Consider the following 57671-nt stretch of genomic DNA (forward strand, 5'->3'; position numbering starts at 1 on the left):
AAGCGCGGTAACAACAGGACCTAATTCACGTAATAATGAAAGAGAAACCATCATGCCAAGACTATTTTCTGCACCATAGGTGGTTAGAACTAAATATCCCTGTAACCCTAAAACCATTCCAATAAATAAGCCAGATACAACACAAATCATTAAAGATTGGACACCTATGACATAAATTTGTTTGATTAAAAGTGGGAATTGTTTAATAGGTTCTGGCCGCCCAATTAAAGCCTGAAATAACATCACGCCAGCTTGACCAAAATGATGGACAAATAAAAGAGTAGAACGGCCCGATTGAATCAATAATTGTTTTATCATATTTTATCTATCAATTTTTAAATTAGTCCACTATTTGCGATCGAATATTCATAAGAATCTGCAGGATACCTGAAAGGTACGGGGCCATCTGCTAAACCATCTAAAAATTGCCTAACTTGCGCATCTTCATTAGATTGTAACTGCTGTGGCGTTCCTTGTGCGATAACTCTTTTGTCTGCAATAATATACGCATAATCAGCAATACTTAAAACCTCAGGTACATCGTGTGATACAACCACACAAGTAATTCCAAGGGCTTGGTTGATTTGCTTTATCAACTCCACTAATACACCCATTGTGATAGGATCTTGTCCGACAAAGGGCTCGTCGAACATGACAAGATCTGGATCTAATGCAATAGCTCTAGCTAACGCAGCTCTTCTTGCCATACCGCCCGATAATTGTGAAGGCATAAGATTACTTGCGCCTCTTAATCCAACGGCTTCAAGTTTCATTAGAACAATTGTATTGATAATATCGGCTGGTAATTGTGTATGTTCTTTTAGTGCAAAAGCAACATTTTCAAAAACTGTTAATTCAGAAAACAAAGCACCCGATTGAAATAACATCCCCATTCTTTTTCTGACTTGGTATAATTCAGAACGATGAAGGTTAGGGATATCAAGTCCATCAAACCATATATGTCCCTCTACCGGTTGGATTTGCCCACCTATTAACCTTAATAAAGTTGTCTTACCAATTCCTGAGGGGCCCATAATCGCAGTTATTTTACCTTTTTGAATTGATAACGTGAGGTTAGAGAAAATAGCTCTATTATCTGTCTCATAAGTTATATTATCGACTTCAATTAGATTTTGTTGCTTTACAGACATCAAGTTATACCCTTTTATTCAACAATTGCGTAGTAGGAATTTATCCCTGTATTCCTCTAGCAGCTGCAGCATCTATCATCAGATGGCAATTTCCATGTAAATGCAAAATAGATGCAGGTAATGACTCACTCAAAGGAGCGCGCATTAAATACAACGTTGCATTTGCTTTTTTATCACCAACAGCGACTAAAACAATACGTTTAGCCTGTTTAATGGTTTTCATGCCAATCGTAAGCACAGAATCGGGAACTACCAAATCATGCCCTACCCTATCTTGAAGTGAATTAACGATATCTTGATTATTTTTATCTACCGTTAATTCTCTTGATTCACTTTCAAAAGATGAGCCTGGTAAGTTAGCTGCAATATGTCCATCAGACTCTAATGACAGTAACGCGATATCAATTCCACCAGCTTTAGCGATTTCTTCATCAATATTTTTTATGCTATTCATATTTAAAGCGTGTATTCTATCAGTTGGGATTTGAGCGGGAATAAAAAAGTTATCACGCACTCTAGCGTAAGTGAGCATTGAAATATCACCTGCACTAATTGGTATTTCATCTGCCAGATAATAATGCACACCACTGTATTGATGCATTTTTAATTTTGGTACTAAATATTCATATATTTGTAATGGTAATGTCCCTGCGCTCAGTAAAACATTAACCCTCGTATCTTCTGGAATAACTGATAAAATCAGTTTTGCTACCTCAATAGACAATTCATCTCTATCTGAAAAAAATCTGCTTTGCATATGCCTTACCCATTTGATTGAAATTCATTAAACCTGTTATTAATAATTATTGTGTTCAGTATACTCTTTTATGAGACTATAATGAAGATAGTTTTATCATTGGATTAATGGAAATTTTGATTTAAATTTTATTTGCCGTAAGCATAATTTAAATTCTCACTAACTTGCTTGTATTTAAGTGTATAATTACCCAAACGATGTACCTGCTGTAATTAAACAAAATAAGTTAAATTTTAATCAATTCCTATTTAAAGATAATGGTAATCATTAGCATTTTTTATTGATTTTTAAAGGATTACAAATGATACAAGAAACTAATAGATTAACTCAAAGTACTCACAATTTTATTGAAAGTGCCAAACGAACAATTAAGATAGAGTTAGAAGGAATTAATGAACTATTTAAGTATGTTAATGATGATTTTCAACTTGCATGTGAAAGAATATTTGCAACAAAAGGAAAAGTAATTGTAATGGGAATAGGAAAGTCCGGCCATATCGGAAAAAAAATGGCGGCCACTTTCGCAAGCACTGGCACTCCAGCTTTTTTTGTTCATCCTGCTGAAGCAAGCCACGGTGATTTAGGCATGGTAACCCCTAGTGATATCTTAATTTTAATTTCAAACTCTGGTGAATCACCTGAGATTACAGCATTACTACCCACCCTAAAAAGATTGCAAATACCCATGATTTCAATGACAAACTCAACTGAAAGCACACTTGCAAAAGCTTCAGATGTACATATTTGCATTAAAACACCTAAAGAAGCGTGCCCTTTGGGTCTTGCCCCAACATCAAGCACAACGGCAACTTTAGTGATGGGAGATGCAATGGCTATAAGCTTACTTGAAGCAAGAGGGTTTAATTCTGAGGATTTTGCACTTTCCCATCCTGGAGGTGCTTTAGGTCGTAAGTTGCTACTAAAAGTCCATGATATTATGCATACTCACTCCGCTATGCCTATTGTAAATGTTGAGGCATCCCTTAAAGATGCACTTGTTGAAATCACTCAAAAAAACCTAGGGTTAGTTGTTATTTGTAATGAACAGAATAAAATTGAAGGTGTCTTTACTGATGGTGATTTGCGCCGTATTTTTGAAACTGACATTGATCTAAGAACCGCATCAATTTTAGAAGTGATGACAAAAGGTGGAATTAATATTCATCCAAATGCACTGGCTGTTGATGCGCTTAATCTTATGCAAGCAAAGCATATAACAGCCCTTATTGTTGCAGAAAATCAAAAATTAGTTGGTGTTTTACATATGCATGATTTGCTAAGAGCTGGGGTAGTATAATGTGTTATCATAATCAACAGGCGACAGATGAATTAAAATGTCGCTTCATCCAGTTTGTGCTAAAAGGAAATAAGTGTGTCTTATATTGATGATTTTAAAAAACTTGATTCAACCCTCATACAGAAAGCGAAAAGAATCAAACTTGTTATATGCGATGTAGATGGGGTATTAACAGATGGCTTGATCTATATGGGCAATGCTGGTGAAGAATTAAAAGCTTTCCATGTCCGCGATGGATTTGGTATACATGCCCTCTTACAGATTGGTATTGAAACTGCCCTAATTACTGGCAGACAATCTAAACTCGTTGAACACCGTGCAGCAACTTTAAAAATTAAACACATCTATCAAGGCCAATCAAATAAACTTATCGCATTCGAAGACCTATGCAAGCAAACACAGTTGTCACATGATTCGATTGCTTATATCGGGGATGATCTCATTGATGCTCCTGTAATGGATAAAGTAGGGCTATCGATAGCAGTTAAAGATGCACATCCTATGCTCATAACTCACTCACATTACCAGACGCAATTAGAAGGTGGAAAAGGCGCAGTAAGAGAAGTCTGCGATTTAATTTTATTTGCAAAAGACCATCTTCATTTTGCTAGTGGTTTATCGGTATAATAGGCCTATGAATAAATTATATATGACAATAAAAGATAAAGGTTTAACGATACTTTTAATCTTAGTTGCGTTAACTCTCATAGGTATCAAGTTTGCAGATATGGATACTAATGATAATCTTAATGAAGAGCCAAACGAAGACTCACCAACTTATATAGCTACGGAGACTAAAACTCTTGCTTATGACGAGTTAGGTAAACTATCACATGAATTATTAGCTAAATTTGCTAAAAACCGTGCTGATTCTGGTAAAAGTGAATTGAAAGATCCTATTCTTATCATTTTTGGAGAAACTGGTAAGCCAGATTGGAAAGTCAGTGCTGAACGTGCTGATATTGATGAAAATAGGCTTCTTTTTTTACAAGGAAATGTAAAGGTTAACCGCCTAGAAGCAGTTGCAATATTAGATAATATTGTTACAGAATCTGCATCAATTGATTTAAATACTCAAGATATTATGAGTGAAGTTGCGGTGACACTAGAGGGTGATGGTTTTTCTTCTAAAGGCAATGGGCTGATAGGAAATATAAAATCACAACAAGCAAAATTATTGAACAATGTCATGTCAATTTATCAACCACAAACTGCCACAAACTGATAGTAAACTAACAAATTGATCAAAGTTTAGTCACGTAAAATTAAAATAGGTGTTTTACTGCACTAATTGTAATAAGATAGATTAATTGATAGCCAAAAACAGGATTATAACGTGAATAAAAATAGTCAAACTCCCCCTCTTTTTTACAGTTATGCTACACAGCTCAAATTGATTAAACATTCTATTGTTTTAATCACCATATTATTTGGTTTCACAAACCAATCAGTTGCCAAGACTGGCGATACTGAACAGCCTATGCATATTTCCTCTAACAGTCAATCATTAGACATTACGAATAATATCGCAACCTTCACTGACTCGGTTGTCATTACCCAAGGTTCAATTAATATTATTGCAGATAAAGTCGTTGTCACGACGCCTAATGGTGATCAAACCAAAGCAGTTGTTGATGCTTATGGTTCACCTTTAAAATTTTCTCAACTACAAGATGATGGAAAACCAATTGAAGGCCATGCAAACCAAATGCGTTATGAGTTAGAAATTGAAAAAATCACGCTAACTGGTAACGCTTTTATCTCACAACTAGATAGTAACGTTAAAGGTGATAAAATTGTCTATCTTGTAAAAGAACAAAAAATGGAAGCGAAAGGTGATAGAGTCATTACCATATTGAATCCTAAACAGATTCAAGAAAACGATAAACCCTAGCTATGTTTAGATTTCAGTAACTCAACCGTTTAAAGTACATATTTGCTATCACATTATTATATATAGGACAGAAATGGAATCATCCACACTTATTGCTGAAAACTTAGCAAAATCATATAAAAATAGACAAGTTGTTAAAGATGTCAGCCTTGAAGTTAAGTCAGGTGAAATAGTGGGGTTACTTGGGCCAAACGGCGCAGGTAAAACAACAACATTCTATATGGTAGTTGGTATTGTCGCCCGTGATTCAGGTAGAATTTTAATTAATGGCAATGACATAACTCACTTACCTTTACATGAACGAGCAAGATTAGGTATTGGTTATTTGCCACAAGAAGCATCTATTTTTAGGAGATTAAGTGTCATTAATAATCTAATGGCAGTGCTGGAACTGAGAAAAGACCTCGATCATAAACAACGCTTATTGCGTGCAGATGAACTATTAGAAGAATTTCATGTCAGCCATTTACGAAACAGTCTAGGTCAAGCACTCTCAGGTGGAGAACGCAGGCGAGTTGAAATTGCGCGTGCACTTGCTGCGAATCCTAAATTTATTTTGCTTGATGAACCATTTGCGGGTGTTGACCCTATTTCAGTAATTGATATTAAAAATATCATTGTGCATTTGAAAAAAAGTGGTTTAGGTGTACTAATAACCGATCATAATGTAAGAGAAACCTTAGATGTATGTGAGCATGCTTATATTGTGAGCCAAGGACATTTGATTGCTAAAGGGACCCCAGATGAAATCTTAGAAGATGAGGAAGTCAAACGCGTATACCTTGGTGAAGATTTTAAACTTTAGATTACGTTGACATTTTGATATGAAAAACACACTGCAACTTAGAACTAGTCAACAATTAGCTTTCACACCTCAGTTGCAGCAGTCATTACAATTCCTCCAGCTCTCCTCTTTAGAGTTAGAACAAACTCTTAACGCTTTAATCATAGAAAATCCATTTTTAACCTTAGAGCATGATTCAGATAAATATTTACATGACCCAGTTGATGATGGTCCACTGACTTATGACAGTGAAATATTACCAATCGATACGCATCTACACGAAGATGAAATAAGTAATACTTACCTAGAACCTTCTGTTTCTGAGGCGATTGAAACCCAAAATTTAGCTGAATTACCGCTAGATTCACAGTGGGAGGATCACTACCAGGATGACTTTGATGTTACTCAGCGGCATGATTTAGACTCATTAGGTGTTAAAAAAGATGAACTTATGGATGATTACTATGAAAATAAAACAACTTCTATTTCTTTAAAAGAACACTTATTAGAACAAGTTTCTGTTACTCCATTTACTCGGACAGAAGAACTCATCGCTATATTTATCATAGATGCCATAGATGAAAATGGGTATTTAACGCAAAGCCGTGAAGACATCATATCGGCATTAAAGGTGGTTATGCCCGCTTATGATTTTGAATCTGACTACAAAAGTGTGTTATCCCGTATACAATTATTTGACCCAATTAGCCTTGCAACCTACTCTTTACAAGAACGATTATTAATTCAACTTAATGCGCAATCTAATAATGAAGTTGTCGAACTTGCCAAGATACTTTTGAAAGACAAATCTGAGCTCCTAGAAAAACGAGATTTTAGAACGATTATTAAATCTCTTCGTATCAGTGAAGTACAATTGCAATCTGCACTCTCTCTTTTAGCGACTTTAGATCCTTTCCCTGCTAAAGACTTTTATGACTCAGAAAATTTAGCTATTACGCCAGATATTGTTGTCCTAAAAACAAATAATGAATGGCAAATACAATTAAATAATAGTCTCTTTCCCAAAATTGTACTTGATACGGAATATGTAAAAATGTTACAAAGGGAGAAAAAAAACAGTGCAAAACGAGATAATGTACAAAAGAATGCAATTGAATATTTGCAACAAGCTTATCAAAGTGCTAAAACAGTATTATTAAGTCTAGAGGGACGTTATAAAACTTTACTCTTAGTCGCGAATCAAATTGTTGCAAATCAAATAGAGTTTTTTGAAAAAGGTGAAAGCTTTTTAAAACCGATGGTTTTAGCAGATATTGCTAGTATACTAGAAATGTCAGAATCGACTATTTCAAGAGCATGCCAAAATAAATATTTAATTTGTGCTAGAGGTACGTTCGAGTTGAAGTATTTTTTCTCTAGTCATGTAACAAACGAACAAGGTGAAGAAATTTCATCTAGCGTGATAAAATCATATTTAAAACAATGGATAGAATCCGAAAATACAACAAAACCCTTTAGTGATAGTAAACTTGAGACAAAACTTAAAGAATTAGGGTATGACGTTGCAAGAAGGACAGTTGCAAAGTATCGTGAGCAGTTAGGTTTTCCTGCATCGAATTTAAGGAAAACATTATAACTGCCGATATTAAAGTAAACTTAGTGAGATTTTTATCAACCATGTTAATCAAAGGAGAGTTATATGCAAATTTCTATTGTTGGTCACCATATTGAAATTACACCCGCTATTAATGAATTTGTCGATACAAAATTCACAAAATTGACTCAATATTTCGACAGAATCAATCAAGCACAAATTGTTTTACACATAGAAGGGGTCAAAAAAATAGCTGAGACTACGCTTTTTGTAAATGGTGGTGAAATCCATGCTAAAGCAGAACATGATTCAGATATGTATGCCGCGATGGATCTACTCTTAGATAAATTAGCAAGGCAACTAACAAAACATAAAGAAAAAATGCGCAACCATTAATCATCTGAAAATCCCCTACAATGAGTTTTAACACTTTTTGTAGGGGAAAACCAAAATGAATAAATTTTAATTGTTCAATAACTCATTATTTCTAAATAATTATCACCTAGCAATAAGATTAAAAGCACTAACAGAATCAGAAGAAATTAAAATAAGGCGGCTTGTATGATTTTAATGATTGTCAGCGGACGCTCAGGCTCAGGTAAATCTGTTGCTTTGCGTGCACTAGAAGATATGGGGTTTTACTGTGTTGACAATATTCCCGTTGTACTACTTCCCTCTTTAGCTGATGAACTTTCGAAACAAGTCAGTTCTGCTGCAATTAGTATTGATGTTCGTAACATGCCTCAAGACCCTGAAGTATTTGAATCTGTCATGAAGCAGTTACCTGAAAAATGCATTCCTCAATTACTCTTTTTAGATGCAGATCGTAATACTCTTATCCGCCGTTATAGTGATACCCGCCGCCTTCATCCGCTTTCTGTACATAATTTATCATTAGAAAGTGCAATTGAAAAGGAAGGCGAATTATTAGAACCCCTCAGATCCCAAGCTGACTTGTTAATAGATACCTCTGAAATGTCAGTTCATGAACTAGCTGAGATGTTAAGGGCCCGTCTACTTGGTAAACGTGAACGAGAATTAACTATCGTATTTGAATCTTTCGGGTTTAAACATGGCCTACCAATTGATGCTGACTATGTTTTTGATGTACGCTTTTTACCAAATCCTCACTGGGATCCAAAGTTAAGGCCTATGACAGGTCTTGATAAACCTGTTGCCGCTTTTTTAGGGCGCCACACTGAAGTGCATAATTTTATTTATCAAACTAGAAGCTATTTAGAACAATGGCTTCCTATGCTAGAGACTAATAATAGAAGTTATTTGACCATCGCTGTAGGATGTACTGGTGGGAAACACCGTTCTGTGTATGTAGCAGAGCAACTTGCAGATTATTTTCGTTCTCGCGGAAAGAATGTACAGTCTAGGCATCGAACATTAGAAAAAAAGAAATAATAATATACTTTATATTTAGTCCACTAAGGAGATTTCATGCGCAACAATCAACCAGTAACTCAAAAAGAGTTCGAACTGGATTCCAAAACAACATTAACTTCGACAACAGACTTAGACAGCTACATCAATTATGCTAATGAAGCATTCACAAAAGTAAGTGGTTTCACTTACGATGAATTACATGGTCAACCTCATAACATTGTTCGCCATCCAGATATGCCTAAAGAAGCATTTGAAGATATGTGGCGTACTATTAAAGGTGGGGAGCCTTGGAGTGCTGCTGTTAAAAATAGACGCCGCAATGGTGACCATTATTGGGTTACTGCTAATGCCATGCCGGTTATCAAAAATAATCAGCACATAGGGTACATGTCAATTAGAACTAAACCAAGCCGCAGTCAAATTCAAGAAGCTGAAGCACTGTATAAGGCTATGAATGAAAAAAAATCAAATTTTAAATTGTATAAAGGTGTGCTTATCCGAAAAGGTTTATTATCAATTTTTAATTTTAATAAAACCATGTCGTTTAGGCTAAGAGCATTTCTTCCACCTATTTTTTTAACTTTTGCAATGTTACTTACAGCTTGGTTAGTCGCGATTGATATGACCAAATTTTTAATATTAGGGTCAGCAACTGTAATTTTTAATCTAATCTTGATTCTTTGGATTGAATCACAACTTATCAAACCTGTTTTAAAAATGAAAAATTATGCGATTGGCGTAGCAAGTGGTAAAGAGTTTGGCTCTGTCACGATAAATAAAGCTGATGAAATCGGCATGACGATAAGAAGTATCAGCCAAATTGGATTAAAATTCAAATGGGTTATCGATGATTTAACGGAAGAAGCCGCAAGTGTTCAAACTGCAGGTAATATGATAGTTGATGAAATGAATGCACTTATTGTACAAATAGATAGGGCAACAGAAAATGTTAATTCTACAGCCTCCGCTATGGCGCAAATTACATCAAATGTTAAGAATACATCTGACGCTGCTAAACAAGCTAGTGAATTTGCTGAAGTTGCAAACTCTTCGGCTATAAAAGGTGGACAGGCTATGAAACAAATCATAGATACTATGCACGATATTAGTGACAGCTCACAAAAGATCGGTGACATAATCAGCATAATTGATGGCATTGCTTTTCAAACCAATATCTTAGCTTTAAATGCAGCAGTTGAAGCAGCTAGAGCGGGTGAACAGGGTCGAGGATTTGCAGTTGTTGCAGGGGAAGTTCGTTCACTAGCACAAAGAAGTGCCCAAGCAGCCAATGAAATTAAAGGTCTCATCGAAAAAAGTATTACAACTGTTAACGCTGGTTCTACACTAGTAGAACATGCTGATAAAGAAATTAATGAAATTGTGCAGCAAGTTCAACGCGTCAACGAAATGATTAACGACATTAGTACAGCTACTCATGAACAAACCCAAGGCATTGTACAGGTTGACTTAGCAATTGATGATCTAGATAAAATCATTCGTGAAAATGCTAATTTAACGCAACAAACGATGGATGTGACTAAAACCTTACAAGCTAAAACACAAGATTTAGTCAATGCAACCACAGCATTTGATTCCTAATATCCGTGTAGATCTCTATTGCATCTATCAAAATGCAATAGAGATATCGGATCAATCAAGTGTTATAAGTAAACTCTTTAAGAATATGGCTACATCCCTTGTTTATACACGCCCCTGATGGTTTAATTAATACTAAGCCTACAAGTCATCTACTCTTAACACTTGGCTTGTAATTTTTCCGTCGCTGACTCTAGTCTGAATAATGTCACCTTGCAACACTTGCTGTTTACTCTTGATTCTTTCTTGCTTATTTGTCAATGCAACAGCAAATCCCCTCTCTAAGCTTTTGAGTGGGCTTAAAGCATCAAGCTGACCTACACAAGCGCGCATCTCTAATTTTGAGGTTTCTATTCTAACTTTAATAGATTGATTCTTTCTATTAGATAAAGCAAGTAACTGCTGATAATGTGATTGAATACTTGCTTGCGGGGAAAATTGATATAACTTTTGATTCAACAATCCAAGTTTTGAATAATTCGGTTGCACTAAATTCACATTATTAAACTTTTGGATGATATTTGATAACTGCCCTTGTTTATATGAGATTATTTGGTTTTGAGTAGGGTACAAAGCTTTATCAATATTTGAAAGTCTAAATTGATTAGACTTAATTTTATCATTCATCAATCTAGTCAATTTTGACATAGCTGTAGTAATTGATGTTTCAATAGGTCTAAATTTTAAAATAGGGTTAAGAAACTCAAGGCGTTTTGTTACCTTCGCTAAACGATCTACGCTGATAGTATAGGGATTATGAGATTTTAATTTCTCAGCCTGTAATGCTAATTGTTTAACTTGTTTTGCAATAGCATTAGTCTGGAGCTGACCTAGCTTAGAAATTAATTCATTCAATTTCAGCAATTTTCTTGCTATTTGTAATTCAGGGTGCTGTAAATTCAATCGATGATTAAGTTTGGCATAATTTTGATTCTGCACAGAAAGATAGTAATCCATTGAAAATTCTAACCGTTGTTCTAATTTACGACAACTTTCTAGCATTTCTTGCTGATTACGACTCACTAATTCAGCAGCAGCAGAAGGAGTAGGAGCCCGTACATCAGCAACAAAATCAGCAATCGTTACATCAGTTTCATGCCCTACGCCACTTATAATAGGTATTTTGCTGGCGAATATAGCCCTTGCAAGCGCTTCATTATTAAAACACCATAGATCTTCTAATGATCCGCCCCCCCTTGCCAATATCAATACGTCACATTCCATCCGTTTATTAGCTATCTCTATCATTTGGATAAGTTGCTTAACAGCAGGCTCACCTTGCACTTGACTTGGGTAAATAATTACAGGAAGTTGTGGATCTCGCCTTTTCAAGACTTGTAAAATATCTTGTAAGGCTGCGCCAGTTGGGGATGTGATTATCCCTAATTTTTTAGCAGGCTTTGGTAATATTTTTTTTAAATGATTGGCAAATAAGCCCTCTTCAGCAAGTTTAGCTTTAAGCGCATCAAATTGCTGCTGCAATAGCCCCTCTCCTGCAGGCTTAATTTTTTCAACAATAATTTGATAATCACCTCGAGGCTCATACAAAGTGACTGTCGCACGTACCATCACCTGCATTCCATTTTGCGGGGAAAAATTGACTAGCCGATTGTTCCCTCGAAACATAGCAGCCTTAACTTGAGCAGTGTTATCTTTTAGAGTAAAGTACCAATGACCAGAGCTTGGTGCAGAAAAATTTGAAATTTCACCAACTATTAAAACACGTGTTGCGGTTTGTTCTAATGCTAACCGTACAGTTTGATTAAGTTTACTAACTGTATACACTGTCTCATTTGTAGGCTGTATTGTTTGCGTTTGCATCAATGTCATCCCATTGTAGGCTAAAAATATTAACTGCTCTTAGATTGATTAAAACGATTTAATTTAAAAGGACTCAGATCAAATTCGCAGTCATCACCTTTAGCAAAATCTGAAATAATTTCACCTAAAACTGAAGCAAATTTATAGCCGTGGCCACTTAATCCGCTGACAACATAAATATTTTCGTCAATTGTATCAATGATAAAATCTTCATCTGCCGTCATATCATAGGTGCACGAAGCCCCATAAAGACATCCACCTACACCAGGTAAATAATGCTTAAGAAAATCTAATAAGGCTCTACCATCTGTAGGATGCCTACCAAATGGTAATCGTTCTTCTTTTTTTTCAATTGGTTGCCAGTCTAAGTGCTTACCTAGCTTTAATTCATCATTAACAGCAGGGAACCCATAAAAACCTTCACCCTGTTCATTTTCAATCACAAACGCAGGAAATTTATTATTTTGACTAAAACGACCATCAGCTTGATGCCAAGCAAACACCCTTCTTATAGGCGTTATTGGAATATCAGGTAACAATTTTTTAACCCAAGTACCAGCGCACACTGCGACTTTTTTACTATAATAAGTACCATCTTGTGTAATGACTTCAATTCCTTGCCCTTTCCTATTAATAGCTGTTACTTCACAGTTAAAGAGCTGAGCACAACCTAGCTCATTTGCTAGTTTAATATAACTTTTAATCGCATTCTCACAGTATAATATACCTGCATTTGGCTCATAAACAGTTATATAGCTGTCTGGCAAGTTAATTTCAGGCCATCGAACTTTGGCCTCTTTTCCTGAAGTAATATCGACATTAAGATTATACTGTTTTGCACTTTGTATAGCTTGTTGTATAAATTCTGAATGCTCTGGTGCTGCGTTTAGTACACCTGTCTTTTCAAAAATAGGGGATTCACTTTGCAAATGGAGGTCTGACCAGAGTGACTGAGCTTTAAGCAATAACGGCACATAATTCTCACCTTCGCCATACGCATGCCGGATAATTCGTGTTTGCCCATGATGCGATCCATCAGTATGAGGAGGGAAATGGCTATCAATCATCAATACATTCATGCCCGCTTTCTTGCTATAATATCCAGCCGCAGCACCTACGGAACCACTACCAATTATAATTAAATCATATTCTGCTTGTGATGTCATACTCTGCCCCACATTCATATTTAACAATGACATTAAAAAAATAAATTGTTAATCTGCATTAAATTAACTCTTTATTACTTGCCAAGCTAACGTTTCACCAGCCATGAAAGGTACGATTTGATTATCCCCTACTTCAATAACGCTTGGTTGAATAGAATCTTGCTTTTCAAGAGTGATAATTTCTTCATTCACTGGTAAACCATAAAAATTAGCGCCATTAATTGAAGCAAATTGTTCAAAGTATTCAAGTGCATTCATCTGTTCAAATACTTCAGCATATATAGCTAAAGCATTAAGTGCATTAAATGCACCAGCGCACCCACATGCATGCTCTTTTAAGTGTTTAAAATGCGGTGCAGAGTCAGTACCCAAAAATATTCTTGGATGTCCTGTTGCAATCGCTTGACGTAATGCATTTTGATGGATATTACGTTTTAAAATAGGTAAACAGTATAAATGCGGTTTTATACCACCTACTAGCATATCATTTCGATTTAAGAGAAGGTGCTGTGGTGTGATGGTTGCACCTATAAAAAGATCACCCTCAAGAATGTATTGAGCTGCTTCTTTAGTTGTAATATGTTCAAGAACAAGTTTTAATTCTGGAAAGTCAGCTCGAATTTTAGTTAATGTTCGATCAATAAACACAGCCTCTCTATCAAAAATATCAATCTCTTTATCTGTTACTTCTCCGTGTATTAAAAGCGGCATTCCAATCTTTTGCATGCATTCAAATAAAGGATACGCTTCACGTAAATCTTCAATGCCATGGCTTGAATTAGTAGTGGCATGTGCTGGATATAATTTTGCGGCAACAAATAATTTTTGAGAGAAACCCTGTTCTAAAATTTGAGGAGTCACATTTTTTGATAGATAGCATGTCATCAAAGGGGTAAAAGTATGCCCATTTGGAATTGCTGTGATAATTTTTTTTCGATATTCAATTGCTTGATCTAATGTTGTTATTGGCTGTGCTAGGTTTGGCATAATAATTGCCCTAGCATAATGGGCTGTTGTAAAAGGCAATACAGTTTTAAGCACCTCACCATCCCTAACGTGTAAATGCCAATCATCTGGACGCTTAATTTTAATCTGTTTTATCGCAATTTGGTTTTGCATAATTACCTCTAATATTTTTATTGCCAGTAAGTTATTTTTTGGTGGTATTACTATGCAAATACGCCTGCATATGCAGGCGTATTTATCACGTATTTAAACAACATATAATGCTAATGATAGCTTGGTTTACTCATAGGGGCCGTTGCGATATTAGTGGCAAAACTTGCACCAGCACGTCCTTTTCCATCAAATACAAATTCTGGTCTAACCCAATCGCTTTGCTTTGGAACCATTGGTATATATACCGGAGCAGGTGCTTTAGTAACAGGGGCAGCCCCATGCAATTGTTTACGTTTTGCCATTGATATAGCTGATTTTTCAGGTATTGTTTTACCACTTGCTACAGATTCTGTCTGCGTCGGAATATTTTGAATATCCACCACAATTTCTTCATCTATAGATTCATCACTTAAATTAACTGATGAAATGTCGGTGTGCATAGGTGACTTTATACTAATTTCCTCACCTTTATCAATTTCACCCACTCCATTCGCGTGTTCAAATCCTAGCTGTGCTGATACAATTTTATCAGTACTTAAATCAAAATTCTCAGTTTGTGGCATTATTTGGGGTTCGGTGCCTTGGCTCAATTTATCAGAAGCAGCATTAGAAACACTTAATATTGATTGTTCTAATTCTGCTGCTTGTGCAATTGCTTCTTGTTGCTTGTTTAATTGATAATAATTCACCCAAACCTTACCTGATGCCATTTCTGGAGATGCGAATGCACCTTCTAGCTGAACAGGGGCAACACTTAAATCGTAACGCATTCTTTTACGGCGTTGTCCATTTGCTCGCAAATGTCTTGGTGATCGTCTAGAACGTTTTGTTTTATCTTGAAATTCATCAGATACAGCTGGAGCATGTGTCTCACTAACATTCATTGGTTCCTGTACTTGCGCAACTAAATTAGATGCCTCATCTTGAACTCTTACTGATGAAGTATTTTTTCTGCGCTCTCTACGGGGTTTCGTTGTGATAACATCACTCGCACGCTCTTTAACTGGTTTTTTGCTAGTTTCAGCAGTAGCGCCTTCAACCTCTCCTACTTTTGCCTTTTGAGAATCATTTCTTGGATTCATTCTCGTTTTTGCATCGTTACGATTAGGGCGCATATTTTTTGAAGCACTTTCTGTACTTGAGTCTAAAGATTCCGCTACTTCTGCTCGTGGTGCCCGCTCATTTCTCGGTCTATCACGCCTATTGCGTGCCTGATTATTACGGTTTCGATTTTGATGAGGTCTTTGGGCCGTGATTTCAGTTGTTTCTTCTTTAGCGGTTTCAGTACCGTTGAATAACGATTTAAAAAACTTACTTATGAATCCAAACATTCCAACAGATTCAGGCGTGCTTGTTCTAGAATGTTGAACAGGCGGTGGCGTATCTGCAGTAATCGTATGAGCTTTTACAGCAGGTTGCTGTTCGATAACTTTTTTAACAGGTGTAGATTCTTCTACTAATGGCAGTTTATTCGCATCATAAAGTTCAGCTAACTTATAGCTCAGTTGTTCAGGTGAGTCTCCCTTTTTCATACGTTGAATATGATAATGTGGCGTCTGCATATTTTCATTAGGCACAATGATGATTTTTAAGCCTTTATTTTCATTTTCAATAGCATGTACAGCATCACGTTTTTCATTTAACAGATAAGAAGCTATTTGAACAGGTACTATAACTTGCACTTCACTCGTTTTATCTTTTAAAGCTGCTTCTTCAATTAAACGCAAAATTGATAAAGATAAAGATTCATTATCACGCACACGTCCTGTACCGCTACATCTTGGGCAAATATGATGACTCGATTCATTTAATGACGGACTTAGTCTCTGCCTTGACATTTCAAGTAAGCCAAACTTAGATATTCTAGTCACTTGTATTCTCGCTCTATCTGAGCGAACTGCATCACGCAATCTAGATTCAACTTCACGTTGATGCCTGATAGGAGTCATATCAATAAAATCGATTACAATTAACCCGCCTAGGTCACGAAGGCGTAATTGTCTAGCAATTTCATCAGCAGCTTCAAGATTAGTATTAAATGCTGTTTCTTCAATATCCTTACCCCGAGTAGAACGAGCTGAGTTGATATCAATTGCAGTGAGTGCTTCAGTCGTATCAATTACAATTGATCCACCTGATGGTAAGCGAACCTCACGTTGATAAGCTGATTCAATTTGAGATTCGATTTGAAAATGGCTAAATAATGGTGTATCGCCAGTATAGAGTTTTATTTTACTGATGAAATCAGGACGACCAAGCGTTCCTATATGTAGTTTTGCTTCCTCATATAGCTCTGGACTATCAATTAAAATTTCTGAAATATCAGGACGAAGATAATCTCTAAATGCTCTGACGATAACACTACTTTCCTGATGAATTAAAAAAGGCGCAGGACGGCTTGCAGCAGCTTGTTTAATTGCTTCCCAATGTTTAATTCTAAATGACAAGTCCCATTGTAATGCCTCAGCAGACTTACCCATACCAGCAGTACGGATGATTAATCCCATTTCAGAAGGGATATCTAGCACTGAGAGCGCCTCTTTTAATTCACTACGTTCTTCACCCTCAATACGTCTTGATATACCGCCAGCTCTAGGATTATTCGGCATCAGCACTAAATAACTACCAGCAAGACTAATAAAAGTGGTGAGTACAGCATTTTTATTACCGCGCTCTTCTTTCTCAACTTGAACAATCATCTCTTGTCCCACTTCTAGGACATCAGCGATATTTGGACGACCTTCTCCACTACTTCGTTTAGAAAAATACTCACGAGAGACTTCTTTGAAAGGCAAAAATCCACGACGTTCACAGCCATAATCTACCCAAGCTGCATCTAAACTAGGCTCTAGCTTGCTGATTTTTCCTTTGTAGATATTAGATTTTTTAAGTTCATGATTAGTATTCTCGATATCGAGATCATATAGACGCTGACCATCAACAAGAGCAACTCGAAGTTCTTCTTGCTGTGTCGCATTGATTAACATTCTTTTCATAGTTCAATACTCAATTGTTTTGACATATTTGTCATACATATTTTACGATTGAGCAGAACAACACAGATTGATTTAGTATACTTAGGCTAAAAAAGCCTTGTCTAGCAAGAGCTTAATTGGCAACCTCCCGGCTGGCATTGTTAGCACGTGTACATCATGAATAGTGAATCGATTGTAAGTAACATGTTATTTATTGAATACAGGACATCTGTCCGCTTAATTATCTTATAGACCTAAATTACGTGTAATCTTAATGAATTAATTTTCACTTTCTAAAATTTCTGTGGTGATCTGCTCACCAATCTTTTTATTACGTCTTATGCCGTTGCAGCGTAATAAAAAGCCAAAATTATTCTTACTGTTATTTTTTGTCACTCAATTTGCTTTGTCATTATCGTTTTGATAATTCTTAGGCAAACGGCAGTTTTCTTTCATCAATAACGCATACCTTTATACATCAAACTGAAAGTTTTTTATAGTACTAATCCAAATATTTTTGCATTTTGAGATTAAGGACAAACTTTTTACTACGTTAACACAATATTATTTTGTATTGTTAATCATTCGCCGTGCATTTTTGCGATAAATGATTAACTAAGTCACAATATTGTTTAATGGTGATGTTTTCAGCTCTGAGTTTTTCATCAATGCCAACCTTATTTAAATCTTCCAAAGAAGCCATTTCACTTAGGCTATTGCGTAAGGTTTTACGTCTTTGTGCAAATGCTGCAGCTGTGACACGAGACAATAATTTAATATCGTCAACTAAATGAGGTGGATTTTTATGTGGTACAAGCTTTACAACAGCTGAGTCAACTTTTGGCGCGGGTTTAAAAGCATTAGGGGGAACTTCTAATACAGGGATAACTTCACAATAATATTGTGCCATAATCGATAATCGACCATAAGTTTTACTTCCTGGTCCTGCTACTAATCGTTCAACAACCTCTTTTTGTAGCATAAAAAACATATCTTCTATCGTGCGTGTATACGTAAATAGGTGAAACATCAGCGGCGTGGAAATATTATAAGGAAGATTACCAAAAACCCTAAGGGGGGTATCATGTTCGACTGCGAGTTTAGTGAAATCAAACTTCATAGCATCTTCTTGATAAATTGTGAGTTTATCACGGATAAACGGATGAGAGGCTAGTCTTGCTGCTAAATCTCTATCAATTTCGATGACATTTAATTTATCTACTCTAGCAACTACAGCCTCCGTCAATGCCCCTAATCCAGGACCTATTTCAACCAAAACTTGACCATTTTGAGGATGAATTGCTGCAACAATATTTTGAATGACATTATTATCAACTAGAAAATTCTGCCCAAACCGTTTTCTAGCAGTATGGCCTAAGTGTGTTTTATTCATTAATTTCTCATTTCATGCTAATTATGCATAATTTATCGCATATTATTCAATTATTTAATGCCGAGATTATGATATCTCAGCGCAGTAATTTTTCTGATAACTCTTATCTATTTTTCTTTGTATTCTAGCGTTTTAATAAGCAATTAGTTTCTTAATCAGGTTATAAGCGGTTAAAATACTACCTTCATTTGCTTTTCCTGTACCAGCTAAATCTAGCGCAGTTCCATGATCCACAGACACCCTAATAAATGGTAAGCCAAAGGTAATATTAACGGCCTCACCAAAACCTTGATACTTCAACACAGGCAATCCTTGGTCATGATACATAGCCAAAAATATATCTGCACTCTCAAGATATTTTGGCTGAAATACCGTATCCGCAGGCATTGGACCGACTAAGTTGAGTCCCTCACTTTTAAGCTTCTCAATAACAGGGATAATCACATCTATCTCTTCTCGACCTAAATGCCCCCCCTCGCCTGCATGAGGATTTAATCCACAAACAAAAATATTTGGCGTTTTAATACGGTACTTAACCTTAAGCTCAGTATCAATTGTTTTTAACACTTGTGAGAGGCCTTCAAACGTGATTGCTTCACTGACCTCTTTTAATGGGATGTGCGTAGTGGCTAGTGCAACTTTCATTTTATCTGTTGCCAGCACCATAACAACTTGGTGTGCACCAGACAATTCAGCTAAAAGCTCAGTATGTCCTGAAAATGTAATCCCTGCATCATTAATAATTCCTTTATGTACAGGGGCTGTTAATAGAGCACAGAATTCACCTTCCAAACATCCTTTAGTTGCTCTCACTAGAGTATCAACAACATATTGACTATTTAAGCTAGATAGCTGTCCAGGTACCACATTTTGTCCAAGCGGAATATGAAGTACTCTTAATTGAAGCGGACGGGTTTTATGACCTAACGGGGTATAATCTAATGTTTCATCAGACTGATTGCTTTTATCATACTCAATTATCTCAATAGGTATTTCTAATAATTGAGCACGTTGCAGAAGCATATATTTATCAGCGCAGATAACTAATTGGTTATCATTAGTTATCTGCGCTAGTTTTAACACTAGATCTGGGCCTATCCCTGCAGGCTCGCCGGGAGTAACAATAATAGGCTTATTCTTTAACATAACCATCTGTAATTTTGATATAAGCACCAGCTCTTAACTGTCTTTCCCACATTTGTGCTTCTTGGGCAAGTTTACGGTTAAAAATAATCTCTCTAGCTCTATCCTTGTAGCCTTCCTCAGTCTTGTCTGTTGAACGTTTATCTAATAACTCTATTAAATGAAAACCAAAACTAGATTCAATTGGTTCACTTAATTGATTTTTACTTAATCTTAATAATCCATCTGCAAAACCAGGATCATAAGCGTTGACATTAGACCAACCTAACTCCCCACCTTTCTGAGCTGAACCTGGATCTTCAGAATATTGTTTTGCTGCTTGCTCAAATGTCAATGTGCCTGCTTTAATTTGATCAGCAATATCTTTTAATTTAGCTCTAGCTTGCTCAGCATTAAACACCGGTGAGGTTTTAACCAAAATATGCCTTGCATTCACTTCGGTTACATTTAAAACTTGTTTAGTACTTCTTGCGTCATTTACTTTTAGAATGTGGTATCCAATTGGAGAGCGTAATGGGCCTATAATTTGTCCTTTTGTAGGACTAGTTAATTTTTCAGCAAAAAATGGCGGTAATTCTTCAACTTTTCCCCACCCCATTTGACCACCGTCAAGTGCCTGAGCATCAGCTGAATAAGTATAAGCTAACTTAGCAAAATCTCCGCCATTTTTGACCTGGTTAATGATTTCTATTGCTAATTCTAATCCATCACTCTCTTCTAATGCAGAAGGATTTTGCGGTAACGCAATAAGAATATGGCTAAGATTCACTTCATATCTATCAATATTTTGTGCAGAGATCTGTTTTGCTAATGATTCAACTTCAGCATCTGGGATCCTAATTTTCTTACCTAATTCAATCGATTGAACTTGATTTAACTTAATATCCTTACGTACTTGCGCTCGATAACTAGAATAAGATATACCTTGGCTTTCAAGGTGGGCCTGCATCTCACCTACCGAAATACCATTTCTCATTGCAATATCAGCAATCGCAGCATCTAGACTTTCATCTGTAATTTTGATTCCTCGTTTATCAGCAATTTGCATTTGAATGCTTTCAGCAATTAATCTATCTAAAATTTGTTTTCTCAAACGTTCATCATCAGGAAGTTGCTGATTACTTTGCACTGCATTGGCTTTAATATTAGCTAACATTTTTTCAACATCGCCTTGAAGCACAACACTGTCATTAACAATTGCAGCAATACTGTTCATTTCAACTGGAGCCGAATAAGCTATTTGGCTAAATAATTGTCCACAAACGAGTGACACTAATAAAATTTTATGTATTTTTTTCATATCCTATCCATTGATAAATCAGTCAAAAATCTAAACCTTTTAAGCTATAGCTACTTGATATCCTACCACAACTATAATCTAAAAACTTCTACGGTACGGTAAAATACCCTGTTTCAACATATTTTGCGACCCTAAATCAATTTCACGTCCTAGTCCATTGATTTGGAAAATAAGGGAAATTTTTTCATCATACCGACTTTCATCGTTCATAAATCCAATAATTTTCCTTTCATAGCTTACACCAAGCCCCCAGCAACAACTATTATATTGAAGACCAGCAAATTGTTCAGCAGGTTTATTTGAATTCGTATCATAATAAACTCGACCGACAAGTGCTACTTTTTCGAATACAGGCCAGCTCGCAATAAGCCCTGTTTGCGAAATGCCATCTAAATATCTCGGATTTGATGGATTATTTCTACCGTCCAAGGTAGCTGTAATATAATCCGAGTTTGCATAACGGTAGCTTGCCTGGATTAGCCTATCTTTGTCTTTTCTATACTCAATAATACTATTTGCAACTGCCAGTGAACTTAGCCTAGTATCATATTGCAGACCGCCCCTTAGTCCCCAAAATTCATCTATTTTAAACATGCTATCAGCAGCCCAGGTCAAACTTCCCCTTTCTGCATTTTCATCAATTTTTGAACTAAATTGACCGTCTTCTGTTTTTTGGGGTGAAAAATGATAAATTTGACCAATCGAAAAATTAAAGCGTTCTTCTGCATTTTTATCATAAACACGTGAGGTAACTCCAGTTGCAAGTAAATTACTGGAAGCTATTCTATCTATTCCGCTATAGATTCTATCTCTAAAAAGCCCAATCGTATCATTTTGTAATAATGCAGAATCAAGATTAATTATATTAGTTTGATCTTTAAATGGGGTGTATAGGTATTGCACTCTTGGTTCAAGTGTTTGGGTAAACGAATCTTCGTAACCAAAACGTCTCTCAAATACCATTCGGGCATCAGCACGATATTGTGCAAGCACTCGCGAGTAATGTTTTTTATAATCACTAGATTGGGTAAATCTATTATCTCTATCTTGTTGATAATAAGTACCGAGCAACTTAACTTCTGTATCTAAACTTGCATATTGATTGCTTAAGGGTAAATTTAGCGTCGGCTCAATGTGCCAACGAGTAATATTTGGATTTCTAGGGTTGTCGTTTTTAAACTGAACAAACTGCCCAAATGTTTTTAGATCTAAATAACCTAAATCTGGTTTGTAATAATTAAAATCTAGCTTTGGCTCACTTCGATATGCAGATGGAGTAGAGTCAGCAAAAATTTGAAAGCGTGTTGAGGACAATGAAATATCAAAACTTTGGTCAGCATAACCTGCCGATAAATTCTGTGTCGCATATCCAGAAGTTGAATTACCATACAAAGTTTCCAAGTCAGTAAAATATCGAATATCACTAACTCTCGTAAAATCTGCATTTAGCCGCCATACTTTGTTTATCACACCACTATGCTGCCAATAAAACAACCAACGATCACGATCTGCAAGCTTATCATCTTTTAAATAATCCCCTTGCATTAGCCCACTACCTGATTGGTTTAGATATCGAAATTCATTTTGTAATTGCAGGCCTCTAGCAGAGATATAATGGGGTGAAATGGTTGCATCATAATTAGGGGCAATATTCCAATAATAAGGAATTGTGAATTCAAAATCATTAGAAGAACTATATCTAAATGATGGTAATAAAAACCCTGAACGCCTCCTATCCCCTAATGGAAACTCAAGATAAGGTGAGTATAAAATAGGAACAGGGCCTAATCTGACAATCGCATTAAATACTTTGGCGACTTCATCTTCTTTATCATGAATAACGGTCGTACCGCTTACACTCCAACTATTATCGCCTTGTAAACATGAAGTAAATGTTCCATTTTTTAAAATGGTAAATCTGCTATTATCACGAATCTCTAATTTTTCTGCTTCTCCACGACCTTGCCTGCCTACCATGTCGTAAAATCCTTTTGTGACATCAGTATCACGATTTAGTAAGTCTGTGTGAGCAGTATCCCCTGTTAACTGAACGATATTATCTTTATAAAAGACATTACCTGTTGCTGTCGCAGTACGATTAGTCAAATCTTCATTCTGAGTTAATCTTAATCTATCTGTTTTAAGAGTACTATTACCTTGATTTAGAATAACATTACCAACAAATAATGCATCTGATGGATAAAAGCCAATGAGTTCGTCCGCATCAATACTAACTGGTAGATCGTTTATAGAGCCTTCGACTAGTTCTCCCTCAAATTTAGGGACCCCGAGTAGACACTGCTCAGTTAAAGTCTGTGCAAGTGCTGTTGGGCATATCAAAATAGATAGCGTTGTTAGTAAAAATTTTGAAGAGGATTTCATTCACGTCACAAAAGATAAGTTGAAATAAATTAAAGAAAAATTAGCTAGCATTTAAATTCATGATAAAAATATATTGGTATTATATATAGCTTTAAAATAGAAATAAATTTAAGGGGCTATAATTTTAATCACTTTTAATCATCGCTAACCGTTGCTAACTGGATAAAGTTTAAAATAGATGATATCAAACGACATAATTAATTATATTGTAACACCAAGATTAGAACTTTACACCAAAAAAGAATAATGGCGCAAGAATGCGCCATTATTAAAGTCTATAAGTTAAATCGTTAGAATTTAATCGTGATATTATTCTGTTTTATCATGACTTTCTTCATCATCGATTTCCTCATGCAACTCAGGCATTTTATTTTTAAAGCCCCGTGTTAAAACTAGCATATAAAGAAAACCTAAACCTGCCCAACCTAATCCTAAGTACATTGCATGGCTGTCTAAACTGAACCAAAGGGAGCTAACAGTCAAAACACCAAAAACAGGTAAAATTAAGTATTTAAATGTATCAACAAAACTTTGGCGTCTGCCTTCAGTTACATAAAATTTTGCGATAACCGATATATTCACAAATGTAAATGCAACTAGTGCCCCAAAAGCGATTAATGAATATCCTAAATCTGCATCAAAATTTACAGCAATTAAGCATAAAGCACCTGCTATAGCAATATTATAAATTGGTGTTCTGAATTTAGGGTGTAAATATCCAAATACTGATTTAGGTAAAACCCCATCACGCCCCATCACATACATTAAACGTGAAACGCCTGCTTGTGAAGCTAGACCTGATGCAATAACAGTCACACTTGAAAAAACAAGAATGATAGCTTGGACTAAGGTACCTGCAACTAATTTAATAATATCAGGTTGAGTTGAGCTTAAATCACTAAAATGACTTACCAGAGGTAAATTTATGCCAAGTGACGGTATATGTAATCCTTGATAAGGAAAGAATATCTCAAGGACATACGATACAATAATAAATAGAATCCCGCCAACAAACGCTGTTAAGAAGATTGCTCTAGGAACAACTTTTCTAGCATTATGAGTTTCTTCAGTTAAAGAGCTGATCCCATCAAATCCTAAGAAAGAGAAACAGAGTATTGTTGCCCCACCAATGATTAAAAATGGGTCAAATGTTTCTGAAAAGAAAGGCTTGATTGTAACAAGCGCATTTGAGCTCTGAGCATGTAAATCAGAAGCTGTACCAATTTTATATATCATCAGTCCAGTAAAAACAACAATAATCCCAATCTGAACTAATACAATGATCTTATTGAAATTAGAAACCAATTTCAAACCATAAATATTAGCACCAGTCATTAACACAGTTAGCACAACTACGAAAACCCATGCAGGGATAAATGGCATGATTTCATGTAAATAGAGTTTTGCTAATAAAATATTAATCATTGGCATTAATAAATAATCAAGCATTGCAGCCCAACCTACCATAAACCCTAAATGGGGGCTTACTGTTTTTTGAGTGTAGGTATAAGCTGAACCTGCAGAAGGAAAACGTTTTACCATCTGCCCATAGCTGTATGCAGTAAATAGCATAGCAATTAATGCAAAAATATATGCGGTAGGAACATGTCCTCTAGAATCATTTTGCACAAGTCCAAAGGTATCGAACACTGTCATTGGTTGAAGATAGGCAAGCCCCATCATAACCATAGCAAAAAGGGTTAGCGTTTTTTTCAGCCGAATTGGCTCGTTATGTTTAGCGGTCATTTTCTTATCTCCAAATGTATGTGTTATTAATGAAAAAATTCAAAACAGTTTCAAACTTGTTTTCATGTGGCAGAGCCACCACCTGTCTCAGAAAACTTCGAAGCTGTTTAACACATGCTTGTGGCGAAAAAAATCGCAACGTAAATTGAGGCGTACCCCAAGAAAATCGTGTGGAAAATTGACCTAAGCCAATAAACCGGGATTGTTCGATTATGGCTCGAACAGCATCAGCGAGTGCTGGTGATAATTGAAATTTGTTTTCCATTATCTTCCCTAATTTATAAAAGGCGTCTAAACGCTTTGGATAAAATATTCTCCGGATATTTTCCGGCCCCTTTTGGTTTATTAGTTAACTGTTTATTTTAACAATTAACGATTTTTACTCTCGATTGTTGTATAGCTTTTCAAAACTTCACTCTATTTTCTCAAATAACTGATAAAATAGAACTTTAACGCAAAAAAATAACCGCCACCCAATTTGGATGTCGGCCCTTTTAATGTGACGCGCATTTTGCCTAACTCTCGCCCGACAAGCAAGCAAGAAAATCTTTTTTTTGCTTTATTTTTGAGCAACTGTTTTACTTATTTTTTATGTCTCCTGCTCTGTTTTCAGCTTAAGCAGTGATTAATTTATTTGTGTGAATTCTTATCATTAAAATACAATAACTTAAAAAATGATACTTAAGCGAAATTCTTTCATGCCATCATTATATTTTCCCTTCGAAATTTAATTCACGGACTAATATGGAGCAGTTTAAATGTTGATAGAGTCATCATTGTGTTAATTTTTTGTACACCGTGCTAAAATAAGCTAGTTAGAATTGGAACCTGCTGTTTTATCATGTAATCGTTTCAAATAAACTTAAATTGCCGATTTACATTATGGTGATAAAACTTAAAACAATCTTTAGAAATAGGAGTCCCTACGTTGATTACACAAATTAGTCCCTTAGGTGCAATGGATCTGTTATCACAGATTGAAGTCGACCGTTTAAAAGAGACCTCTAAAGGAGATCTTTACCGTCTTTTTCGTAATTGTTCATTAGCCGTATTAAACTCTGGCAGCCTAACAGATAACAGCAAGGAATTACTTGAGAAACATTCTAATTTTTCAGTTAATGTTTTGAGACGTGAGCGTGGCATAAAATTAGAACTAGTGAATCCTCCTACACATGCTTTTGTAGATGGTCATATTATTCGTTCCATCCAAGCGAATTTATTTGCTGTTTTACGAGATATTTTATTTGTTGGTGAGCAAATCACAGAGAAATATGCAGATTTTGATGAAACAGATCCAAGTGCAAGTGCACATATGACTAATCTTGTCTTTACCATTTTACGTAATGCACGTGCGTTAAGACTTGATGAAGACCCTAATTTAATCGTTTGTTGGGGTGGGCACTCTATTGGTGCTGAAGAATATCTCTATTCTAGACGCGTTGGTAATCAATTAGGACTTCGTGGATTAAATATTTGTACTGGCTGTGGTCCTGGTATTATGGAAGGTCCAATGAAAGGAGCTGCAGTGGGACATGCTCAGCAGCGCTATCATCAAAGCCGTTTTCTTGGTATTACAGAACCTTCAATTATCGCAGCAGAGCCACCTAATCCATTAGTTAATGAGCTAATTATCATGCCAGATATTGAAAAGAGACTAGAAGCATTTGTACGTCTTGGACATGGAATTATCATATTCCCAGGAGGACCCGGTACAGCCGAAGAACTTTTATACCTACTTGGCATTTTACTCAACCCAGAGAATAAAGATGCAGAAATTCCACTTATTCTGACTGGCCCTAAGAGTGCAGCAGATTATTTTTACGCAATGGATGAATTCATTGTTGCGACTCTTGGCGAAGAGGCGAGAAAACACTATACAATTATTATTGATGATCCGGAAGATGTGGCAAGGCGGATGAAAAAAGCAATGGCGCATGTAAAAGAACATAGACGCCAAACGGGCGATGCCTATTCATTTAATTGGGGGCTAAAAATCAATCACGACTTACAAGTACCCTTCAATCCAACGCATGAAAATATGGCTAGCTTAGACTTACACAAAGATAGACCTGTAGAAAAACTAGCTGCCGATCTTAGACGTGCATTTTCTGGTATTGTAGCTGGGAATGTCAAAGAATCTGGTATAAAAGCCATTGAAAAGCATGGGCGTTACATCTTATCTGGCGATCCTGATATTATGCAAAGAATGGATAAATTGCTACAAAGTTTTGTTGAACAAGACAGAATGAAGTTACCAGGTGGTACGGCGTATGAACCATGCTATGAAATTCATCTGTAATTTATATTTTTAATCAGTAATTTCCCTCAGTTAATTCATCTTGATTTTTCTGAGGGTATATAACTGAGATTAAAGTAATTTTAAGTGTGTTTTTCATAAGCAAAGTTTGACTTGATGTTAAATTTATTATAACTCGTCAAACGTATCTACTTAGTAAAATTATATTTTTTCGCTAGAATTAAATTGTCCAACTACATCGATACCCAAAAATAAAATACCGATAACTTCACCGCTTTCGTTTGTAATTGGTCTATATTTGCTCATATAGTGTTGCCCAAAAAGAATCGTGGGTCCAAAATAACTTTCACCTTGAATAATTTTGTTATACGCAGGGCTACTACGTAATAGTATTGTACCTACTGCACGATCATTATTTTCATCTTCAACTGATGTTGATATGCGAATAAAATCATCCCCTTTTCGCACAAATATTGTTGAGACAACACCAGTCGTTTTTAAAAAATGATCTGGAATAGTTTCATTCAAATTAATAACTTTATCTCCATTCATTAACTTTGGGGTTTCAATTCCATTTATCAAAATAGTTTCATTTGGATCAATATAATATTCATCGGGATAATAGAGTTGTAATTCATAAGAGAATCTTTTTAATTCGTTATTGAGTGCTTTATCGGCGCTACTTACCATTTTAATCAGCCCAGAAACAGAGTCTTTAAACCTTGTTTGCTCAATGCTATTAGTGCTTAATGAAGTAAATTTACTTGGTAGAAGATTAAAAAAGGAGATGGATGCAAGTATCACCCCTAGAATAAAGATGATGATTGAAGTCAACTTATATTTATCTTTTGTTGGAAAGTGATTTATTAATCGTTTTGTTGATATTTTTATATAAGAAAACACGTATAAACATCCTTGTTTTATTTAGAGCGAATAGAGGAAAAATATCATCATTTTAATCTGAAATAAGTAGGCTAAAAACATCAAGATATTATTTAGCCTACTTAGTTTCATTTATTTTGAGCAGTCTTCAAACACAATAGCTTCAATCCATAAAGCAACTTTAAGAATACCATTCACGTATTAGGTTAGACTATACTCTAACTGCGATAGCTTCTATTTCAATTAATACATCTTTGGGTAATCTTGCAACTTCTACACAAGAACGCGCTGGAAAGCCAGATTGATTGTCTATGAAAAAAGACTCATAAACCGTATTAATTTCTGCAAAATCTTCCATATTTTTAATGAAAACTGTCATTTTAATAATATTACTTACATTAAGCCCTGCTTGGGTGATAATGGCTTTCACATTTTCAAGCGCTTGCTGTGTTTGCAGTATAATAGTGTCAGGAATCTCCCCTGTTTTTGGATTAACAGGAATTTGACCTGATGTAAACACAAGTGAACCAATATCGACTGCTTGAACATAAGGTCCTATCGCAGCAGGGGCACCAGTCGTTTGAATTGCTTTCATTTATTTCTCCATGTTCTTTTCAAATTATAACAAAAATAACACTTAAAAATCAATTGAAACATTTGATCTGTAAGCATTATTTACAATTAACTTACTAATACTAACTAAACAAATCATCAATTAGTTTGGTTAGCTCACCGCTCATTAATACAAAATCGGCATCAAACCTTTGCGCGTAGTCACTTTTGTCGATGTCACTATTTTGTTCTTTTACGACATCAGTAAATTTTATACGTTTCAACACTGCTTCATTTGTTAAAATGAAATCAACTTTCTCTCGCCAATTCAATGCAATATTTGTTACTAATTTACTATTTTCAATATGCTGCAATATTTCATCAGTTTGTAAATCTTGCTGCTTACATCGAATGACGCCGCCGTCAGTTTCACTTGATTTCAATTCAGCTTCCTGACCAAATTGCATAAAACTCGGTAATTCATCTTTTACCAGCCATGTAGTCATTGTATTTTCCAAAGGAACGTCAGGAATAAGTGGCACAACAGGTAAACTACCTACTGTTTTACGTAATAGGCTTAATATTTCCTCTGAGCGCTTAGCGCTTGCTGAATTGATGATGATTCGTTTATTTGGCAAATCAATCCACATCCAAGTTTGGCTATAACGACTGAAAGCTCTAGGAAGTAGAGTAATAATCACTTCTTCTTTCAATGTTGCTTTTTCAGCCTTACTAAGTTTTCGATTTGTTGCTGTTTCAACTTCATTAATTTTTAATTGTAACTGTTGTTTAATAACTTGTGCGGGGAGCATTTTTTCTTCTTTTCTCATGACTAACAAGCGCTGCTGTGCAACTTGGTGTAGAAATAAATCTGGATTAATATCTAGTGGCGCCCCCCACCCCATTTTCATTATTTCTTGCGATTGACAAGGTTTAAATGATTCTCTAGCTAACAAATCATTTAAATTATCAACCAGTATCGATTCATCTTCTTTAAGTTGATAAATACGAGCATTTGTAAACCACATAGGGCCCCCTAATAATAAAAACATAACGATGGCATGGTATTGAATCAATTTATTTAATCAAAAATACCTAAGCTAGACTATTGAACTCAATGGGCACTAAAAGCACACTGGGTAAACAACCTAAATTGATTTTAACATGTTTAGGTGTATGAATGAAAAAAATTGGGATAAATGACTTGACCTTACCGCTACAGGAAGGTTTATAGTGAGTACTAACTATTTTTACTCAGCTAATATTCTAATTTTTTTCTAGGATGCAATATGATATTCGATCAATCACTCCATTTTAATCTATTAGGTCTATCGAGCCAAAAATGTGTTAACCGACTTCAAAGTGAGCTGAATAATATTTCAGAGATCGAGCATTTTACGGTCACTAAGCATAAACTTAACCTTACATTAAAATCCGATGTGAATACTGAGAAACATTCAGTTAAGGTTCAGATAATTAGTATGATTAAAAACACATTAACCTCCTTGGGATACAGAGGTTATTTATCTTTTGTATCAAGCAATGAGGTTCAATCCCCCCAAAACAATCATTTAAATTACCTAAATTTCACTTTAAGTGGCTTATCTTGTATGAAATGTGTAACTAAGCTCAATGAAGCTTTAACCAAGTTAGCCTTTATAGATGTGATATTTATTGACAAGAGTCAAACTATTATTGCATTTAATAAAATTGAGAACGACCTATCACAAATTGATGAATCTACAATTTACCACCTTATCATAAAAACAGTAACCGAACTTGGATATCACGCAGAAATCATTGAGCAGACTTACAGTAAATCCTTAAACCAGGTAAATGAGGTGAAAAATACTGACTATGTATTAGCTAAAAATATAAGGATGTCAAAAATAAGCACACCTCATCAAGCAGTAATTAATATGAATGAATACGAAACGAAAGAATTAACCCAGCCTAGTCTTTGCTCTCAAAATGAGTCTCTATTACTTTCTATTGAAGGTATGACGTGTGCAAGTTGTGTCGGCTCAATTGAAAAAACGCTACGCACTCTAAATGTACTAGATGAATTCCAAGTTAATTTAGCAAGTGAAACTGTATTAATCGTTGGACAATCAAAGGTATTTCCAGAAGTTATCCAAAAATTAAATGAGACAGGCTACAAAGCAACGCCCTTTAATTTACATGCCAGTGCGTCTCATTTAATATCAAATGAGAATAAGACTGACCCATTATGGTTAAAAACACTCATCTCATTAGGAACTGGAATTGCACTTATGCTTTATGGATTGATTTATGGCATGAGTTTAACTGAGTCGAACCGAATCATTTGGCTAATAATAGGACTAATAACATTAGGGCTTTTGTATTTAACAGGAGGGCACTTTTATTGTAGTGCTTGGAAAAAGCTTAAGCACAAGGAAACCAATATGGATACACTGGTTGTGCTTGGTGTCAGTGCAGCCTTTGGATATTCATTTATCCTGACCTTATTCCCTGAAATCATGCCCGAATCTGAACGACACCTTTACTTTGAATCAAGCGTTATGATTATTGGTCTAATCAACCTTGGTAAATACATTGAAAAGCGCGCAAAAAAAAGAGCGAATGCAGCATTAGAACAATTACTGGATTTAACACCGCAACAAGCAATCCTCATTTTACCTACGGGTGAAAGTCTTGTTGATTTAACCACTGTTTTACCCGGCATGTTATTAAGACTGAGAACAGGCGACAAAGTACCAGTTGATGGCATCATTCAAACTGGGGTTATAACACTGAATGAAAGCTTGTTAACTGGAGAATCTAAAGAAGTTATCGCAAAACCTAACTCCCCCGTTTACGCGGGCAGCCATGTTATCACAGGCAGCGCAACATTCTTAGCTACAGAAGTAGGGGAAAAAACGGCTCTTGCTCATATCATTAAAACAGTTCAAAAAGCACAGAGTAGTAAACCAAAACTCGCCAAGTTAGCGGATAAAGTTGCAAGTATTTTTGTCCCTTCTATCATCGCGATTGCTATCATGACTGCTTTGATTTGGTTAATATTTGGTCCTACTCCTAAATTAAGTTATGCATTACTTACATCGATTTCAGTACTGATTATAGCCTGTCCCTGCGCTCTTGGGCTAGCTGTCCCAATTTCAATTACTACCAGTGTAGCCAGAGCCGCTAAACTCGGCGTTTTGGTTGCTGATGCAAGTGTCTTGGAGCGTGCGAATAAAATTGATACTCTAGTATTTGATAAAACAGGGACGCTCACGATTGGTAAACCCTATATTGTTGAGATACTAGATTTAACTGTCTCTAATCTAAATGCCCATTTAGATACAAATGGCGATAGAATTTTCCTTGAACAACAATCAAGTGAAAAATTAATCACTGAAGTGTCATGGCTAACTGAAGCTGTCTCATTAGAAACAGGGTCAAGTCACCCACTTGCCCTTGCAATGAAGTCGGCTTTGGAAGAAAGAAACCATATTTTAACGAGCAGAGGCCTACCCCAACCTATCAATTCTATGACTAGTGAGGCGTTTGAAAATGCACCCGGTCAAGGTATTAGAGGGGTAATAGCAGACAAGCGCTACGTAATTGGAAATGCATCTTGGTTACGTGATAATCAAGTCGACATGTCGCTTTATGACACTATCACACATCAACTCAAAACTTATGAACAGCAAGGTTCTACGCTGATATATTTTTCCAAAGACAATGTCTTAACGGCAATATTTATTATTCAAGATACTCTACAAGACTCAGCAAAAAATTTACTGCATACACTCAGCCAATCGTTTGAAATCTGGTTGCTGACTGGGGATAATCAGCATAACGCTGATTTTATTGCTAAATCATTAGGGCTCTCTAATGTTATAGCTGAAGTTAAGCCAGTCGAAAAAGCCAAACACATTGAATATCTCCAATCTAAAGGGCAAAAAGTGGCTATGATTGGTGATGGTATTAATGATGCTCCAGCTTTAGCGATAGCAGAGTTGAGTATTGCAATGGGGGAAGGCAGTGATATCGCTAAGCAATCTGCTGATTATATTCTACTCAAAAATGATTTAACTAAATTACCTGAAATATTCAATTTAGCCAAGCAAGTTGAAAAAAACATGAAACAAAATTTATTTTTTGCATTTATTTATAATATTTTGCTCATTCCTGTAGCAGCTGGAATATTATACCCATTCACTGAGGTGCTACTTAGCCCTATGTTTAGTGCATTAGCGATGGCGCTATCTTCAATTACGGTAGTTATTAATGCTAATAGATTGCTTAAATGAATATCCCTCAAAAGGAGTCGATTCTTATTGTCATAGCCGAGTGTATAGATGATTAACACGTTTTATCTTCTATCGATTTTTTTAGTTTTAGCGAACTCATTTCACCATAAAACATTTAAGAATCTGATGTTTACTTTACAATCCCAGATATTAGAATTAACTCAAATAATCTTATTCCCGCCTAATTTTGCCAGTTCCTCGAATACATATTAATTAAAATCACCAAACCAGGCTTTGAAAGGTGGTGCACTAAAAGAGGGGCTTGGCGTATAATCAATTTGATTTCCTTCCCAGTCTGTCATGTTCGCTCCAGCAGCCGTTAATATCGCTTCTCCAGCTGCAATATCCCAAAGGCTAATCGAATTTGCTCGAGGGTAATATTGTATTTCCCCCTCAGCTAGCCAGCAAAATTTCAATGAGGAACCTACTGTTTTAACTTCAAAATTGTTTAATTTAGCTAATAATTCATCTATTTGTTGACAACGATGAGAGCGACTAACACTGATTTTAATTGGATTTGCCGATTTGGGCTTAATTTGTATACGCTGACCTGACATTTCTTTCCAAGCTTTATGATTAAATCCAAAATAAGTGACCTCTTTGACGGGTGCATGAATCACACCAAATACAGGCCTACCCTGGTTAATTAGGGCAATATTCACAGTAAACTCTCCATTACGTTTAATAAATTCACGTGTTCCATCTAATGGATCGACTAACCAGTAGGCTTGCCAAGTTTTACGAGTTTCAAAATCAATAAGTGATTCTTCACTCAAGATAGGAATTTGAGGCGTTAATTCTCTTAATTTTTTTGAAATAATCTTATCTGCGGCAATATCTGCATCTGTGACAGGAGAATCATCGGCTTTCTTTTCGGTTGTGTATGTTTCAACTGATTGATAAATTTCCAAAATAGCCGCACCTGCTTGTTTTGCTATCTCAATAACTGGATCACTTAATTCATCAATCCGAATATTTATATTATTTGGTATATCGTCTTGTATTATCATGTTTGACCTATCATTTGATTATTTATAGATGTGATCTCTTAATCACCTCACATTAAAGTAGAATTAGTAATAATTTAAATTATTTAAGTATCAGAATGGTTATCACACTATTCATAACAAGAATAAGCATAGTAAATTATTCATCACCTTTAGTACTTACATTCTCCGTAACGTTCAGCTTTGCTAATTACAAAATATAGAAAAACTTTATTACAATTGCCATTCACACTACTCAATAAGTTCTTGCTTAACCAATCGGCATTTTTATCTCAACATACCGTAATTTTTTATGCTGCGGACGAGCAAAAAAATAAATAAAAGTTAGAGGACCTAGCCTACCTATCATCATAACAAACATAATGATTATCAATCCAAAATCACTCAAATTTGCAGTTAACCCTCTGGATAATCCCACGGTACCTAGTGCAGAAATCACCTCAAAGGTGATATCCAAAAAAGGTGCGTCTTCTGACAAAGTTAAAATGAAAATAGCTAGCCAAGCAATTGCCATAGATAAAATAGTTAAAGAAAATGCTTTATGAATACTGCTAGGAGCAATTTCTCGATTGAATATAGAAATTTGCTCTCTGCGCCTGATGTAACTATAACTTGCCAAGATTAATAGCATAAATGTGACAACCTTAATACCACTTGCAGTACTTAACGAACCACCACCAATAAACATCAATAGAAGTGTCAACACGGTTGTAGAATCTTCCACCTGGCTATAATCTAAAGTATTAAAGCCAGCTGTTCTAGGTGATACCGCTTGAAACCACGATGCTAACCATTTACCGCTTTCGGTTAGTTTTACAAATGTATTTGGATTATTATATTCAAGTAAATATATGAGTATAAATGCCCCTAAATTAAGCCCGAGCGTACCTAAAATCATCATTCTGCTATACACAGTTAGTTTCTGCCAAGTCCGTTTACGAAGAATATCTATCCAGACTGAAAATCCTAATCCACCAACAATAATTAATACAGAGATAGTTAATGTCACCATAGGATCAGCCACAAATTGAATTAAATTATCAGCTGAGAGAGCAAAACCAGCATTATTGTAGGCGCTAATTGTATAAAAAAAGGCATGAAAGAGACCTTTAGATATACCATACTCCCCAGCCCAATAAATTGAAAGTGCACTAAATCCGATTAATTCTACTGATAAGGAAAAAATGATGACTGCCTTTGCCGTAGAGAAAATAGTATCAGAATCTGTTTGATTAAACGCTTCTTTAGCAACCGTTCGATTTAAAAATCCTAATCTCCCCCCTAAAGCAATAATCGTAACAACTGCAAACGTCATTAATCCTAACCCTCCAAACTGGATTAAAATCGCGATGACAGTCTGACCAAATATAGTAAATCTCGTTCCAGTATCAACAACGCCTAATCCAGTTACTGTTACGGCAGAAGTAGCTGTAAAAAAACTCTCTATCCAACTAATCGGTGTCGTCGTTGAGACCGGCAATTTTAATATGACAGCGCCTAATACCACTAACCCTAATATACAAAGGCTTAAAATCGCAGGAGGCGCTAATTCAATTTTTCGATTCTGCTTAGGCTTCGATGGTTTTTCGCTTAACGTATAATTAAGTTGCATATTATCTTGTTTTAAATGCACAAAGCCATTTCGTTTTTTAACTCTAAAACCTAAGCTATCTAATAACGCTTTAAATCTAGCCAACATGCCAATTAATCCTTTTTAAATTCAAAGCAAACAAAACAGAGACGAGTTTTTCAGTAAAAACTACTTCACCTTATTAGCTTGAGACTATGAGTAAACCACACTAGCTCAATTCATGATTAAGTAAATGCATTTGCAATTGATTTTAATTTTAAATGATCTGCTACTAATAATAATTTATCATGCGCATGAAGGACACTTTCATGATTAAGTGGCGTAATGATTTCGTGATGGCGCTTTAAAGCCATGGGATGAACATCGTTAAAAGCATCAAGCAGAACCGTTCCTAATGTCTGACCTGCTAAATTAGGTGAAATATGTAAAGTCACAACATAAATGCCATTTCCCATGGCAATATAATCTTCTACCATTGGGTAATTTAATGATTGTGCGACATGTATGCCCATATCTTCTTCAGGATGAATGATTTTGGCGACCCCTAGTTTCGACACAATAGTTTGATGCGCTTTTGTATTTGACTTAACCCAAATAGTTTTTGCCCCAATGTCTTGTAGAGCCAAGACAGTCATTAGACTGGCCTGCATATCTGAACCAATAGCAACGACAACCACATCACTCGCTAAAATATCTATCTCATGTAAGGCACTCAGATCGCTCGCGTCACACACAATCGATTGTGTTAAATGATCAACATATTTTTCGACTATTTTCGGATTACTGTCGACACCAGTAACTGTGTGACCTAAACGAATCAGCTCCAAACTTGTTGTAATACCAAAACGCCCTAATCCTATCACTGTAAAATGGCTCATTTACCTAGATTCCTCATAATATAGTTATCGGTCTTATCATTCATTAGATGCAAATTGCATACGGTATATTTTAAATTTTAATATTAGTTTGAAAAAATTTATACTTCATTTGAATTAGCCATAGATTCTTTTTTCTTATGCATTTTTTCTTAAAAAGTGGTATGTTAATCATAACAATATTATCACTGTTGAAAATAATCCCTATATAGTTATTAATATTTTATGGCATGCATATTTAAGGAAAGAAAAAATGAAAATAGGTGAGATTGCAAAACTTGTGGGACTTACCCCAAAATCGATTCGATTTTATGAAGCAACTCAGCTATTAGATGCCCCTTTTCGCCAAAAAAATGGTTATCGCCAGTATACACAAGCACACTTACAAACCCTAAAACTCATTAAACGTGCTAGAGATGTTGGGTTTTCACTTGAAGAGTGCCGAACATTAATAAGCTTATGGCGATCACCTTGTCGTAAAAGTGAAGATGTGAATAAAACAATCTTACAAAAAATTGAGCTTATTACCCAACAAATCAATTTATTGACTGAAGTGAAAGCAACATTAACAAAACTTTCGGACCAGTGCCCCAATAACCAACAATCCACTTGCCCAATCTTATCTGAATTATTAAAATAGGCAAGCCTCTTAATTGATTACAACCATTTTGGATAGACCATGCCAACTAAAGAGAATTCTAATCACTCGATCCTAAAGAGCAACAACGTTGATACTAAAAAGACACCACAATCAGATGACGTCAACATGATCAATGAATTTTTAGACTATCTCTGGTTAGAACACAGTTTAGCAAAAAATACAATTGACTCATATCGACTAGATTTGACTGCTGCCTCTTCATTTTTATGTTCTCAGAAATCAACACTACTACATGCTGAAAAAGAAATGCTTCAAACTATGATTAATGATAGATTTTCAGCTGAATATAAAACTAGCAGCATAGCTCGGATGATGAGTGCTATTAAACGCTTTTACCTGTATCTATATAGTCATTCACACAGACAAGATGATCCAAGCGCTAAACTCCATCCTCCAAAAATTCCTAAAAGGCTCCCTAAAGAGCTCAGTGAATCAAAAGTTGATGCGCTTTTAGCTGCCCCTAACACTGCTGATACAATAGAACTTAGAGATAAAGCCATGCTAGAGGTGCTTTATGCAACAGGGCTTCGTGTTACCGAACTCATATCTCTAACATTTAATGATATAAATTTAAATCAAGGGGTTGTTCGAGTTGTAGGTAAAGGAGATAAAGAGCGCTTAGTTCCTTTAGGAGAACATGCTATACAGTGGGTAGAAACATATTTAAATGAAGCAAGGCCTGCTTTATTCATAGATCACCGCACTGCAAATGACTCTCTATTTTTAAGTAATCGTGGCCAACAAATGACAAGACAAACATTTTGGCATAGAGTGAAGCATTACGCCTTGATTGCTGATATCGATACTAAACTCCTGTCGCCTCATGTTTTACGCCATGCATTCGCTACACACTTATTAAATTATGGTGCTGACCTACGAGTTGTGCAAATGCTATTGGGCCATAGTTCTTTATCAACGACTCAAATTTATACACATATTGCTAATGCAAGACTTCAACAATTGCACAAACAGCACCATCCACGTGCTTAAAAGTATTAATCAAGTATTAGCTCGAACTGCGATGAACTGACATACACATTTAAATATTCATTAGGTACGTTAGGCCCCTATTAACTAACATAAGTTATCAGGGGCGTACGACTGTATGTGGTTCTTGATAGAGTTATATTACCAATTATAAATTATATTTTATAAGATCATTATAGCTGTATATCATGTGATTATAAGCATCTAATACTTCTTCACCTGCATTATATCCCGTTGGGTTTGAACGAGTATTTCTATATGCACCTATAAATTTCTGAGTATCATCATAAAAATCTTTAATTTTCTTTTGCCTAAAACTATCAGGGGTTTCAGCGTCAGCTACTTTTTTAATTTCAGACAAATAACCTTCAATTTCAATTATTTGATTATTCATAATTTCTAAATTACCAGCAGTAGCCAATGCAGTTTCTGGGTCTTCAGCTATCATATCAGTCAATTTTCCACCTAGGGAAATTGAAGCAAGTGTATTGTATCCAAGTATATTACCCGAGGCTTTAAGCTCTGCTAAATCTTGTTCTTCTAATCTCATACCTTCTTTGTCAAGTGCTATCTCAAATGCTAATTCTGCTGCATCTATCGCTTTTAAATGGGGTAGTACTTTTTCCATTAGCGTTTTACCTAAAGCCCCATTATCATCTTCATACTTACGTGAGCTTACATAAGTTTCGAGTTCCAAAAAGTCCGCCTGAGCTGCATTGATGGTCGAAACAATCGATTGTGCAGCAGAGTCAAGTTCTTCAATACTTCCCTCAAATTTATTTAATATTCTATCTTGGAGGTAAGAAGCCTTACTTTTGTACTGATTCGCAGTACCATTATACATCGCTGTAAAATCCCCATTTCTCAACTGCTCAGCGATTGTAAGCCCTCCTATGCTAACATTTTGCAAAGAATTACGCCTATAAAAGTCCAAATATTCAATATAAGCATTATATTTAGTTACTGGGTAACCTGTAGCTTTTGCTTCAGTCGTTGATGTCTCTGCTTGGCTCGAATTTTTATCTTCATTAGTGTTATTAGTTTTAGCATTATCACACCCAACTACTAGCAATGCATTACATAGAATAACGCTAATCAAAGATACTTTTAAAAAATTCATAATATTTCCTAATTAAGTTTATTAAAGTGGTCAATAGTAAATGCGAATTTAAATGTGTAATCAATTATCACAATTAAATATAGTACTTAACATATTCTACTATTTTTCCTATTATTTTTTCAATATTTAACAACAAGATAATTTAATTAAAAAACGTAACCACACGACAAGCCTTGAATATACTAACAATTTATCAATGAGTTAGACTCTTTACTGTGGATTTCCTGAGCACTATAGAATGCTAAAGAGCATGAGGAATGATTCAATTCCTACTCCAATGAGAATGTACTGGTATAGGTTAGTTAATTGGAAATGTCTAACCCAAGCAAAAGGTATCGACAGTAAGCACTTTATTAAATATGCTGAGCAGTTATCAACTCATGATGCTATTGGTTTATCCATTTCACCTTAAAACCCTGTCCTTCAGGGCGAGAATATAAGGCGTAACGACGTAGTCGTATCCTTGTGGTGTCTTGTGATGTCTTTTGTTGTTCTGTATGTTTCTTGATGATAGATATTGGCGAACCACCACAATTTTCTTCAAAATAAGAAGACACCTACAAACAAGCTCTCCAAAGTTTCTTTTCTAGTTCGGTATAATATTGTTTCTAATCATTCGACCCGATACACCTTTTAAACTATTAACTCAGCTTGATATTGACACTTTAGGCTGATAATTAATTAACAAATTGACATGGTCATGTTCTTCATCAAATTCGCTTAATTTTGATTCAACATTGTCACAGACCTTACTGAATATCAGCTTCATATCTTCAATCATGGGTTGGGTAAACACACCTTTGAAATATTTATCTAAAAACACCAAGAGAGTATATATGTTAAAAATACTTTTTCTATTCTGCCTAATATCTAGGTGAATATTGCAGCTTAATTCCAAATATAAAAGGATATCGTCTTTTACCATTATTAGATAAATTTAATCAATATTTAGAGGATTTTTTCTCATTTAAATATGTACTATCTAAAATTGATAAATAGGAAGATATCAGAAAACTAAATACAGAACAGTTACAGTGAGAATTATCAACCTATGATATGAAAAACTAACAGATAGATAATCAACATAAATTAATTATCTATCTCTTGAAATATCTTTTTAGTTCAATTCATAGGCTGATTAGACAATTAGCTTTTTAATTATTTAATAAAAAATACAACTTTAAATATCAATCAGATGGAAAAAAACTTAAAAATAAAATTAATTAACAAATGGAATATCACCAGCTCTAATGCTTATAAAGGATTCAAAATGGCTCATAATATTTTACCCGTAAGTCATGCTACCTATACTAATAAAACAATAGGTACGACTAAACCTAATTCATCGGATAAAAAACATTCATTTTTATTTATTGCAGCACTCGGTGTTGTATTTGGTGATATAGGTACGAGTCCACTATATACCTTTAACGTATTACTTGGCATGACCGAGGGATTAAATACATCAACAAATACGATTTTAGGATTAGTATCGCTTATCCTTTGGACATTAATTCTCATCACATCAGTTAAATATGTTTCTATCGTGCTTAAGATAAATAATCATGGGGAAGGAGGGCTACTTGCACTAATGTCTCTGATTATTAAAACTGGTTATAAGAAAAGTTGGATTATCTTTGCTGGGTTAATAGGCGCAGGACTACTCTATGGTGATGGTGCATTAACACCTGCAGTTTCTATATTATCAGCATTAGAAGGTCTTCAGGTTGCTTTTAACTTCGACCACAAAATTATCGTTCCTATTGCAATCACGATTTTGGTAGTACTTTTTTCAATACAACCATTTGGCACAGCTAAAGTTGGTAGAGTTTTTGGCCCTATTATGGTAGTTTGGTTCACCATATTGGCCATTATAGGGATTGTCAATATCATCCATTATCCAACAATTTTACGAGCTACAAACCCTTACTACGCATTTTATTTTCTATCTAATCATATTGGGATCAGTTTTGCTATTTTAGGTGCTGCATTTTTATGTGTGACTGGTGCTGAGGCGCTTTATGCAGATATGGGGCATTTTGGAATTAAACCTATAAGACAAGCATGGTATTTTTTAGCATTTCCAAGTTTATTACTTAATTATGCTGGGCAAGGAGCGTTTGTTCTTCAATCAGGAATTACGCAAAATATTTTTTTCAACATGGTGCCTGAATACTTAGTGATTCCATTGGTAATACTTGCAACAACAGCAACTGTCATAGCTAGTCAAGCCCTAATCACAGGCGCATTTTCGCTTTCAAGGCAAGCCATCCAATTAGGATGGTTACCTAATATGAGAATTATCCATACCTCTGAATCAGGATCTGGACAAATTTATATTGGTGCAATCAACTTATTGCTTTTTTCACTTTCTATTTTACTGATTCTACATTTTAAATCCTCTGCAAATCTAGCAGCAGCTTATGGAATTTCGGTTTCTATAATGATGCTAATAACAACTTGTTTATTAGCAATTGCTATGCGAAAAATTTGGTCATTATCGTACTTATTGATAGGGCTAATTATAGGCATTTTCTTGATTATTGACGGTATGTTTGTAATAGCTGGCTTAGCTAAATTTTTTCATGGAGGGTACCTGCCTATTTTACTCTCATTATGTTTTTTTCTGATCATGTCAATCTGGCGTAAGGGGTTTACTAGTTTAAACAAACTCATATTTAAGAAAAAAATTGAATTTGATTACTATTTTAGTGACATTAAAAATAAAGCAATCCCACGTGTTGAGGGCGTTTCAGTGTTTATTACTCATGCACAAGAATCGGTTCCTCCTATTTTAAGCTGGCATGTAGAAAGAAACAAATCACTTACAAAATCAATCATTTCAATTACTATAATCAGTGATAATATCCCATGGATTACTGATGAAACTCGTACTAGCATAATACAAAGAAGTGAAGGTTTCTACCATATAAATGCACACTTTGGCTTTATGGAAAAAATAGACATTCCACTTTTACTATCAAATCTTAACATTATGAATTTTAATCAATATAAGGATAGCGCAACCTATTACGTTAGTTCTGAATCTATCGTAGTTAGACAAAAAAATAAAATCATGCCCAAATGGCAAACTTTAGTATTTGCCTGGTTAGTTCGTAATAGCATAAAGACAAGTGATTCACTTCATTTACCTAATGAGCAAGTTGTTGAGATTGGACGTAGAATTGCGCTTTAATTCACTTTTTAATATAAGTAATTAATTGATAATGAAATTCAAATGAGTTTCCTGTCTGATTTTCACAAATCAAAATATGGGCAAGTTGAGGTACATCCATTTTATAATCTCGACTATATCCATAAGTTAGATTAATGACCTCAATCTCTATACGCTTTTTTTGATACTTAGCAATGAGCGCTCGAACCATCAATATTAAGAAACGCTAGAAATAATTGTAATTTTCTAGCTCCATCAGTGTGATTATTTTATACCCTCTGAAAAATGTAGCTCATCTAGTAATCTAGAAATGGTTTTACAATTAAAATTGGAATCCTTGATATCTTTGCTTTTGAATACGTGTTGAAGAGGCAAATTAGTGGCGTACTTTTGAATATCATAGACGGGTATATCACACCCCATATCAAGCTTATTTAGCACCATTACGAAGACAAGTTGGCCATAGGTAAATTTATGCTTATGCTTTGGCAGAGCAGTATCAATGATAGAGATAAAAAAATAGAGTATGAAAACAGAGAACATTACGATTGGAACACTAAAAAATTCACTGCTACAGCAATCACTTACAATCTTTTGCCATATGGAGTTGATAATGCACTAAAATCCATATCTTTCGGGGGACTCATGTGAGCTAATTGATGCAATGCATCACCAAAACTTATCAGCATGCCATGCTTAATCTATCACTAAAGCTCACCATAACAAATTCTAGATAATACTGTTACAGTGAGCGGTATCAAGTGATTATTTAAAAAACTGAGGTAAATAATCTTTATTAACTTCAAGAATTTCATCTAATAAAGCTTTAGCAACTTTACCACTTGGCACAAGTGGATTTAGTGTTAAAGCTTGAAGAGCTGCGCCATAATTTCCTGTAACAGCAGCTTCTACGGTCATCTGCTCAAAACTTTTCATCAAGGCTACTAGCCCACTCACTGTTGGCGGTAATTCAGGAAAATTAAGTGGAATTGCACCATAGGTCCCAACAACACATGTTGCTTCTATAGCGCTATTATCAGGAATATTACGAATTGTGCCATTGTTGCGGACATTGACTGTCATTAGCTCATGGCTATTATTATAAATAGCACTGATCAAATTACAAGCTGCATCAGAATAATGGGCGCCACCACGTTGTTCTAGTTGCTTAGGTTTTACAGTGAGTTCTTTATCTTTATATAGTTCAAATAATTCAGCCTCAACTGCCTTAACTGTTTCTGCTCTAGTACCATTACTCTCATAATCGTGTAATTGCTTTTCAAGAACGTCACTAGTTGAGTAATAATATTGATGATAAAAACAAGGAATGACACCTAAATGCCTAATCTGTTCTGTTTGCCATGGAATATCTTGGATATTGACGGGCTTGGATGCAGCATCATATTCTAGATTATTTAACACTTCCTGTAACTTATCTTCACCATCTACCCATACATTTGTACCGTAAATAAAATGATTCATACCTACCATTGGAAACAAGAAGTCTTTTTCCTCTCGACCCAAAATTTCAGCTACCATTTTATTCATCCCGATAGGGACATTACATAACCCAATTGTTTTAATCTTGCTATGTTTCAAAACTGCTTCGGTCACAATACCAGCAGGATTGGAAAAATTAATTAACCATGCATTCGGACATAACCGTTCCATATCTCGACAGATATCTAATATAACAGGGATTGTTCTAAGCGCCTTGGCAAACCCGCCTAGTCCATTCGTTTCTTGACCTAGTAAACCATGCTTAAGCGGAATGCGTTCATCTCGTATACGCGCATCTAACATACCAACACGAATTTGGGTTGTGACAAAATCAGCATCTTTAAGAGCTTCTTTACGATCAAAACTTAAATGCACAGTGCATTTAATTCCTGCCTTTTCTACCATACGCTTTGCTAATTGGCCAACGATTTCTAATTTTTCACGCCCACCCTCAACATCAACTAGCCAGAGTTCTGTTATAGGTAATTTACTATGTCGTAAAATAAACCCTTCAACTATTTCAGGCGTGTAAGAACTCCCGCCGCCAATAGTAACAACTTTTAATTTTTTGCGTGTGTTCGAATCAGTCATTCATCACCTCATGTTAAGCAATATTAACCATACAAACTAGTCAGAAATAGGCTTTAGCTGCTAAAGCCATCTCGTACATATTTATTTATGTGCGTATCCTAGAGTATCAATTAATAAGAGGAATAAATCAACCTTTCCAAGGTGATTTTTTGAGAGTATTTATTCCTTCAAAATATGCTTATTAATGAATACGCCAACACCACTATTAGCCACATCTAAAGTCACATACTGGCATAAAGCCTTGATTTCGTCAGAAGCATTCGCAACCGCAACTGGCACATCAACTACTTTAAGCATATCAATATCATTTGCAGCATCACCGATACCATAACTTATTTCTGTTGGAAATTGTTTCAGATAAGATTCGATAGCAATTCCTTTTGAGGCTTTTGGATTAACGATTTCAAGGTTAGTAGGAAACGAGCTATAATAAGAGAGCCCCAAGCTATCTAAAAGATTATTAAGTGCGACTAAACGATGGGTATCGGGTTCCATTATCTCTATCTTAACAACTTTGATGGAGGGGTTATTCTGGAAAAAACTGAGGGGGGACTCTATATGCTGACATTCATGGGTAAAATAGGTCTCTTTAAACGCTATCGCTTTTCTACCAAAATCTCCTAGTTCATAAAAAACCGGTTTTAATCGTTCAAAGTGAGTCTGATAGTTCACAATAGGTCTTAGATAAATTTCTTCACTTGTATGACAATGATAAAATAGATCCAATTCTTCAATCAGAGGGATAATCAATTCTAACTCATTTAACGTTAAAATGTGTTCGTAAATAGGCTGTTGTCCATAGTGCTGATAACCTGCGCCATTTGCGAAAATTAAATCGCATTCAAGTCCATTAGTTTGATTTAATTCTGCTAATTGAGAAGCGCTTCGCCCACTGACAAAAACAAAACGGTTACCCTTTATTTGAAATGCTTTCACTGCATCAAGGTTCAATTGTGAAACTGGCTCGTTATAATGGCAAAAGGTACCATCAACATCACAAAATACAGTATGCTTAACAATATGTGTCATGATTTTTTCTCCTGATGATCTTTTCTGATCCTCTCGATATGTATAGATAAAAACATTCTTTCGTCTTTAGTTAATGCTTGTTTGTAATGTTTGATAATATAAGCCTCAATTGACTCTACACATTGATAAGCTTGTGGGTAAAGTAGCTTAACTTCTTCATGAAGGGTTGAATCTTCGGAATCAACCGGCTGGTGACCAATCATTCTTTGGGCAAAAAATCTCAAGTGCGTGACAAACCGTTGATAACTTAATGACCCTTCGTCGAATTCAATATGCAATTGATATTTTACAATTTGAAGAATGTCTTGCATTAATTTAGTTAAATGTGTAATCGAACTATTAAGGTTTGGATTACTCTGCTGAGCATTAACAAAGTGTATAGCAATGAAACCCGCTTCATCGAATGGTAATTTTACCTGTAATCTTTTTTCTATGAGATCTAATGCTTCAATGCCGAGTTGAATTTCTCTAGGATAAAGACGTTTAAGCTCCCAAAACATGATATTCTCAACTACAATTCCCTCCTTAAGCCTTTCAATAGCAAAATGGCAATGATCAGTTAGTCCAATATAAATCATTTCATGTAACTTCCCTAATCGAGACTCAGCAAGCTGAATAATTTGAGCAACTGTTGTCATAATTTCCAAAGGGATCTGGCTGAGCAACTCAGATAAATGCGCAATTAATTGATGGTTTGAATTAGAAAAAATCTTTTCTATTTTGCATTCTTCGATTTCATCCCCTACTTGTTTTTTAAATGCAATCCCTCTTCCCATAACCACTTGTTCAATATTTCTTTCATTTTTTATGAGAACAACATTATTGTTTAAAATTTTTGTAATACGCATTTGATATAGTCTCATGAATGGGTATCGACCAAAAAACAAAAAAACCTGATAAAGAGTATCGCAATACACGATACACCTTATCAGGTTTTGCCTGTTATAAAAAACAGTAACAATCCAATTTTTACCTATTAACTCACAAATCACAATAACTTAGTATTTGAACATCTACTACTCAGATAAAGTTATCTATACTCTACACACTGTTTGGTATCCTCTTAATTAAATTTAAGAGCTGTAGTTTAATACTATCTTTAATAATATCAATCTTTAATAATATCAATGAATCTCCATAATGATAACTGGAATAGATTTACATAACTAGGGTAAATTGAAAAAAAATGCTGAACTGGAACGAAGATCACACTTTAACCTTTTTTATAAACATAACTTCATAGATTAAGAAATCGATTTAAGAAGCATTTATTTTAAAGGTTTTGAATAAATTAACTTAGCTGTCTAGATAATTTTTCCCTTTTTTACTCAAATATGTATAAAACACCATCAAACTGGTTAAATTAAATACAGATATTCATGGTGATTTAATTATTTTTAAATATAAGTAAATATTTTGTGAGCTAGATAAAGACGACAAGCAAGATAAAATGTTATACTAAGTTATGTTTATAATCTTTACATAGGGGGTTGTTTATTCTTCTCCTAAAGATTAAGCTATCTATCGTTAATATTAAATATGATGTTTTTGAACCATTAAAAATGTTTATTATCGAATCTAATCAATTTTAATGACACATTAATGAGTGATTACTTATGTCTACCAATCTTTTAGCCCAGCACTGGTCTTTAACAATTTTTATTCTAGGCGGTTTAGGTTTATGTTGCTTCATGCTTTTAGGTGGATACCTATTAGGTGGCAGGGCTCGTGCTAGAGCAAAAAACACCCCTTTTGAATCAGGGGTAGATTCAGTTGGTTCAGCTCGTCTTAGGATGTCAGCCAAATTCTATCTTGTTGCCATGTTCTTTGTCATCTTCGATGTAGAAGCTCTTTATTTGTTTGCTTATGCAGTGGCAATACGTGAAAGTGGTTGGGTAGGATTTATTGAAGCATTAGTCTTTGTTCTAATTCTTTTAGCAGGCCTTATATATCTTGCTAGAATTGGAGCATTAGATTGGGCACCTTTAAGATCTCGCCGTACTCAAATCAAAGCAATTGATATGAAAATCGATCATGCTGTACACAATCCGAACCCTAAATACGCTATTTCTCCCACTAACAGCAGTAAAAGTGAGGCTTAATCATGGAATATACGCTAACTCGCGTTGATCCGGACGGTGAAAACAACCGTTATCCGCTACAGAAACAAGAAACCGTTCAAGACCCTTTAAAACAAGATATCGGTCGGGGCATATTTATGGGCAAACTTGATCATGTTCTTAAAGATATGGTCAATTGGGGAAGAAAAAATTCTCTATGGCCATATAACTTTGGCTTATCTTGCTGCTATGTTGAAATGGTAACATCATTCACTGCAGTTCATGACGTGGCTCGTTTTGGTGCCGAGGTACTAAGGGCCTCTCCTCGCCAGGCTGATTTCATGGTCGTTGCAGGAACACCCTTTTTAAAAATGGCACCTGTAATCCAACGTTTGTATGAGCAGATGCTTGAGCCAAAATGGGTAATATCTATGGGAGCATGTGCTAATTCAGGTGGTATGTATGACATCTATTCAGTAGTACAAGGTGTTGATAAATTCTTGCCTGTAGATGTTTATATCCCAGGCTGCCCACCAAGGCCTGAAGCTTATATGCAAGCTCTTTTGCTATTACAAGAGTCGATAGGAAAAGAAAGAAGACCTTTATCTTGGGTTGTAGGAGATCAAGGCGTTTATAGAGCTAATATGCAATCTGAAAAAGAGCGTAAACGTGCAGAACGTATTGCTGTAACCAATCTTCGCTCTCCTGATAATGTAGAATAAAACAGGTTCAACTGCCAGACTAGTTTGGCAGTTTTTTTATTTAACACTACGATATTAAATGTATTAATAGCCCTGAAGGGTAGAAATTATGACTGATACAACTCAAGATACTTCGCTTCTAACATGGCAAACTCAAGATCAAGCGCACGATCCAATCATTGCAGATCTGTTGCAACAGTTTGGCCAAGAGACATTTTGCTTGCAACCGACAAGAACTGGCATGCCTGTTGTCTGGGTAAAACCTGAGCGCATTATCGATGTAATGACTTTTTTAAGAAAAGTGAGTAAACCATACACTATGCTATTTGATTTACATGGTGTTGACGAACGCTTAAGAACCCATAGGCATGGTTTACCTGATGCAGAATTCACTGTTTTTTATCACCTGATATCTGTTGAGCGAAACACTGATATCATGTTAAAAGTAGCATTATTCGAAGCAAACTTACGTACCCCTACTATCACCAAACTATATCCAAATGCCAATTGGTATGAACGTGAAACTTGGGAGATGTTCGGTATTAAATTCGATGGACATCCAAATCTAACCCGAATAATGATGCCACAATCATGGGAAGGTCATCCTCTTCGTAAAGATCATCCTGCCAGAGCAACTGAGTTTGATCCTTTTGTACTAACGAAGCAAAAAGAAGATTTAGAAATGGAGTCTCTAAAATTCAAGCCCGAAGAATGGGGTATGAAAAGAGGCACTGAGAATGAAGACTTCATGTTTTTAAACTTAGGACCTAACCATCCTTCCGCTCATGGTGCATTTAGAATTGTATTACAATTAGACGGTGAAGATATCGTTGATTGTGTTCCTGATATTGGATACCATCACCGCGGCGCTGAAAAAATGGGAGAACGCCAATCTTGGCATAGTTACATCCCTTACACAGATAGGATTGAATATCTCGGTGGTTGCGTTAATGAAATGCCATACGTACTAGCCGTTGAAAAACTTGCTGGTATTGTTGTACCAGAGAGAGTTGAAGTCATTAGAGTTATGCTCTCTGAATTATTTAGAATCAATAGTCATCTTTTATATATTTCAACTTTTATACAAGACGTTGGTGGAATGACGCCTGTGTTTTTCGCTTTCACTGATAGACAAAAAATTTATGATTTAGTTGAAGCGATTACTGGTTATCGTATGCATCCAGCTTGGTTTAGAATTGGCGGAGTTGCTCATGATTTACCGAATGGATGGGAACGTTTATTACGTGATTTCTTAGATTGGATGCCAAAGCGTTTAGATTCATACGTTAAAGCTGCATTAGAAAATACAATTTTGAAAGGTCGTTCAATCGGTGTTGCAGCTTATAATGCGCAAGATGCCTTAGACTGGGGCGTAACGGGTGCAGGATTACGTGCTACAGGGATCGCATTTGATGTAAGAAAGTGGCGCCCATATTCTGGTTATGAAAACTTTGATTTTGAAGTTCCCGTTGGAAATGGCATAAGTGATTGTTATAGCAGAGTGATGTTAAAAGTTGAAGAATTGCGCCAGAGTCTACGCATTTTAGATCAATGCTATCATAATATGCCATCGGGTCCTTTTAAAGCTGATCATCCACTGACAACGCCACCGCCAAAAGAGCGTACGTTACAGCATATTGAGACCTTGATTACGCATTTCCTACAAGTCTCATGGGGCCCTGTAATGCCCGCAAATGAATCATTCCAAATGATAGAGGCAACGAAAGGCATTAATAGCTACTACTTAACAAGTGATGGCAGCACAACAAGTTACAGGACGAGAATTCGTACACCTAGCTTTCCTCACCTTCAGCAGATTCCTTCTGTTATAAGGGGGAGCTTAGTTTCCGATCTAATTGTTTATTTAGGTAGCATCGACTTCGTTATGTCAGATGTCGATCGTTAAGATACAAAATGGTGAAATTATCATGAGTTCAACAACTAATAACGCGCATGAGGTGCATATCCCGGTTGTCGATTTAACGACAGAGAAATCAGGATGTCAATGCACTTGTAGTGGCGAAAAATCCAATTTCACGCTTACACAAGAGGAGCGTGTTGCAATAGAAGCTGAGAAGCATCATTATGAAGACCCTCGTGCTGCCTCAATTGAAGCACTCAAAATTATCCAAAAACATAGAGGTTGGGTACCTGATGGTGCAATCTATGCAATTTCCGATATTTTAGGAATTTCATCTGGAGATGTGGAAGGAGTAGCAACATTCTATAGCCAAATTTATCGCCAACCAGTTGGTCGCAATATTATTAGATATTGTGACAGCGTTGTCTGTTTCATAACAGGTTTTCATGATATTTTATCCGCTATTGAATCACATCTTGATATTAAACCAGGTCAAACTACACCTGATAACCGGTTTACACTCCTTCCAACTTGCTGCTTAGGCAATTGCGATAAGGGGCCAACGATGATGATCAACAATGATACACATAGCCATTTAACACCGGAATCAATTCCAAGTTTATTGGAGCGCTACCTATAATGAACCATGTGAAAACAATTATACGCACCGCAGAAACTCATCCACTAACCTGGCGTATTCGTGATGATAATCAACCTGTGTGGATTGATGAATATCGCAGTAAAAATGGTTATGCAGGCGTTCAAAAAGCACTTACAACAATGTCACCAGAAGAAGTTGTAGAACTGGTAAAAAATTCTGGTCTCAAAGGTCGTGGCGGCGCTGGCTTCTCTACTGGAACAAAGTGGAGTTTAATGCCTAAAGATGAAAATATGAAGCTGCGTTATTTATTGTGTAATGCTGATGAAATGGAACCAGGCACCTATAAAGATAGATTGCTGATGGAAAACCTGCCTCACCAATTAGTAGAAGGGATGATAATTTCAGCGTATGCACTAAAAGCTTATCGTGGTTACATATTTCTTCGTGGCGAATATGTAGAAGCAGAACAAAGGTTAAGACGTGCTATAGAAGAAGCTAAAGCAGCTGGCTTTATGGGTAAGAACATTTTAGGCACTGGATTTGATTTCGAACTTTTTGTACATACAGGCGCAGGGCGATATATATGCGGTGAAGAAACAGCCTTAATTAACTCTCTAGAAGGCCGTCGTGCAAACCCACGTTCAAAACCGCCCTTCCCTGCCTCTTCTGGTGTATGGGGAAAACCTACCTGTGTTAATAATGTTGAAACTCTGTCAAACGTACCTGCGATTCTACAAAATGGGGTTGACTGGTATATAGGTCTTTCTGCTGGCAAAAGTAATGATGCTGGTACCAAAATGATGGGTTTTTCTGGAAAAGTAAACAATCCAGGTGTATGGGAATTACCCTTTGGTACAACTGCACGTGAAATCCTTGAAGATTACGCTGGTGGGATGAGAAATGGATTGACTTTAAAAGCTTGGCAACCTGGCGGCGCAGGAACAGATTTTTTATTGGACAGTCACCTTGATTTGCCAATGGACTTTGAAAACATTGGAAAGGCAGGGAGCCGCCTTGGAACAGCCCTTGCTATGGCAGTTGATAATGAAATCAACATGGTTTCTTTAACACGCAATTTAGAACAGTTTTTTGCAAGAGAATCATGTGGTTGGTGTACTCCATGCCGTGATGGCTTACCTTGGAGTGTCAAATTACTTCAAGCGATAGAACGAGGTGAAGGTCAACCTGGAGATATTGAAACGCTTGAGCATATTTGCCGTTCCCTTGCTCCAGGTAAAACATTCTGTGCACATGCACCTGGTGCAGTAGAACCATTACAAAGTGCCATTAAATATTTTCGCCACGAATTTGAAGCGGGAATATTGCAACCGCTAGGTAACACGCGAAATATAATGGGCATACAAGCTAATAATTTGTTAAAAACTCGTTGGTAATTTATTGATGTGGTAAAAGGCGTTTATTTTGCCAGTTAAAATCAATAAATTTTGGATAAATCGTATTCGCTTAGACTATAAGCTGTAGGAAAATATCGATTATGGCTACGATTCATGTAGACGGAAAAGAATATGAAGTTAATGGTTCAGACAACCTATTACAGGCTTGTTTATCACTTGGCTTAGATATTCCCTATTTTTGTTGGCACCCTGCCTTAGGTAGTGTTGGTGCTTGTCGCCAGTGTGCTGTTAAACAGTATGCTAATCCTGAAGATACTCGCGGAAGATTAGTCATGTCATGCATGACCCCTGCGGCTGATAATACTTTTATCTCAATTGATGATAATGAAGCTAAAGTATTTAGGGAAAGTATTGTCGAATGGCTTATGACAAACCATCCTCATGACTGTCCTGTGTGTGAGGAAGGTGGTAACTGTCACCTACAAGATATGACAGTAATGACCGGTCATAGTTTCAGGCGCTATCGTTTTACTAAGCGTACACATCAAAACCAAGAACTTGGTCCATTTATTTCACATGAAATGAATAGATGTATTGCATGTTATCGCTGCGTAAGATACTACAAAGACTATGCTGATGGCACTGATTTTGGCGTGTATGGTGCGCATGACAATGTCTATTTTGGTCGTCCTGAAAGCGGCACTTTAGAAAATGAATTTTCAGGTAACCTTGTCGAAGTTTGTCCAACAGGGGTATTTACAGATAAAACACACTCTGAGCGTTATAACCGTAAATGGGATATGCAGTTTGCGCCTAGTATATGCCAACAATGTTCAGTAGGTTGCAATATCAGCCCAGGCGAACGTTATGGTGAATTAAGGCGTATAGAAAATCGATATAATGGCAGTGTGAATCATTATTTCTTATGTGATAGAGGACGTTTTGGGTACGGTTATGTCAATTTAGCCAATAGACCAAAACATCCTGTACAAAAACGAGGCCAGGACGCTATCACATTGACCCAGCCAGCACAAGCAATTGAGGGTACTGTTGATTTATTACGTAATGCAAAACGAGTGATAGCAATAGGTTCTTCACGTGCAAGTATCGAAAGTAATTTTGCTCTGCAATCCTTGGTCGGTAAAGAAAACTTTTTTGCTGGTGTCAATCGTTTAGAACTAAGCCAGCTCACTTCAATTAATAACATTTTAAATAGCAGCGCAATACATACGCCAAGTCTAAAAGAAATTGAAAGTTATGATGCTGTTTTGATTTTAGGTGAAGACATTACACAAAGCGCAGCACGAATCTCACTCGCAGTCAGACAAGCAGTAAAAGGTAAGGCAAAAGCAATGGCTGCAGCCCAACGTGTTGCAGATTGGCAAATTGCTGCGATTCAAAACATAGGCCAGCGTGCTAAATATCCGTTATTCATCACAAGCACTCATCAAACCAGATTAGATGATATTGCCGCATTGCACATCAACACAGATGTCAATTCTCAGGCTTCTATAGGTTTTGAGATAGCTCATGCCATTGAAAATAATGCACCAAAAGCTAACTCGCCTGATTTAATAGCAGATCACAAACAAGAAATTGACTTGATTGTTCAAGCGTTGATGGGAGCGAAAAAGCCGCTAATCATTACAGGAACAACACCTCAAAATAGCGCACTGATAGAAGCGGCTGCGAATATTGCAAAGGCATTAAAAACTAAAGAAATAGAAGTCGGAATCACTTTTGTTGCATCTGATGTAAATAGTATGGCTATGCCAATTTTAACCCAAAATAGTCTAGATGATGCTTTAAGTGAAATCGCACAAGAGAAAGCAGATGTTTTGATCGTGTTAGAAAATGACATTTATCGCCATGCGCTAAAATCCACAGTTGATGCTGCATTTTCTAAACTAGCTAGATTAGTTGTGATTGATCATCAACACACGGAGTTGATGGATAAAGCAAAAATAATCTTACCAGCAGCGAGCTTTGCTGAAAGCGACGGTACCGTTATTAATCAAGAATTTCGGATGCAACGCTTCTTCCAAGTCTATGACCCGACCCACTATGATAAATCAGTCATGATGCATGAAAGTTGGCGATGGATTGCGGCGATTACTAGTGCTTATAAAGGTGAAGAAACCTGTTATAGTACACTTGATGCAGTCATTAAAGCTTGTGAAGCTGCCTATCCTGCACTTAAAGGATTATCAAGTGTTGCACCAGATGCTAACTTCCGTGTTGAAGGTCAAAAGCTTGCTCGTTCACCTCATCGCTATAGCGGCAGAACGTCTATGCTTTCAAACATCAGTGTGCATGAACCAAGACAGCCCCAAGATATTGATACACCGTTTGCGTTTTCAATGGAAGGGAATAACCAACCAAGTGCAGAAAGAAAAGACATTCCATTTGCTTGGGCACCAGGTTGGAATTCACCACAAGCATGGAATAAATTCCAAGCTGAAGTTGGTGGTGATCTAAAATTTGGTAATCCTGGCACTCGTTTAATCGAAGCTGGGGAAGATAACTTGGCATATTTCCAATCTACTTCAATAAGAAAACAATCTGAAGATAAACTTAGTATTGTCTCAATACCACATTTATTTGGAACAGATGAGCTATCGTCAAAATCACCAGTTGTTCAATCTCGCATGACTAAGCCTTATGTTAAAATGCATCACTCCGTTGCAGCAAAATATAACATCACTGAAGGTGATGCAGTTGAGCTAGTGATAGGTCAAGAGGCTTATCGATTAATTGCAACAATAGATGAATCATTTTGCTTAAATGCAATTGGCTTACCTCTTGGATTTAAACATTTATCACTGGCACTTGGTCAAGAAACCGTTACAACAATAAACGTTTCTACTCCTAAAGCCACTATGCAACATGAGGAGACGCTATAATGGGATGGTTAACACCTGAGATCCAAGCCATTATGATTTCCGTACTCAAATCAGTCACTATTTTATTAGTGGTGGTGATATGCGGTGCATTAATGAGCTTCTTTGAAAGACGCTTACTTGGCTTATTCCAAGGTCGTTATGGACCTAATCGTGTCGGTTGGGGCGGCTCTTTGCAGCTTGTTGCTGACATGCTAAAAATGTTCTTTAAAGAGGACTGGGTTCCTAAATTTTCGGACAGAATGCTCTTTACGATAGCCCCTGTTATTGCTTTTGTCTCTTTACTTTTAGCGTTTGCAATTGTACCCATTACCCCTAACTGGGCAGTAGCAGATCTCAATATTGGTTTGCTTTTTTTCTTCATGATGGCAGGCCTTGGCGTCTACGGCGTACTTTTTGCAGGCTGGGCGAGTAATAATAAATACTCGCTGTTAGGAGCAATGCGTGCATCAGCTCAAACGTTAAGCTATGAAGTATTTCTAGGCTTGTCGTTATTAGGTGTTGTGGCACAAGCTGACTCATTTAATCTAATGCAAATCGTCAATTCACAGCAAACACTGTGGAATATTATCCCTCAATTTTTTGGCTTTGTAACATTTGCAATTGCTGGAGTAGCTGTGTGTCATAGGCATCCATTTGATCAGCCAGAAGCTGAACAAGAAATTGCCGATGGATACCACATCGAATATGCCGGTATGAAATTTGGTCTTTTCTTTGTAGGTGAATATATTGGTATTGTGACTGTATCAGCTCTGATTGTTACCTTATTTTTCGGTGGATGGCATGGTCCATTTTTACCGCCATTTGTGTGGTTTGCACTGAAAACAGCTTTCTTTATGATGATGTTCATTTTAATCAGAGCCTCATTGCCAAGACCTCGCTATGATCAAGTGATGTCATTTGGCTGGAAAATTTGCTTACCATTAACATTAATTAATTTAATGGTGACCGCATTTATCATACTTTTAAATAACTAATTGAGGTAAAACCATGACGTTGACAGAATTAGCGGTTGGTTTCTACACTCAACTGCGTAGCATATCAATGATAGGCTTAAAAACCTTCGCGAAACGTGAAACAAAGATGTACCCAGAAGAACCAGTCAATCCACCACCAAGATTTCGTGGTCGAATTGTTTTGACGCGTGATCCAGATGGAGATGAGCGCTGCGTTGCTTGTAATCTTTGTGCAGTTGCGTGCCCTGTAGGGTGCATATCTCTACAAAAATCAGAAAGAGAAGATGGCCGCTGGTACCCTGAATTTTTCAGAATTAACTTCTCACGCTGTATTTTTTGTGGTCTATGCGAAGAAGCATGTCCAACCACAGCAATACAGCTCACACCTGATTTTGAATTAGGTGAATTTAAACGCCAAGACCTAGTCTATGAAAAAGAAGATCTTTTAATTTCAGGGCCAGGTAAATACCATGAATATAACTTCTACCGTATGTCTGGTATGGCTGTAGAGGGTAAAGCTAAAGGTGAAGCTGAAAATGAAGCTAAACCGATTGATGTAAAAGGTTTATTACCATAATACATCGCTATATTTGCTTATCCATAAAACAGTTTTAATTGATTTATTCAGAGGAAAAGACGAATGCAAATCGCTTTCTATTTATCTGGTGTTATCGCGATACTCGCGACATTAAGAACCATAACGCATACAAATCCAATCCATGCGTTATTGTACTTTGTCGTATCTCTGCTTGCGGTAGCCTGTATGTTTTTTACATTAGGTGCTTATTTTGCAGGGGCACTTGAAGTTATCGTTTATGCTGGCGCAATCATGGTTCTATTTGTTTTCGTAATGATGATGCTAAATTTAGGTCAAAGTGTTGAAGATCAGGAACGAGCTTGGTTAAAACCTTCTGTCTGGATGGGGCCTGCAATTTTATCTGCAATTTTATTTTCAGTATTGCTCTTTGGCATACTTGGCTTACAAAATATTGACACGATTACAGCTGTTAATCCTATCAGTGCTAAGGAAGTCGGAATCAGTTTATTTAGCACCTACGTGCTTGGTGTAGAGTTAGCTTCAATGATGCTACTGGCTGGATTGGTGGTAGCATTCCATATTGGTCGTGACAATAAACCTTCTGAATTGACTTTACATGGTGAAACTATTGTTGATGAAATTACTCGTCGTAACCAAGAGGAGCATTCTTAATGTTTAGTGGCACGATTCCTGTTGAACACGGTTTAATCATTGCAGC

At 36.0% G+C, this 57671-nt stretch carries 49 protein-coding genes and 1 pseudogene (2 of these 50 cut by a window edge); 25 read left to right on the plus strand and 25 right to left on the minus strand.

What is annotated here, in order from left to right; translation table 11 throughout:
• The 3 genes in view from mlaE to BMW37_RS04220 are tightly spaced (at most 40 nt apart) and all read right to left on the minus strand, a layout consistent with a single transcriptional unit that may run on beyond the window.
• On the minus strand, window positions 1-318 hold the start of the coding sequence (mlaE, locus tag BMW37_RS04210; protein WP_093318051.1) for a lipid asymmetry maintenance ABC transporter permease subunit MlaE. Its footprint begins 462 nt before the window's first position; 318 of the gene's 780 nt are visible here — the first part of the coding sequence; its start codon is at window positions 316-318; its stop codon lies beyond the left edge, outside the window.
• A 17-nt stretch (window positions 319-335) separates the two neighbouring features.
• Complete coding sequence (mlaF, locus tag BMW37_RS04215) at window positions 336-1151, minus strand: phospholipid ABC transporter ATP-binding protein MlaF (protein WP_093318052.1); 816 nt, start codon at window positions 1149-1151, stop codon at window positions 336-338.
• Window positions 1152-1191: 40 nt separating this feature from the next.
• On the minus strand, window positions 1192-1908 hold the full coding sequence (locus BMW37_RS04220) for a 6-phosphogluconolactonase (protein WP_093318053.1): 717 nt from the start codon (window positions 1906-1908) through the stop codon (window positions 1192-1194).
• A gap of 301 nt (window positions 1909-2209) precedes the next feature.
• On the opposite strand from BMW37_RS04220, the gene kdsD reads away from it, so the two are divergent.
• From kdsD to BMW37_RS04265, 9 genes are all read left to right on the plus strand, one after another.
• Entirely contained in the window at window positions 2210-3205 is a 996-nt protein-coding gene (kdsD, locus tag BMW37_RS04225) for an arabinose-5-phosphate isomerase KdsD (protein WP_093318054.1), read from the plus strand.
• Window positions 3206-3274: 69 nt separating this feature from the next.
• Complete coding sequence (gene kdsC / locus BMW37_RS04230) at window positions 3275-3832, plus strand: 3-deoxy-manno-octulosonate-8-phosphatase KdsC (RefSeq protein WP_093318055.1); 558 nt, start codon at window positions 3275-3277, stop codon at window positions 3830-3832.
• A 7-nt stretch (window positions 3833-3839) separates the two neighbouring features.
• Window positions 3840-4430 (plus strand): LPS export ABC transporter periplasmic protein LptC, encoded by a 591-nt coding sequence (lptC, locus tag BMW37_RS04235; RefSeq protein WP_093318056.1) that lies wholly within the window; start codon window positions 3840-3842, stop codon window positions 4428-4430.
• A 168-nt stretch (window positions 4431-4598) separates the two neighbouring features.
• Complete coding sequence (lptA, locus tag BMW37_RS04240) at window positions 4599-5099, plus strand: lipopolysaccharide transport periplasmic protein LptA (protein WP_245711026.1); 501 nt, start codon at window positions 4599-4601, stop codon at window positions 5097-5099.
• 73 nt (window positions 5100-5172) lie between these two features.
• Window positions 5173-5904: an LPS export ABC transporter ATP-binding protein gene (gene lptB, locus BMW37_RS04245; RefSeq protein ID WP_093318060.1), complete on the plus strand. Its 732-nt coding sequence runs from the start codon at window positions 5173-5175 to the stop codon at window positions 5902-5904.
• 19 nt (window positions 5905-5923) lie between these two features.
• Window positions 5924-7480: an RNA polymerase factor sigma-54 gene (rpoN, locus tag BMW37_RS04250; protein WP_093318061.1), complete on the plus strand. Its 1557-nt coding sequence runs from the start codon at window positions 5924-5926 to the stop codon at window positions 7478-7480.
• A gap of 63 nt (window positions 7481-7543) precedes the next feature.
• Entirely contained in the window at window positions 7544-7834 is a 291-nt protein-coding gene (hpf, locus tag BMW37_RS04255; protein ID WP_093318062.1) for a ribosome hibernation promoting factor, read from the plus strand.
• A gap of 165 nt (window positions 7835-7999) precedes the next feature.
• Window positions 8000-8851 carry an RNase adapter RapZ gene (gene rapZ / locus BMW37_RS04260; protein ID WP_093318063.1) on the plus strand — a complete coding sequence of 284 codons (852 nt, stop codon included), beginning with the start codon at window positions 8000-8002 and terminating at the stop codon, window positions 8849-8851.
• A gap of 36 nt (window positions 8852-8887) precedes the next feature.
• A complete protein-coding gene (locus BMW37_RS04265) occupies window positions 8888-10432 on the plus strand; it encodes a methyl-accepting chemotaxis protein (protein ID WP_093318065.1) in 1545 nt (514 codons plus the stop codon).
• 138 nt (window positions 10433-10570) lie between these two features.
• On the opposite strand, the gene BMW37_RS15475 is transcribed toward BMW37_RS04265, so the two are convergent.
• The 10 genes and pseudogenes from BMW37_RS15475 to BMW37_RS04310 form a co-directional block, all read right to left on the minus strand.
• Window positions 10571-11077, minus strand: a complete 507-nt coding sequence (locus tag BMW37_RS15475; RefSeq protein ID WP_425441758.1) for an exodeoxyribonuclease VII large subunit — start codon at window positions 11075-11077, stop codon at window positions 10571-10573.
• 102 nt (window positions 11078-11179) lie between these two features.
• Window positions 11180-12250, minus strand: a pseudogene (xseA, locus tag BMW37_RS15480) (exodeoxyribonuclease VII large subunit); the annotation flags it as partial.
• Window positions 12251-12279: 29 nt separating this feature from the next.
• Window positions 12280-13416, minus strand: a complete 1137-nt coding sequence (gene solA / locus BMW37_RS04275) for an N-methyl-L-tryptophan oxidase (protein WP_093318067.1) — start codon at window positions 13414-13416, stop codon at window positions 12280-12282.
• A gap of 63 nt (window positions 13417-13479) precedes the next feature.
• Window positions 13480-14535, minus strand: coding sequence for a dihydroorotase (gene pyrC / locus BMW37_RS04280; RefSeq protein ID WP_093318069.1), 1056 nt, complete (start codon window positions 14533-14535; stop codon window positions 13480-13482).
• A gap of 110 nt (window positions 14536-14645) precedes the next feature.
• Window positions 14646-17531, minus strand: a complete 2886-nt coding sequence (gene rne / locus BMW37_RS04285; RefSeq protein ID WP_093318070.1) for a ribonuclease E — start codon at window positions 17529-17531, stop codon at window positions 14646-14648.
• Between the two features lie 556 nt (window positions 17532-18087).
• The gene (gene rsmA, locus BMW37_RS04290) at window positions 18088-18903 is read right to left on the minus strand and encodes a 16S rRNA (adenine(1518)-N(6)/adenine(1519)-N(6))-dimethyltransferase RsmA (RefSeq protein WP_093318072.1); all 816 of its coding nucleotides are present in this window, start codon (window positions 18901-18903) and stop codon (window positions 18088-18090) included.
• 132 nt (window positions 18904-19035) lie between these two features.
• On the minus strand, window positions 19036-20055 hold the full coding sequence (gene pdxA / locus BMW37_RS04295; protein WP_093318073.1) for a 4-hydroxythreonine-4-phosphate dehydrogenase PdxA: 1020 nt from the start codon (window positions 20053-20055) through the stop codon (window positions 19036-19038).
• A complete protein-coding gene (surA, locus tag BMW37_RS04300; RefSeq protein ID WP_093318075.1) occupies window positions 20036-21346 on the minus strand; it encodes a peptidylprolyl isomerase SurA in 1311 nt (436 codons plus the stop codon). The genes pdxA and surA overlap by 20 nt, the downstream gene beginning before the upstream one ends.
• A gap of 78 nt (window positions 21347-21424) precedes the next feature.
• On the minus strand, window positions 21425-23728 hold the full coding sequence (lptD, locus tag BMW37_RS04305; RefSeq protein WP_093318077.1) for an LPS assembly protein LptD: 2304 nt from the start codon (window positions 23726-23728) through the stop codon (window positions 21425-21427).
• A gap of 309 nt (window positions 23729-24037) precedes the next feature.
• Window positions 24038-25474: an APC family permease gene (locus tag BMW37_RS04310; protein ID WP_093318078.1), complete on the minus strand. Its 1437-nt coding sequence runs from the start codon at window positions 25472-25474 to the stop codon at window positions 24038-24040.
• Between the two features lie 928 nt (window positions 25475-26402).
• Here BMW37_RS04310 and ppnN point away from each other — a divergent pair.
• Window positions 26403-27773 (plus strand): nucleotide 5'-monophosphate nucleosidase PpnN, encoded by a 1371-nt coding sequence (ppnN, locus tag BMW37_RS04320; protein WP_093318080.1) that lies wholly within the window; start codon window positions 26403-26405, stop codon window positions 27771-27773.
• Between the two features lie 159 nt (window positions 27774-27932).
• Here ppnN and BMW37_RS04325 read toward each other — a convergent pair whose 3' ends face one another.
• The 3 genes from BMW37_RS04325 to rdgC form a co-directional block, all read right to left on the minus strand.
• A complete protein-coding gene (locus BMW37_RS04325; RefSeq protein WP_177168575.1) occupies window positions 27933-28634 on the minus strand; it encodes a Cache 3/Cache 2 fusion domain-containing protein in 702 nt (233 codons plus the stop codon).
• Window positions 28635-28824: 190 nt separating this feature from the next.
• A complete protein-coding gene (locus BMW37_RS04330; RefSeq protein ID WP_093318082.1) occupies window positions 28825-29208 on the minus strand; it encodes a RidA family protein in 384 nt (127 codons plus the stop codon).
• 100 nt (window positions 29209-29308) lie between these two features.
• Window positions 29309-30193, minus strand: a complete 885-nt coding sequence (rdgC, locus tag BMW37_RS04335; RefSeq protein WP_093318083.1) for a recombination-associated protein RdgC — start codon at window positions 30191-30193, stop codon at window positions 29309-29311.
• A 582-nt stretch (window positions 30194-30775) separates the two neighbouring features.
• Here rdgC and BMW37_RS04340 point away from each other — a divergent pair.
• Complete coding sequence (locus tag BMW37_RS04340; RefSeq protein WP_177168576.1) at window positions 30776-33445, plus strand: heavy metal translocating P-type ATPase; 2670 nt, start codon at window positions 30776-30778, stop codon at window positions 33443-33445.
• 209 nt (window positions 33446-33654) lie between these two features.
• Here the strand turns inward: BMW37_RS04340 and cysQ are convergent, their stop codons facing one another.
• The 3 genes from cysQ to BMW37_RS04355 form a co-directional block, all read right to left on the minus strand.
• Window positions 33655-34455: a 3'(2'),5'-bisphosphate nucleotidase CysQ gene (gene cysQ, locus BMW37_RS04345; RefSeq protein WP_093318085.1), complete on the minus strand. Its 801-nt coding sequence runs from the start codon at window positions 34453-34455 to the stop codon at window positions 33655-33657.
• A gap of 247 nt (window positions 34456-34702) precedes the next feature.
• A complete protein-coding gene (locus BMW37_RS04350) occupies window positions 34703-36151 on the minus strand; it encodes a TrkH family potassium uptake protein (RefSeq protein WP_218139456.1) in 1449 nt (482 codons plus the stop codon).
• A gap of 116 nt (window positions 36152-36267) precedes the next feature.
• Entirely contained in the window at window positions 36268-36921 is a 654-nt protein-coding gene (locus tag BMW37_RS04355; protein WP_093318086.1) for a potassium channel family protein, read from the minus strand.
• A gap of 250 nt (window positions 36922-37171) precedes the next feature.
• On the opposite strand from BMW37_RS04355, the gene BMW37_RS04360 reads away from it, so the two are divergent.
• The gene (locus BMW37_RS04360; protein WP_093318091.1) at window positions 37172-37558 is read left to right on the plus strand and encodes a MerR family transcriptional regulator; all 387 of its coding nucleotides are present in this window, start codon (window positions 37172-37174) and stop codon (window positions 37556-37558) included.
• Window positions 37559-37684: 126 nt separating this feature from the next.
• A complete protein-coding gene (gene xerD, locus BMW37_RS04365; RefSeq protein ID WP_093318223.1) occupies window positions 37685-38569 on the plus strand; it encodes a site-specific tyrosine recombinase XerD in 885 nt (294 codons plus the stop codon).
• Between the two features lie 145 nt (window positions 38570-38714).
• Here xerD and BMW37_RS04370 read toward each other — a convergent pair whose 3' ends face one another.
• Window positions 38715-39686 (minus strand): DUF3829 domain-containing protein, encoded by a 972-nt coding sequence (locus BMW37_RS04370; protein WP_093318092.1) that lies wholly within the window; start codon window positions 39684-39686, stop codon window positions 38715-38717.
• Window positions 39687-39924: 238 nt separating this feature from the next.
• On the opposite strand from BMW37_RS04370, the gene BMW37_RS15070 reads away from it, so the two are divergent.
• Window positions 39925-40098: a hypothetical protein gene (locus tag BMW37_RS15070; protein ID WP_177168570.1), complete on the plus strand. Its 174-nt coding sequence runs from the start codon at window positions 39925-39927 to the stop codon at window positions 40096-40098.
• 234 nt (window positions 40099-40332) lie between these two features.
• On the opposite strand, the gene BMW37_RS15890 is transcribed toward BMW37_RS15070, so the two are convergent.
• Window positions 40333-40611, minus strand: coding sequence for a transposase (locus BMW37_RS15890; protein ID WP_425441757.1), 279 nt, complete (start codon window positions 40609-40611; stop codon window positions 40333-40335).
• 345 nt (window positions 40612-40956) lie between these two features.
• On the opposite strand from BMW37_RS15890, the gene BMW37_RS04380 reads away from it, so the two are divergent.
• The gene (locus tag BMW37_RS04380) at window positions 40957-42882 is read left to right on the plus strand and encodes a potassium transporter Kup (protein WP_093318093.1); all 1926 of its coding nucleotides are present in this window, start codon (window positions 40957-40959) and stop codon (window positions 42880-42882) included.
• A gap of 243 nt (window positions 42883-43125) precedes the next feature.
• On the opposite strand, the gene BMW37_RS15895 is transcribed toward BMW37_RS04380, so the two are convergent.
• From BMW37_RS15895 to licT, 4 genes are all read right to left on the minus strand, one after another.
• A complete protein-coding gene (locus BMW37_RS15895; RefSeq protein ID WP_093318095.1) occupies window positions 43126-43404 on the minus strand; it encodes a DUF4277 domain-containing protein in 279 nt (92 codons plus the stop codon).
• Window positions 43405-43626: 222 nt separating this feature from the next.
• Entirely contained in the window at window positions 43627-44952 is a 1326-nt protein-coding gene (locus tag BMW37_RS04395) for a 6-phospho-beta-glucosidase (protein WP_093318096.1), read from the minus strand.
• 159 nt (window positions 44953-45111) lie between these two features.
• The gene (locus BMW37_RS04400; protein ID WP_093318097.1) at window positions 45112-45981 is read right to left on the minus strand and encodes a Cof-type HAD-IIB family hydrolase; all 870 of its coding nucleotides are present in this window, start codon (window positions 45979-45981) and stop codon (window positions 45112-45114) included.
• Window positions 45978-46829, minus strand: a complete 852-nt coding sequence (licT, locus tag BMW37_RS04405; protein ID WP_093318224.1) for a BglG family transcription antiterminator LicT — start codon at window positions 46827-46829, stop codon at window positions 45978-45980. The genes BMW37_RS04400 and licT overlap by 4 nt, the downstream gene beginning before the upstream one ends.
• A gap of 768 nt (window positions 46830-47597) precedes the next feature.
• Here licT and BMW37_RS04410 point away from each other — a divergent pair.
• The 10 genes from BMW37_RS04410 to nuoK all read left to right on the plus strand — a co-directional run.
• On the plus strand, window positions 47598-48083 hold the full coding sequence (locus BMW37_RS04410) for an NADH-quinone oxidoreductase subunit A (protein WP_093318099.1): 486 nt from the start codon (window positions 47598-47600) through the stop codon (window positions 48081-48083).
• 2 nt (window positions 48084-48085) lie between these two features.
• Window positions 48086-48763, plus strand: a complete 678-nt coding sequence (locus BMW37_RS04415) for a NuoB/complex I 20 kDa subunit family protein (protein ID WP_093318101.1) — start codon at window positions 48086-48088, stop codon at window positions 48761-48763.
• Between the two features lie 88 nt (window positions 48764-48851).
• Window positions 48852-50648: an NADH-quinone oxidoreductase subunit C/D gene (nuoC, locus tag BMW37_RS04420; RefSeq protein WP_093318103.1), complete on the plus strand. Its 1797-nt coding sequence runs from the start codon at window positions 48852-48854 to the stop codon at window positions 50646-50648.
• A gap of 22 nt (window positions 50649-50670) precedes the next feature.
• Window positions 50671-51243, plus strand: a complete 573-nt coding sequence (nuoE, locus tag BMW37_RS04425; RefSeq protein WP_093318228.1) for an NADH-quinone oxidoreductase subunit NuoE — start codon at window positions 50671-50673, stop codon at window positions 51241-51243.
• Window positions 51244-51251: 8 nt separating this feature from the next.
• Window positions 51252-52598: an NADH-quinone oxidoreductase subunit NuoF gene (gene nuoF, locus BMW37_RS04430; protein WP_093318226.1), complete on the plus strand. Its 1347-nt coding sequence runs from the start codon at window positions 51252-51254 to the stop codon at window positions 52596-52598.
• Between the two features lie 101 nt (window positions 52599-52699).
• Complete coding sequence (gene nuoG / locus BMW37_RS04435) at window positions 52700-55462, plus strand: NADH-quinone oxidoreductase subunit NuoG (protein ID WP_093318105.1); 2763 nt, start codon at window positions 52700-52702, stop codon at window positions 55460-55462.
• Window positions 55462-56436 (plus strand): NADH-quinone oxidoreductase subunit NuoH, encoded by a 975-nt coding sequence (gene nuoH, locus BMW37_RS04440; RefSeq protein WP_093318107.1) that lies wholly within the window; start codon window positions 55462-55464, stop codon window positions 56434-56436. Before nuoG ends, nuoH begins: the two co-directional genes overlap by 1 nt.
• A gap of 13 nt (window positions 56437-56449) precedes the next feature.
• The gene (gene nuoI / locus BMW37_RS04445) at window positions 56450-56992 is read left to right on the plus strand and encodes an NADH-quinone oxidoreductase subunit NuoI (RefSeq protein ID WP_093318108.1); all 543 of its coding nucleotides are present in this window, start codon (window positions 56450-56452) and stop codon (window positions 56990-56992) included.
• A 63-nt stretch (window positions 56993-57055) separates the two neighbouring features.
• Window positions 57056-57625, plus strand: coding sequence for an NADH-quinone oxidoreductase subunit J (nuoJ, locus tag BMW37_RS04450; protein ID WP_093318109.1), 570 nt, complete (start codon window positions 57056-57058; stop codon window positions 57623-57625).
• On the plus strand, window positions 57625-57671 hold the 5' end (the start) of the coding sequence (nuoK, locus tag BMW37_RS04455) for an NADH-quinone oxidoreductase subunit NuoK (protein ID WP_093318112.1). 268 nt of this gene lie beyond the right edge of the window; the window shows 47 of its 315 coding nt (coding positions 1-47); the start codon lies at window positions 57625-57627; its stop codon lies off the right edge, out of view. The genes nuoJ and nuoK overlap by 1 nt, the downstream gene beginning before the upstream one ends.

Origin of the sequence: Thorsellia anophelis DSM 18579 (assembly GCF_900111395.1) — a bacterium.
In the GTDB taxonomy this organism is placed as follows: domain Bacteria; phylum Pseudomonadota; class Gammaproteobacteria; order Enterobacterales; family Thorselliaceae; genus Thorsellia; species Thorsellia anophelis.

What these genes read in the sequence shown, in the direction of transcription:
- mlaF (WP_093318052.1), bottom strand. Translation starts at nt 1,151, where the DNA reads ATGTCTGTAAAGCAACAAAATCTAATTGAAGTCGATAATATAACTTAT.
- BMW37_RS04220 (WP_093318053.1), bottom strand. Translation starts at nt 1,908, where the DNA reads ATGCAAAGCAGATTTTTTTCAGATAGAGATGAATTGTCTATTGAGGTA.
- kdsD (WP_093318054.1), top strand. Translation starts at nt 2,210, where the DNA reads ATGATACAAGAAACTAATAGATTAACTCAAAGTACTCACAATTTTATT.
- lptC (WP_093318056.1), top strand. Translation starts at nt 3,840, where the DNA reads ATGAATAAATTATATATGACAATAAAAGATAAAGGTTTAACGATACTT.
- lptB (WP_093318060.1), top strand. Translation starts at nt 5,173, where the DNA reads ATGGAATCATCCACACTTATTGCTGAAAACTTAGCAAAATCATATAAA.
- rpoN (WP_093318061.1), top strand. Translation starts at nt 5,924, where the DNA reads ATGAAAAACACACTGCAACTTAGAACTAGTCAACAATTAGCTTTCACA.
- hpf (WP_093318062.1), top strand. Translation starts at nt 7,544, where the DNA reads ATGCAAATTTCTATTGTTGGTCACCATATTGAAATTACACCCGCTATT.
- rapZ (WP_093318063.1), top strand. Translation starts at nt 8,000, where the DNA reads ATGATTTTAATGATTGTCAGCGGACGCTCAGGCTCAGGTAAATCTGTT.
- BMW37_RS04265 (WP_093318065.1), top strand. Translation starts at nt 8,888, where the DNA reads ATGCGCAACAATCAACCAGTAACTCAAAAAGAGTTCGAACTGGATTCC.
- BMW37_RS15475 (WP_425441758.1), bottom strand. Translation starts at nt 11,077, where the DNA reads ATGTCAAAATTGACTAGATTGATGAATGATAAAATTAAGTCTAATCAA.
- solA (WP_093318067.1), bottom strand. Translation starts at nt 13,416, where the DNA reads ATGACATCACAAGCAGAATATGATTTAATTATAATTGGTAGTGGTTCC.
- pyrC (WP_093318069.1), bottom strand. Translation starts at nt 14,535, where the DNA reads ATGCAAAACCAAATTGCGATAAAACAGATTAAAATTAAGCGTCCAGAT.
- rne (WP_093318070.1), bottom strand. Translation starts at nt 17,531, where the DNA reads ATGAAAAGAATGTTAATCAATGCGACACAGCAAGAAGAACTTCGAGTT.
- rsmA (WP_093318072.1), bottom strand. Translation starts at nt 18,903, where the DNA reads ATGAATAAAACACACTTAGGCCATACTGCTAGAAAACGGTTTGGGCAG.
- pdxA (WP_093318073.1), bottom strand. Translation starts at nt 20,055, where the DNA reads ATGGTTATGTTAAAGAATAAGCCTATTATTGTTACTCCCGGCGAGCCT.
- surA (WP_093318075.1), bottom strand. Translation starts at nt 21,346, where the DNA reads ATGAAAAAAATACATAAAATTTTATTAGTGTCACTCGTTTGTGGACAA.
- lptD (WP_093318077.1), bottom strand. Translation starts at nt 23,728, where the DNA reads ATGAAATCCTCTTCAAAATTTTTACTAACAACGCTATCTATTTTGATA.
- BMW37_RS04310 (WP_093318078.1), bottom strand. Translation starts at nt 25,474, where the DNA reads ATGACCGCTAAACATAACGAGCCAATTCGGCTGAAAAAAACGCTAACC.
- BMW37_RS04330 (WP_093318082.1), bottom strand. Translation starts at nt 29,208, where the DNA reads ATGAAAGCAATTCAAACGACTGGTGCCCCTGCTGCGATAGGACCTTAT.
- rdgC (WP_093318083.1), bottom strand. Translation starts at nt 30,193, where the DNA reads ATGTGGTTTACAAATGCTCGTATTTATCAACTTAAAGAAGATGAATCG.
- BMW37_RS04340 (WP_177168576.1), top strand. Translation starts at nt 30,776, where the DNA reads ATGAAATGTGTAACTAAGCTCAATGAAGCTTTAACCAAGTTAGCCTTT.
- cysQ (WP_093318085.1), bottom strand. Translation starts at nt 34,455, where the DNA reads ATGATAATACAAGACGATATACCAAATAATATAAATATTCGGATTGAT.
- BMW37_RS04350 (WP_218139456.1), bottom strand. Translation starts at nt 36,151, where the DNA reads ATGTTGGCTAGATTTAAAGCGTTATTAGATAGCTTAGGTTTTAGAGTT.
- BMW37_RS04355 (WP_093318086.1), bottom strand. Translation starts at nt 36,921, where the DNA reads ATGAGCCATTTTACAGTGATAGGATTAGGGCGTTTTGGTATTACAACA.
- BMW37_RS04360 (WP_093318091.1), top strand. Translation starts at nt 37,172, where the DNA reads ATGAAAATAGGTGAGATTGCAAAACTTGTGGGACTTACCCCAAAATCG.
- xerD (WP_093318223.1), top strand. Translation starts at nt 37,685, where the DNA reads ATGATCAATGAATTTTTAGACTATCTCTGGTTAGAACACAGTTTAGCA.
- BMW37_RS04370 (WP_093318092.1), bottom strand. Translation starts at nt 39,686, where the DNA reads ATGAATTTTTTAAAAGTATCTTTGATTAGCGTTATTCTATGTAATGCA.
- BMW37_RS15070 (WP_177168570.1), top strand. Translation starts at nt 39,925, where the DNA reads ATGCTAAAGAGCATGAGGAATGATTCAATTCCTACTCCAATGAGAATG.
- BMW37_RS15890 (WP_425441757.1), bottom strand. Translation starts at nt 40,611, where the DNA reads ATGGTAAAAGACGATATCCTTTTATATTTGGAATTAAGCTGCAATATT.
- BMW37_RS04380 (WP_093318093.1), top strand. Translation starts at nt 40,957, where the DNA reads ATGGCTCATAATATTTTACCCGTAAGTCATGCTACCTATACTAATAAA.
- BMW37_RS15895 (WP_093318095.1), bottom strand. Translation starts at nt 43,404, where the DNA reads ATGTTCTCTGTTTTCATACTCTATTTTTTTATCTCTATCATTGATACT.
- BMW37_RS04395 (WP_093318096.1), bottom strand. Translation starts at nt 44,952, where the DNA reads ATGACTGATTCGAACACACGCAAAAAATTAAAAGTTGTTACTATTGGC.
- BMW37_RS04400 (WP_093318097.1), bottom strand. Translation starts at nt 45,981, where the DNA reads ATGACACATATTGTTAAGCATACTGTATTTTGTGATGTTGATGGTACC.
- licT (WP_093318224.1), bottom strand. Translation starts at nt 46,829, where the DNA reads ATGCGTATTACAAAAATTTTAAACAATAATGTTGTTCTCATAAAAAAT.
- BMW37_RS04410 (WP_093318099.1), top strand. Translation starts at nt 47,598, where the DNA reads ATGTCTACCAATCTTTTAGCCCAGCACTGGTCTTTAACAATTTTTATT.
- BMW37_RS04415 (WP_093318101.1), top strand. Translation starts at nt 48,086, where the DNA reads ATGGAATATACGCTAACTCGCGTTGATCCGGACGGTGAAAACAACCGT.
- nuoC (WP_093318103.1), top strand. Translation starts at nt 48,852, where the DNA reads ATGACTGATACAACTCAAGATACTTCGCTTCTAACATGGCAAACTCAA.
- nuoE (WP_093318228.1), top strand. Translation starts at nt 50,671, where the DNA reads ATGAGTTCAACAACTAATAACGCGCATGAGGTGCATATCCCGGTTGTC.
- nuoG (WP_093318105.1), top strand. Translation starts at nt 52,700, where the DNA reads ATGGCTACGATTCATGTAGACGGAAAAGAATATGAAGTTAATGGTTCA.
- nuoH (WP_093318107.1), top strand. Translation starts at nt 55,462, where the DNA reads ATGGGATGGTTAACACCTGAGATCCAAGCCATTATGATTTCCGTACTC.
- nuoI (WP_093318108.1), top strand. Translation starts at nt 56,450, where the DNA reads ATGACGTTGACAGAATTAGCGGTTGGTTTCTACACTCAACTGCGTAGC.
- nuoJ (WP_093318109.1), top strand. Translation starts at nt 57,056, where the DNA reads ATGCAAATCGCTTTCTATTTATCTGGTGTTATCGCGATACTCGCGACA.